Origin of the sequence: Sphaerisporangium krabiense, assembly GCF_014200435.1 — a bacterium.
GTDB classification, from domain to species: domain Bacteria; phylum Actinomycetota; class Actinomycetes; order Streptosporangiales; family Streptosporangiaceae; genus Sphaerisporangium; species Sphaerisporangium krabiense.
Map to the genome: position 1 here is coordinate 224,844 of NZ_JACHBR010000002.1, position 57,671 is coordinate 282,514.

The 57,671-nt window shown below is 73.1% G+C and carries 43 protein-coding genes and 1 tRNA gene (2 of these 44 cut by a window edge); 29 read left to right on the top strand and 15 right to left on the bottom strand.

The genetic code is table 11. The annotated features are described in order from the left end of the window. The 5 genes from BJ981_RS29080 to BJ981_RS29105 all read left to right on the top strand — a co-directional run. Positions 1-111, top strand: the 3' end of a protein-coding gene (locus tag BJ981_RS29080) for a DUF3052 domain-containing protein (RefSeq protein ID WP_184616624.1). It extends 318 nt beyond the left edge of the window; only the last 111 of its 429 coding nucleotides appear in the window; its start codon lies beyond the left edge, outside the window; its stop codon occupies positions 109-111. A 191-nt stretch (positions 112-302) separates the two neighbouring features. Beyond that, positions 303-761, top strand: coding sequence for a peroxiredoxin (locus tag BJ981_RS29085; RefSeq protein ID WP_184616625.1), 459 nt, complete (start codon positions 303-305; stop codon positions 759-761). Positions 762-809: 48 nt separating this feature from the next. After that, a complete protein-coding gene (locus BJ981_RS29090) occupies positions 810-1,136 on the top strand; it encodes a hypothetical protein (RefSeq protein WP_184616626.1) in 327 nt (108 codons plus the stop codon). Between the two features lie 632 nt (positions 1,137-1,768). Continuing rightward, the gene (locus BJ981_RS38710; protein WP_239139565.1) at positions 1,769-3,007 is read left to right on the top strand and encodes an ROK family protein; all 1,239 of its coding nucleotides are present in this window, start codon (positions 1,769-1,771) and stop codon (positions 3,005-3,007) included. Between the two features lie 34 nt (positions 3,008-3,041). Continuing rightward, a tRNA-Val gene (locus tag BJ981_RS29105) sits at positions 3,042-3,116 on the top strand. Between the two features lie 57 nt (positions 3,117-3,173). Here the strand turns inward: BJ981_RS29105 and BJ981_RS29110 are convergent. Next, on the bottom strand, positions 3,174-3,602 hold the full coding sequence (locus BJ981_RS29110) for a tyrosine-type recombinase/integrase (RefSeq protein ID WP_184616627.1): 429 nt from the start codon (positions 3,600-3,602) through the stop codon (positions 3,174-3,176). A 563-nt stretch (positions 3,603-4,165) separates the two neighbouring features. On the opposite strand from BJ981_RS29110, the gene BJ981_RS29115 reads away from it, so the two are divergent. Then, complete coding sequence (locus tag BJ981_RS29115; RefSeq protein ID WP_184616628.1) at positions 4,166-4,705, top strand: DUF6461 domain-containing protein; 540 nt, start codon at positions 4,166-4,168, stop codon at positions 4,703-4,705. Between the two features lie 448 nt (positions 4,706-5,153). Here BJ981_RS29115 and BJ981_RS29120 read toward each other — a convergent pair whose 3' ends face one another. Then, positions 5,154-5,453, bottom strand: coding sequence for a hypothetical protein (locus tag BJ981_RS29120; protein WP_184616629.1), 300 nt, complete (start codon positions 5,451-5,453; stop codon positions 5,154-5,156). A 780-nt stretch (positions 5,454-6,233) separates the two neighbouring features. On the opposite strand from BJ981_RS29120, the gene BJ981_RS29125 reads away from it, so the two are divergent. Further along, positions 6,234-6,701: a hypothetical protein gene (locus tag BJ981_RS29125; protein ID WP_184616630.1), complete on the top strand. Its 468-nt coding sequence runs from the start codon at positions 6,234-6,236 to the stop codon at positions 6,699-6,701. Between the two features lie 719 nt (positions 6,702-7,420). Here BJ981_RS29125 and BJ981_RS29130 read toward each other — a convergent pair. Beyond that, on the bottom strand, positions 7,421-8,128 hold the full coding sequence (locus tag BJ981_RS29130; protein WP_184616631.1) for a DUF4352 domain-containing protein: 708 nt from the start codon (positions 8,126-8,128) through the stop codon (positions 7,421-7,423). A gap of 515 nt (positions 8,129-8,643) precedes the next feature. Between BJ981_RS29130 and BJ981_RS29135 the strand changes: the two genes are divergently transcribed. The 4 genes from BJ981_RS29135 to BJ981_RS29150 all read left to right on the top strand — a co-directional run bounded on the left by BJ981_RS29135 (position 8,644) and on the right by BJ981_RS29150 (position 11,144). Further along, complete coding sequence (locus BJ981_RS29135) at positions 8,644-9,045, top strand: NUDIX hydrolase (protein ID WP_204070552.1); 402 nt, start codon at positions 8,644-8,646, stop codon at positions 9,043-9,045. A gap of 193 nt (positions 9,046-9,238) precedes the next feature. Then, complete coding sequence (locus BJ981_RS29140; protein WP_184616633.1) at positions 9,239-9,541, top strand: hypothetical protein; 303 nt, start codon at positions 9,239-9,241, stop codon at positions 9,539-9,541. Positions 9,542-9,814: 273 nt separating this feature from the next. Then, a complete protein-coding gene (locus tag BJ981_RS29145) occupies positions 9,815-10,147 on the top strand; it encodes a hypothetical protein (protein ID WP_184616634.1) in 333 nt (110 codons plus the stop codon). Positions 10,148-10,379: 232 nt separating this feature from the next. Further along, complete coding sequence (locus BJ981_RS29150) at positions 10,380-11,144, top strand: hypothetical protein (protein ID WP_204070553.1); 765 nt, start codon at positions 10,380-10,382, stop codon at positions 11,142-11,144. A 12-nt stretch (positions 11,145-11,156) separates the two neighbouring features. On the opposite strand, the gene BJ981_RS29155 is transcribed toward BJ981_RS29150, so the two are convergent. Then, positions 11,157-11,936: a hemerythrin domain-containing protein gene (locus BJ981_RS29155; protein WP_239139566.1), complete on the bottom strand. Its 780-nt coding sequence runs from the start codon at positions 11,934-11,936 to the stop codon at positions 11,157-11,159. 352 nt (positions 11,937-12,288) lie between these two features. Between BJ981_RS29155 and BJ981_RS29160 the strand changes: the two genes are divergently transcribed. Then, positions 12,289-13,155: a hypothetical protein gene (locus BJ981_RS29160; RefSeq protein WP_184616635.1), complete on the top strand. Its 867-nt coding sequence runs from the start codon at positions 12,289-12,291 to the stop codon at positions 13,153-13,155. Between the two features lie 132 nt (positions 13,156-13,287). Here the strand turns inward: BJ981_RS29160 and BJ981_RS29165 are convergent, their stop codons facing one another. Then, complete coding sequence (locus tag BJ981_RS29165) at positions 13,288-15,522, bottom strand: hypothetical protein (protein ID WP_184616636.1); 2,235 nt, start codon at positions 15,520-15,522, stop codon at positions 13,288-13,290. A gap of 569 nt (positions 15,523-16,091) precedes the next feature. Beyond that, positions 16,092-16,970 carry a hypothetical protein gene (locus BJ981_RS29170; protein WP_184616637.1) on the bottom strand — a complete coding sequence of 293 codons (879 nt, stop codon included), beginning with the start codon at positions 16,968-16,970 and terminating at the stop codon, positions 16,092-16,094. 656 nt (positions 16,971-17,626) lie between these two features. On the opposite strand from BJ981_RS29170, the gene BJ981_RS29175 reads away from it, so the two are divergent. The 3 genes from BJ981_RS29175 (at position 17,627) to BJ981_RS29185 (ending at position 20,001) form a co-directional block, all read left to right on the top strand. Beyond that, a complete protein-coding gene (locus tag BJ981_RS29175; protein WP_239139567.1) occupies positions 17,627-18,328 on the top strand; it encodes a protein phosphatase 2C domain-containing protein in 702 nt (233 codons plus the stop codon). Positions 18,329-18,357: 29 nt separating this feature from the next. Beyond that, positions 18,358-18,651 carry a hypothetical protein gene (locus tag BJ981_RS29180; RefSeq protein WP_184616639.1) on the top strand — a complete coding sequence of 98 codons (294 nt, stop codon included), beginning with the start codon at positions 18,358-18,360 and terminating at the stop codon, positions 18,649-18,651. Between the two features lie 90 nt (positions 18,652-18,741). Further along, positions 18,742-20,001, top strand: a complete 1,260-nt coding sequence (locus tag BJ981_RS29185) for an acetyl-CoA hydrolase/transferase family protein (protein ID WP_184616640.1) — start codon at positions 18,742-18,744, stop codon at positions 19,999-20,001. Positions 20,002-20,034: 33 nt separating this feature from the next. Here the strand turns inward: BJ981_RS29185 and ybiA are convergent, their stop codons facing one another. Then, the gene (gene ybiA, locus BJ981_RS29190) at positions 20,035-20,595 is read right to left on the bottom strand and encodes a riboflavin biosynthesis intermediates N-glycosidase (protein WP_239139570.1); all 561 of its coding nucleotides are present in this window, start codon (positions 20,593-20,595) and stop codon (positions 20,035-20,037) included. A 473-nt stretch (positions 20,596-21,068) separates the two neighbouring features. Here ybiA and BJ981_RS29195 point away from each other — a divergent pair, with 473 nt between their 5' ends. Beyond that, positions 21,069-21,740: a GOLPH3/VPS74 family protein gene (locus BJ981_RS29195; RefSeq protein ID WP_275422326.1), complete on the top strand. Its 672-nt coding sequence runs from the start codon at positions 21,069-21,071 to the stop codon at positions 21,738-21,740. A gap of 47 nt (positions 21,741-21,787) precedes the next feature. Continuing rightward, entirely contained in the window at positions 21,788-23,260 is a 1,473-nt protein-coding gene (locus BJ981_RS29200) for an APC family permease (protein WP_204070554.1), read from the top strand. A 53-nt stretch (positions 23,261-23,313) separates the two neighbouring features. Here BJ981_RS29200 and BJ981_RS29205 read toward each other — a convergent pair whose 3' ends face one another. Further along, a complete protein-coding gene (locus BJ981_RS29205) occupies positions 23,314-25,350 on the bottom strand; it encodes a family 10 glycosylhydrolase (RefSeq protein ID WP_184616643.1) in 2,037 nt (678 codons plus the stop codon). Positions 25,351-25,533: 183 nt separating this feature from the next. On the opposite strand from BJ981_RS29205, the gene BJ981_RS29210 reads away from it, so the two are divergent. From BJ981_RS29210 to BJ981_RS29225, 4 genes are all read left to right on the top strand, one after another. Continuing rightward, positions 25,534-27,054, top strand: coding sequence for a golvesin C-terminal-like domain-containing protein (locus BJ981_RS29210; RefSeq protein WP_184616644.1), 1,521 nt, complete (start codon positions 25,534-25,536; stop codon positions 27,052-27,054). A 292-nt stretch (positions 27,055-27,346) separates the two neighbouring features. After that, entirely contained in the window at positions 27,347-27,775 is a 429-nt protein-coding gene (locus tag BJ981_RS29215; protein ID WP_184616645.1) for an enediyne antibiotic chromoprotein, read from the top strand. A gap of 294 nt (positions 27,776-28,069) precedes the next feature. After that, positions 28,070-28,612, top strand: a complete 543-nt coding sequence (locus BJ981_RS29220; protein ID WP_184616646.1) for an RNA 2'-phosphotransferase — start codon at positions 28,070-28,072, stop codon at positions 28,610-28,612. A gap of 50 nt (positions 28,613-28,662) precedes the next feature. After that, the gene (locus BJ981_RS29225) at positions 28,663-29,766 is read left to right on the top strand and encodes a CapA family protein (RefSeq protein ID WP_239139569.1); all 1,104 of its coding nucleotides are present in this window, start codon (positions 28,663-28,665) and stop codon (positions 29,764-29,766) included. 24 nt (positions 29,767-29,790) lie between these two features. Here the strand turns inward: BJ981_RS29225 and BJ981_RS29230 are convergent, their stop codons facing one another. The 7 genes from BJ981_RS29230 to BJ981_RS29260 all read right to left on the bottom strand — a co-directional run bounded on the left by BJ981_RS29230 (position 29,791) and on the right by BJ981_RS29260 (position 43,834). Further along, positions 29,791-30,216, bottom strand: a complete 426-nt coding sequence (locus tag BJ981_RS29230; protein WP_184616648.1) for a hypothetical protein — start codon at positions 30,214-30,216, stop codon at positions 29,791-29,793. A gap of 186 nt (positions 30,217-30,402) precedes the next feature. Beyond that, positions 30,403-33,342 (bottom strand): lantibiotic dehydratase, encoded by a 2,940-nt coding sequence (locus BJ981_RS29235; RefSeq protein WP_184616649.1) that lies wholly within the window; start codon positions 33,340-33,342, stop codon positions 30,403-30,405. A 508-nt stretch (positions 33,343-33,850) separates the two neighbouring features. Then, positions 33,851-35,344, bottom strand: coding sequence for a TldD/PmbA family protein (locus tag BJ981_RS29240; protein ID WP_184616650.1), 1,494 nt, complete (start codon positions 35,342-35,344; stop codon positions 33,851-33,853). A 410-nt stretch (positions 35,345-35,754) separates the two neighbouring features. Continuing rightward, positions 35,755-37,341: a TldD/PmbA family protein gene (locus BJ981_RS39480; protein ID WP_184616651.1), complete on the bottom strand. Its 1,587-nt coding sequence runs from the start codon at positions 37,339-37,341 to the stop codon at positions 35,755-35,757. 341 nt (positions 37,342-37,682) lie between these two features. Then, entirely contained in the window at positions 37,683-40,268 is a 2,586-nt protein-coding gene (locus tag BJ981_RS29250; protein WP_184616652.1) for a lantibiotic dehydratase, read from the bottom strand. Then, on the bottom strand, positions 40,265-41,362 hold the full coding sequence (locus BJ981_RS29255; RefSeq protein WP_184616653.1) for an NAD(P)/FAD-dependent oxidoreductase: 1,098 nt from the start codon (positions 41,360-41,362) through the stop codon (positions 40,265-40,267). Before BJ981_RS29255 ends, BJ981_RS29250 begins: the two co-directional genes overlap by 4 nt. Before the next feature lie 24 nt (positions 41,363-41,386). After that, on the bottom strand, positions 41,387-43,834 hold the full coding sequence (locus BJ981_RS29260) for a lantibiotic dehydratase family protein (RefSeq protein WP_184616654.1): 2,448 nt from the start codon (positions 43,832-43,834) through the stop codon (positions 41,387-41,389). A gap of 503 nt (positions 43,835-44,337) precedes the next feature. Between BJ981_RS29260 and BJ981_RS29265 the strand changes: the two genes are divergently transcribed. The 8 genes from BJ981_RS29265 to BJ981_RS29300 all read left to right on the top strand — a co-directional run. After that, a complete protein-coding gene (locus tag BJ981_RS29265) occupies positions 44,338-44,469 on the top strand; it encodes an ammosamide/lymphostin RiPP family protein (RefSeq protein ID WP_184616655.1) in 132 nt (43 codons plus the stop codon). A 215-nt stretch (positions 44,470-44,684) separates the two neighbouring features. After that, entirely contained in the window at positions 44,685-46,571 is a 1,887-nt protein-coding gene (locus BJ981_RS29270) for a hypothetical protein (RefSeq protein ID WP_184616656.1), read from the top strand. Further along, entirely contained in the window at positions 46,568-48,985 is a 2,418-nt protein-coding gene (locus BJ981_RS29275; protein ID WP_184616657.1) for a lantibiotic dehydratase, read from the top strand. Before BJ981_RS29270 ends, BJ981_RS29275 begins: the two co-directional genes overlap by 4 nt. Then, complete coding sequence (locus BJ981_RS29280; protein WP_184616658.1) at positions 48,982-50,607, top strand: hypothetical protein; 1,626 nt, start codon at positions 48,982-48,984, stop codon at positions 50,605-50,607. The genes BJ981_RS29275 and BJ981_RS29280 overlap by 4 nt, the downstream gene beginning before the upstream one ends. Positions 50,608-50,684: 77 nt before the next feature. Beyond that, positions 50,685-53,024 carry a lantibiotic dehydratase gene (locus BJ981_RS29285; RefSeq protein ID WP_184616659.1) on the top strand — a complete coding sequence of 780 codons (2,340 nt, stop codon included), beginning with the start codon at positions 50,685-50,687 and terminating at the stop codon, positions 53,022-53,024. Next, complete coding sequence (locus BJ981_RS29290; protein WP_184616660.1) at positions 53,021-55,474, top strand: lantibiotic dehydratase; 2,454 nt, start codon at positions 53,021-53,023, stop codon at positions 55,472-55,474. The genes BJ981_RS29285 and BJ981_RS29290 overlap by 4 nt, the downstream gene beginning before the upstream one ends. Then, on the top strand, positions 55,471-56,709 hold the full coding sequence (locus tag BJ981_RS29295) for an MFS transporter (RefSeq protein WP_184616661.1): 1,239 nt from the start codon (positions 55,471-55,473) through the stop codon (positions 56,707-56,709). Before BJ981_RS29290 ends, BJ981_RS29295 begins: the two co-directional genes overlap by 4 nt. Positions 56,710-56,828: 119 nt before the next feature. Beyond that, a protein-coding gene (locus BJ981_RS29300) for a carboxylate-amine ligase (protein WP_184616662.1) crosses the window boundary here: on the top strand, positions 56,829-57,671 show its 5' portion. Its footprint extends 327 nt past the window's final position; only the first 843 of its 1,170 coding nucleotides appear in the window; it begins with the start codon at positions 56,829-56,831; the stop codon falls past the right edge of the window.

Sequence of the window (57,671 nt, forward strand, 5' to 3'; positions counted from 1 at the left end):
AGCGACATCGGGGAGGACGCCACGACTGCGGGCCTCGCCCAGACCAGCAGCGTCAGCGCGGCCCGCGACTGGTCGGGCACGCGCCTCGTCGCTCCGAAGGGACGTCGCTAGAGCTCTTCGCTTCCCCTGCCGTACGGCTCACACCGGCCGTACGGCAGGATGGGTGTGCTTCGCGGTCGTCGGTCCGCCGCGGGCTCACCGGAGACCTCGGAACCTTTCCGGCCTGCGGCCCACCGGGATCGCCGGGGCTTCGGGGCTCACGCGCGGGCTCGGGCCCGCGGGCTGACGGGGAAAGGAGCGGCATGGCTGTCGAGGTGGGCGAGAAGGCTCCCGAGTTCGAGCTCCAGGACCAGCACGGCGCCCCCGTGCGCCTGTCCGGCCTGCGGGGCCGTCGAGTCGTGCTCATGTTCTACCCGCTCGCCTTCACCGGCGTCTGCCACGGCGAGCTCGGCGTTCTGCGCGACGAGTTCGTCGCGTCGCTGCCCGACGACGTCCAGGTGCTCACCGTGTCCGTCGACTCGATCTTCGTCCACCGGGCGTGGGCCGAGCAAGAGCGCTACGCGTTCCCGCTGCTCTCCGACTTCTGGCCGCATGGCGAGGTGGCCAGGGCGTACGGTGTCCTCGATGAGGAGAGGGGCGTCGCGCTGCGCGGCACCTTCATCATCGACGCCGAGGGCGTGGTCCGGTGGAAGGCCGTGAACCCGATCCCCTTGGCGCGCGACATCTCCGAGTACCACCGAGTGCTCGCGACAATCCCCTAGAGGTGTGCGCCGGGCCACGACCTGGCGAAGACGAAGGCGGTGGCGACGATGCCCTGCTATCGATGCGGGATCCGGCAGACGGACCCGGAGCGCGGCGCGAGCCCCTGGCGGCGTGGGGTGCACCGTGAGGCCCAGGTGCTGATCTGCCCGTCCTGCCAGCGCGAACATGACCTCGAACTGGAGCACTGCGGGTCGTGTGGTTCGACGCGACTGATCTGCAGGCTGGGCGAGGTCGAATGCCGCGCCTGCGGGTGGGTGCGCCCCGCGCGCTCCGGGGAGCCGGAGGCCCCTCTGGTCACGGCCGGTGCGCCCGGCCTGTCGGAGGAGGTCGAGGCCGCGCTGAGCCGCGTCCTCGGACGACGACCCGGCGGCTGACCCTCTCGCCGGACGGCTGTCCGAAATATCGGGTTCCTCCGGTTTTGACTCATGCACTTATTTGAGCAAAACTGCGCGGGAATGCGCAGCAGTCTTCTGGTCCTGCAGCGCGCGGGGATATGTGCCACCACTCCGCGCCGCCGGGCCGTGGCCCGCGCGCGATCGAGGGCGAACGTGCCGCGCCGCGGTATGAAGATCGCGAAAGAGGGGAACGACTCCGTGCAAACCGCCACCCAAAGGAGCACCCCCACCCCTCGCCACCCCTCCACCCGCACGTGCGGGCCCACACCGGCCCTCTCCCACCGACCCGCCCTCCCGGAAGCCCAGCCCACCGCCCCGGCCACCCCGGCGACGGCAGGCACGCTCCACTCGCTCACACGAGCCCGGCCCGCCGGTCCGGTCACCCTGGTCACGGCGCGCCCAGGCTTGTCGCACCCGGTCACAGAAGCCCAGAAGGCCGTTCCGGTCAGGCCCGGCGCGGCCCCGTCCTCCTCCGCGGATCCCGACACCCCGGCCAAGGCCCGTACGTACGCCGATCCAGTCACCTACCACCCCCCGTCCGCGGCGGTCACGCCTCGCGCCGTCACCGCCGCGGTTTCGTCCACGACCACCATGGGAACGAGGGCAGGCGCATGAACAGCTATGTCGTGGCTCTCGACGTCGGCGGCACCTCCATGAAGGGCGGCCTCGTCAACGCCTCGGGCGAGGTGCTGATGACCGAGCGGCGCGTCACGCCTCGCGCCGACGGGCCGCTGCGCGTCGTCGAAGCGATCCGCTCCTTCGTCGGTGACCTGGCCGCCGCGGGCCCCGGCGCGCCCTCAGGCGTCGGCCTCGCCGTCCCCGGCCTCGTCGCCGAGGACCGGGCCGTCTACTCCGCCAACATCGGCTGGAAGGACGTCCCCGCCACCGACTTCACGCCCCTCAACGTCCCGGTCCGCCTCGGCCACGACGTCCGCACCGGAGGACTGGCCGAGAGCGTCCTCGGCGCCGGACGCTCCGTCCGGGACTTCCTCTTCCTCCCCATCGGCACGGGAATCGCCGGCGCCGTGGTCGTCGGTGGCGCTCCGTACGGCGGCTCGTCCGGCTGGGGCGGCGAGATCGGCCACATCCCGGTCTTCCCGGGCGGCGAACGCTGCGCCTGCGGCCAGATCGGCTGCCTGGAGACCTACGCCTCCGCCGCCTCGGTCGCCCGCCGCTACGCCGAACGCCTCAGCCGCACCGCCTCCCTCCGCCCCCCGAACCCCCTCCGTCTCCACCACTCCGCCGGTCTCCCCACCACCCCCGGCCTCCAGCCGCCCCCCGACCGGCAGGAGGGCCACACCACCCCGGCACCGTCCGGCCAGAACATCACCCCGGCACGGTCCGGCCAGAACATCAGCCCGGCACGGTCCGGCCAGAACATCACCCCGGCACGGTCCGGCCAGAACACCACTCCGGCACTGTCCGGCGAGAACATCACCTCCCTGGGCACATCCCCCTACGTCGACGACCTCACCGCCGCCCGCGGCCCCGCCACCGCCGAGGACGTCGTCCACCTGGCCATGCGCGGCGACCCGGACGCCGCGGCCGTCTGGGACGACGCCCTCGAGGCCCTCTCCTACGCCCTCGCCACCTACACCCTCCTCCTGGACCCCTCCACCATCGTCCTCGGAGGAGGCCTCGCCGAGGCCGGGCAGGCCCTCCTCGACCCCCTCGCCGAACGCCTCCAGTCCCGCCTGACCTTCCGCGCCGCCCCACCCCTGCGCCCCGCCGCCCTTGGGATGAACGCCAGCATGCTCGGAGCAGCCCTCCTCGGCTGGCAAGCCGCCGGCGTCCCCACCCCCGGCACCACTTGGCCACTCGATGTGCTCAGGTCCCCTTCAGTACCGTAAGGTGTAGCCCGACCGCCCCCACGAGGGGCCACGGGGGCGCTTAGCTCAGCGGTAGAGCACTCGCCTTACAAGCGAGGGGTCACTGGTTCGAACCCAGTAGCGCCCACCAGCCATAACACCCCCGCTAGTGACCATCTGACGGGGGCTCCGTGTCATCAGCGTGCCATTAGGCCCGCGATCTTGGGCGCCTGCGCGATGTTCGTTTGGTGTACTCAACCGCCGGTACCGTCGCCTCTCCGATCATGCCGTTCATCGCGTCGGCGATCTTCCGATCGGCTTGCGCGGTACTGTGCTGGTAGATCATCGCGGCCCGCACGCTGTCGTTGCCCATGCGCTCCATGAGATCGCGAAGGCTGACCCCGGACCCTGCCGCGAGCGTGTTCCCCGTATGCCGCAGATCATGGAAGTGCAGCCCGGGTAGACCGATCTTGCGCGTGGCGTCCGCCCAGTTGGTCGCCCTACGGAAGTTGCTCCACCGGAAGGTGCCGCCCCGGGATCCCGTGAAGATGAGCGCGTCGTCTCCCGGACCGGTGTACTGCGCGAGGTGAAGTTCCAGCGCCGGGGTGATCGCCGAGGGGATCGCGATGGTGCGCACTCCCGCCCGTGACTTGGGCGGACCGACGATCAACTATCAAGGCGACGGCGTTTCCGCCGCCGCACGGGCCGCCGCCGGCTCCGCCCGGCCGGGCGTGCGGCGTGGGCGCCGGTCCCGGCCGGCGGCGGGAACGCGGGCCGCCCACCGACCGGAGCACCCGCCGTACCCACGCGACCCGCCGCACCAGGGCGCGCCGTCGCCAGTGCTACGAGTGACCAGCGGGCATGGCCTCAAGGGCGCACCTCGCGCGCAGCTCTCGCCTCGCGACACCTCATCCGGGAGGTGCTACAAGTCAAGCCGCGCTCCGGCCCACTTGTACAGCGACCTGGGCAGACTGCCTGCCCTCATCTCACGTTGTCCGGGCTTTGCGCCTTCGGGCTCAATCGATCAGGTCGAATGAGGCCGTGAGTTTCTTGCTCTTCACAAGTGTTCCGTGGCATGGACCGAAATCTTCCAACCTGGTGATGTGCTACTGGAACCGAGATCACCTCACGACCGCCAAACATGTCTGCCCTATCTGCAATGATCACCCCAGTTTGATCGCATATGGGGAGGGATCGTCGATGAGCGGTGCAACGGCGGCGGACTATGCCTGGTTCGTCAAAGAGTGCGAGGAGCGCAGCGACGGCTTCTGCGTCACTTTCGTGCGAGACCTGTCTCCTGAGGAGAGTCTGCACCGGATCGGCGCCACCCTTGGTGACATCTCCGGTGAATGGGGCATCGAAGCCTGCGCGACCTCTGGAGGCACGGTCCTGATCGATTACGGCTACGCCGAGCTGCCGAACTTGCTCTCCCGCGGGACGGCGACAGCGAGGGTGTTCACCAATGGCAGTCTCGACGAGGACTTCGTCTACTCGGTCGACGGGGTGGTGGTCACGAAGTTTGAACCATGCTTCCCTGATTCGCGACGGGGCAGCGATCCTGACCGCCTTCTGGCTCATATGCGGGAACTGGGCATGCCCGTTGACGAGGAGGCGCCCGATTACTTCCCGACCCGGATCATGGGAGTCCTCGCTCTCGCGGAACGAGCCACCGGTGTGCACCTGTCACCTGCCTGCTACGCCATGCCCACCATCGTCGGTTCAATCGATCATCTGTACTGACCAAGCCATCCCCCTCAGTCCATAACCGGTGGCCGTGACGCACCGGGTTGCAGTTTGGGTTGCAGTTCACCGCCGTTCCAATCCGTTCCAGGAAGACCGTCGAGGGGCGTTGGTCCAGGTGGGACTGTTCTGAACACTGATGCCCCGAGCTGCTAATGCGGTTTGGGGCGTGCGCCGACGCCAGGGTGGTCTACGTGCCATCGCCGGGCCGGAGCTCGTGCCATTGCGTGCCAGCCGGAGATGATGGGAGACAGGTCAGCACCGTGATCACCGGGCCATTAGCTCGGAGTCGTGGTGGTCGACTCAGTTGACTGAGTCCGGCGCGTAGCAGGTCGAGAGCCGTTCCTCGCGATCTTGGCTCCCGCCCGGCTGTACCACCATGAGTACAGCCAAGGGGGGGCGGACGACGGCGGAGCTCGGCGGACGTCCACGGGCGCTGTCTCGGAGGTCAGGGCCTCTGACCTTCATCGAATCGAGCTTCTTCAATCCGTAGGTTCAGGGTTCGACACCCCGTCACAATCGGGGTGTGGGCCTGGACTCCTTGCTGTTGAAGGCCGCTCGGTTTTGCTCCAGCCACATCCGAACCGAGGCCGGCGTCGGCGTGGCCGGTGTGCTGGAGTACCTGGAACACGACGAATGGGAGATGGTCGCTCTCCTGCTTGAGGAACTCGGCGACGCGCACCCCCAGCCGCCCGAGTTCTGGGATCTGCCGGCTGATGCGGCCCGACTGATGTGGCTTGAGTCGCATGCCACCTGGTACCGGTGGCGGTGCAGAGAGGCCCGTACCGGTGCGCTCCGAGCTGAGCTGTGTCTCACCCGCACCGAGGACGGGGGCCGGAGAACGCCGGTACCTCCCGGTGGATTGCTCCGGCCCATGTGGGACATCGGCCGCAGGACGCCCGAGGGTGAACCTCTGTTCAGCATCGCCGCCCTTTGGATCGAAGACCGCACCCCTCTGAAGCCGGGTGGATGTAAGGCGGTGAGACTGCTTCCGCTGACTCCTGATCACTGGAACCAACTTGAATCGGGCGATGTGATCACCATGCACGAGATACGACGCACGCCGGAACCGCACGGATCGTCGAGATCACGCCACCTTTTCTCTCTGCTCCCTAGTCCCGGTTCTTTTTACGATCCAGCACCGCCCCATGCCGTTCCGGATAGACCGCCCGCGCCCATTGGTCAGGTCGAACTGCTATGAACGGCCAAGATCCGGACTGCTAATGCAGTCGGGGGTGATCGGAAGTCAGGGTTCGTTCCTCACCTTGGCTCACTGGGAAACATGGTTGATCACCGCACGCGGAACCCATGGTGCAGTTCGCAGGGAAGAGCTCCCACGGCAGGCGAATGTCCTCGACAGCCTGTGCGTCCATGCGGGCGGTGCACCAAAGCTATGGCCTGTGGGCCCTCGCCCTGGGCGTCTACCTGTACCGGGGCAGCTGGGGACCATGTCCTATACGCTCTTCCGGTGCCGACGTGGAGAAACGTGCGGACCGGCTGGCGTTCATGGGCGTGGTTCGGGGTGGCGGTGAGCGCTTCGCTGGTGCCGTGGGCGTTGCTGGCTACGACGACAGAGGGCGAATGGTCTTCCCCTCCCTTGCCGTTGGCGATGATCGCCAGCGATATCGCCGGGGCGTCGAAGCGAGATCCTCTAGTCCTCGACCTCTTCGTCATCGGCGTCCTGCCATTTCTCGTGGGCGTTGGCGCCATGGCATGGAATCGCACGCTGGTCGGGGTCATCAGCGGAATCTGCGGTGTCCTGGCCCTGCTCCATCTACCGCTTGTACTGAGAGAGCTCCCGCTCACCCTCCCGCCGGAGGGCATCCCCGCCGACGTGCTCGCGGACACGTTCGCCGGTAGTCAGCCGGACTTCCACTTCGGTACGCGCCCCGAGGGCGGATACTGGGCGCTGGCGCCCGTCGCCTACGCGGTCAGCGCCATCGCGCTCCTCGTTGCCACCCGGCGGGGAGGTCGCGGTGCGACGCGCGACGACTGACGCCGCTACGTCTTCTTGCCATCACCCCCCCGGAGCTAGCGGCGGACGTCAGGCGATGGGAGTTCTCCCGCGTCCGTGGTAGGGCCCTCGCCCTTGGCCGGATGACTGCTCGTCCGCCTCAACCTGCATACTTCTGCTCCAGTGGGTGGAGAAGCCGAGCGGACGAAGCGTGATCTCGGAGTCTTTCAGCTCCCTCTCCAGCGAGAGCGCGCGGGCCTCGCGCCCAGCTCCGAAGAGGACGGCGAAGAGAGAGAACAAGACTCAGTGGTTCTCAAGGACCAGCCGACTGGAGCGTGCTCCAGAGCCCGGCCATTCGCTACTACACCGCGAACGAATGATCAGCGATGGGTAGGTCATCCAGTTCTCCTTGCAGACCTCGCAACGGCATGTACCAGGCATCTTTCCTCTGGAGGCGTTGTATCCGGGCAACGTAAAAGTCCCGTACGCACTGCGATAGGGGATGCCTGGCACCGTGGCCCGGTCCTGTGAGGCCGGGAACGGAAGTTCGCGGCGATCATAGGGGGATTACGCGTTGACGCATGGCCTGTATGTGTGGATCTGTTAGAGGATCTGGCCTACCCGACTTTGATTGCCGCCCTCCTCGCGAGGTCAAAAGCACTCAGTGATGAGGTGCCTCGCATCGCGCCGCGCCGATCCGCACACCCTGACGGTCGAGAGCCCTTGCGTGGGGAAGCGCCAGGGCCCTCTGCATGGGTCGGCTACCGCAGGTTCCACTCGCCTTTCTGGGAGGCGAATCCGGAGTTCAGGCCGAACTGGAACTTAGCGAGCTTCACGGCCTCCGGGATCTCGTAGAGGATGACGCCCTTTCGGCTGTCGCCCGGTGTGATGGTCACCGAAGATAACAGCACGCCTTCGCGGACGTCGCCGAAAGTCGAGTTGTACTGCTGGCCCTGGTCGTCGATGAGCTTGGCCCCGTTCGATGGGCTGTCGTCGTACACGGCCTGCCCCTTGTTGGTCAGCTGCAGCTCGATGGCGACGTACCGGTTGCCGGTTTTCGGCCTGCTGTAGTCGTTGGCTGGTGTCGCTTTCTCCACGACCTTGGTCACGGTCACATCGATCTTCAATCCCGCGTCCATGCCCTCCAGGAGGAGTGTGGCTCCGACCGCCGCTGCGGAGGCAGGCGTGGCGGCAGGCGGCTGAGTGTTGGTCGACGGCTGCGCGGGGGTGTCATCACTGCGGGCGGGCTGTGACGCCTTCGGGGCCGTGGCCACCACGACCTGGGGTGTGCTGCTTCCCGCTAGGACGACGAGTGCGGCGCAGCCACCGAACAGCAGAACCGCGGCCACGCCGGCGACCATGAGAATGATCGGTGTGTTGGATCTCTTCGGCGGCGGGGGCGGGTAGCCGTATCCGTAACCGGGCGGCGGGCCGTACGGGGGCTGCTGGGGGCCATTCTGGTATGCCATCGCGGACTCCTGGGGAACGCCTGGTGGACTTCTCCTGGACGGTCGGCGGGCGCGGCGGGGTTACCGCGAGGCGCGCCTGGTGATCGGATTGTTAACTCGCTGCGAGTGGGTGAGCCTGCGGGACACCATGTTGCGTCGACCTGCGATGACGCTGTGGGTCAGTCGAACACTGCGGGCGCCCGCGAGTTCGCCGCCCTCCGCGGCAAGGTCCGCGTATGACCCGCTACGGCCTCCGCAGGCCGCGTTCAGAACGCAGGACCACGTCGTCGCGGGTGGGGCGCCCAGCGGTGTCCGGGGACGGGGTGGTGGTGCAGCACATAGGACTGGGCGGAGGGGACCCGGTAGTCCTGTCGAAAGATCTAACACATATAGCTTTGAGTTGCGTTGATGCAGGGGTCGGCGTGGGGGCCGTGGTCACCCTGGTGCGCGCGGAGCCGTCTTCACGAAGGCCAATTTCTTGAATGCCCCGACGACCTGGCAGCCTGGCCTATCCCCCCGCAGACAGGAGCACGCGGTTGAACAGTGCTATCGACAAGATCGCCTGGATCCGTCTGGACAACGGCAGGATCCTCAGCACCCGGTCGCGAGGCAAGAACGTCTACTACATTCCCGGTGGCAAACGTGAACCCGGGGAAACCGACCTCGAGACGCTCGTCCGTGAGATCGGTGAGGAATTGTCCATTGTCATCGTCCCCACGACCGCTACCCACGTGGGCACCTACCAGGCCCAGGCACATGGGCATGCCGAAGGCGTCACGGTGCGGATGACCTGCTACAGCGCCGGCCATCACGGTGTGCCCGCACCCAGCGGCGAGATCGAAGAAGTCGCTTGGCTGACCTATGCCGATCGCGACCGCGTGTCGCCCGTCGACCAGATCATCTTCGATCACCTACACCAGACCGGACAACTTCACTGACCCGAAGGACTGACACCGTTCACTGCCCGGGGCGGCGGCGGTCCGCGGCGTCAGAAGCGCACTGCGGCGATGCATGGAGATGGAACCCCTCGGCGCGGGGCCTCCTTGACTCGCGTTGTCCGAGGAGTATCTTCCGGTTAGGAAAGTTTCTTAATGGAAGCGCCATTTACCTTCGGAGTCGGAGGAAGCGCACATGAGAAGAAACCGGGCCGCGGCCGTGTCCGCCACCGCCCTGCTCACCGCGTCGCTGGTGCTGGGCTCCGCGTCTCCCGCCCACGCCGTACCGACGGGCTGCACCACCTGGCAGGAGGGGTACGTCGTCTACAGCCAGTGCACGGGCGGCACAGGCACGCAAGCGGCCTGGGCCAGCGGCGTGCACGTGAACCCCATGGTGGGATGGATCGAGATGAGCGGACCCCGGGTGGGGGTAGGCGAGATCTCATCGGTCAACTTCCGGGGCACCGTGTGGTACCGAGGCACCACCTTGTACGACTGACGAGACGCCGAACGGCATGACCGCGCCCTCGCCTCCGGTACGGAGACGGGGGCGCCGTGGTGTGCGGCTCAGTCGTAGACGCAGACCTTCGCGTTCTTCCCGCGCCCGTGGCGTATCGGCGGGGTGACCGCATCCGGTCACGGCGGTGATATCCGGACTTTGCTGGGCAAGCCCTCACGGACCGCTGCGCAGGAGAAGCCTTGCCCCGAAACGGCAGGCCTGCTCATGGCTGCGCAGAGGCGGAGCAACGGAAACGAGACGAGAGGACTGAGCATGCGGGCGTCCCCCTCCATCCGCCGCAAGGCCACGCTGTTGTTGATGGGAACGACGCTGGTGGGCGGGCTGTTATCCACGGCGCCGTCGGCCAGCGCCTTCGCCTGGAACTGCCGGAAGGTCATAGCGCAGGATGTGCGGTGGTTCGCGTCTTCCACCGGGACTACGACCAACCCTCCGCACGTCCTGTACAACGGCCACCGGTTCAAGAGCTTCGGCGTGGCCAATGGCCGCTACAGCGCACAGATCATCTCGCCTTACGCGGCCGCGGGCTGGGTGACCGCTGACAGCCAGTACGTCACGCAGGTGAGCGACTCCGAGTGCAATTGGTGATCGCGGCATTCCGCCGCGACGTGAAGGCGGCCTCACCGGCTGAGAGTGAGGCCGCCTTCACGTTGGTGGGGAATCCGCATCGACCTGTCTTTCATCTTGGTGACAGGGGGAGCACAGGAGCGGCTGCACGGCGCCCGGGCCGCGATGAGGGCGTGTTCGACGGGGTCAGGGTCGCCTTGCCGGGTAGGCCGTATGAGCGGCGCGCGGGTCGCCCAGGTGAAGGGGGAGCGGGATGCGTGAGGGACAGGCCGTTTCCGCTGCCGGAGCCGGGCCGGCCGCCGTTGCCAAGGCGGCGGCGCGGCTGAGGCGCGGGCGGCCGTTGCATCCTGATGGTCTCGTTCTTCGCGCCACGCTGCGACTGCAAGGGTGCTCCAAGCCGATGGGCGTCGCTTTCCTGGATGAGCCGGCGACGCTGACGGGCCTGGCCCGGCTGTCTCGCGCGGCCGGGTTCCCGCGTCCGTTGCCGGACATTCTTGGTCTCGCCGTGCGCTGGCCCGTGCCTGCTCACGGATCGCCCGGTCCTGGCGATGACGACGTGTGCGACCTGCTCCTGGCCACCACGGGACACACGGTCCTCGGGCGGCGTCTGCTGCGCCCGGCGAGGCGGTGGGCGCCCGGCCTGTACGGTTCGCTGTTGCCGTACGCGGCCGGTTCACGAAGGGTGCTGCTCGGCGCCGTCGCACGATCCTCGTGGTCAGTGCCCGCGAACCTCGGCGCGCTCGCCCGGACGGTGAAAGGCGGGCCGCTGCTGTTCGACTTGGCCGTGGCGTCCCCGCGGGGGCCGTGGCGGCGTTTCGGCCTGCTGGAGTTGACGGGGCCGGCGCTGCCGGACTCCGCCGAGCCGGTGCGGTTCGACCCGGTCCGGCATCCGATTCCCGGGCTCGAACCGGCCGGCGTGTTCCAGCGGCTGCGTGGACCGATCTACACGGCCGCCCAGCAGGTACCTGACCGTGGAGAGGTTCCTTTCTCACATACCACTGCCGACACGCGCGGCTGAGTCCGAACGAAGTCAGCGGGCCGAGGTCCGGCCGTGTCGGCGGTTGGGGGAGGACTTCTGGGGGGTGAACTGGGACAGGTCGTGGATGTGCAGGGCTTTTTCTATGTCGGCGACTCGGTGGACCACGGCGGTGAAGCCGCGTTGGCCGAAACGGCGGTGCTCCGCGGCCTCGAAGACCTCGCCCAGGCGGGCGAACTCCCCGGCGGGCGTCACCTTGCGGAAGACGGGGAACACCACGGTGTCCTCCCGGGACTCGTGGGGCTCGTACATGCGGATGAAGGCGGCCATGTCGGAGACCAATGCCTGCCGCTGGTGGGCCGAGCTTCTGGAATGGTCGGTGGCGGCGAGAATGCGGGCGGTCACTTCGCGTCCCCGTTTGTGTTGCAGTTCCAGGACCGAGACCGTGTGACGGAGTCTTCCGGCCTCGCGCAGGCGCGGGAAGACGTACTTCTCTTCCAGGTACTCGTGGTAGCGCTCGATGAAGTCGCGGATGACGCGCGCCCCGGCGTGCAACTGCTGGTGGGGCACCTGCTCGCCGCGCTGGATCCGCCGGATCCCCTCCCGGTACACCAGCAGGACCCTCTTCAGCACCCCGTGCTCGCGCATGAGGTCCTCCGGAGGGGTCACCCCCGGCTTGTGCCCATGCCCGTGGACCTGCGAAGGGGACGCCGCCGCGAGAGCCGGGGTGTCGGATCCGGGATGGACGGCGAGGGGCGTCGCGCCGGCCAAGGCGATGGTGGACAGGCTGAGCAGGTCACGGCGGCGCACGGCCGACGAGTGATGATCTTCCACAATAACTCCGTTTTGCCCGGTTCTCCGGTTCAACCGCACCGCACGCACCCGCGTGTGCACGGGAGAGTCCCCCGTCTCGCCGGTCCCCACGCCGACACGCGGGTAAATGCCTGGCCTTGCCGTTCCCGTCAACGCCCCGCCTCTGGAAGATACGAGGCGGTCTCCAGAGCGGCTGAGCGGTGTGGGCGATTTCGAATTCTCATCACCACTTACTTTGTACAGCCGGACGGTTTCCAGCGCCCGGTCGGTACGGCCCGCTGGGGCCTCAGCCGTGGGATTCGCTCATACGGCACCGGCGATCGGGTCGGCCGTCAGCGGGGCTTGCGAGCGTGAGGACTGAGAGGATCTGGCCATGGGTGTCTTATGGCGGGCCGTGCTCGTGGGGGCCGCGATCGGAGTGGTGCAACTTTTCATCCGCCTCAATGGTCCAGAAGACGACTGGACGGCGACGGTCACGCTGTTCTTCGCCGCCTTCCCGGTGGGGTTGGCGCTGGGGTGGCTGGTCAGGCTGCCGCGCTGGTGGGTGGTGGGGATTCTGGCGCCGTTCGTCAACACCGCGATCCTCGTCGTCGCGTTCGCCGGTCAGACGCTTTTCTATGTCGAGGACCTTGGCATGAGGGCGATGAGCTTCGCCTTCGTGGGCATTGGAGTGGGCGGCCATGTCACGGCGGCGGCGGTGGTCGTCGCGGGTAATCGGACACTCCGCGCGCTCGCGGTCGGTGCGGTCTTCGCCGGATGCGTCGCCACCTCGTGGAGCCAGGACGCGATAGCCGAGGCGGCGCGCGTGCGAAGGCTGACCTATGCCGGACTGCCGCTCATCGCGCCTGCCATGCCGGATTATCGGCCCACGCATCTTAATGAGTGGTTCGACGAATTTCTGCTGGGGCCACCGTCGTTCGAGCTCGAGTACGAGCACGTACGCGACCGTTCTGCGTTCGAGGTCTTCGTCATGTCGACGAGGGCGACGTCGCCGCAGGCCTCTTGTGCCGAACCTGTTCCGGATGTGACCAACCGACTCGGCGTGACCGGGACCTGCCGGCAGGTGTCACCGGATGTCTGGGTGCGCCGGGAGCCCTACTACATCAGGGTCTTCGCCAGGTACGGCGACGCCCTGGTGCAGATCGCGAGTGACAACACCCCCGAAGCCGACCTGCTCGCCGTCCTCCCGACGTTCCGTCCTGCCACCGCGGAAGAACTGGCCGCGATCGGCGAGATCTGAGCCGCACGCCCGGGCGGGTCGGACCCGAGTCGCGACCCTGCTCATCGTGCTCCTGCCGCGCCCGGTGCGGCACGCCGGTTGACGGCCCGTTCCGCGCCGTTCCACGTCAGGTGCCGGCGTCCCGGGTCGATGTCACTCGGCCGGTCGGGTGCTGTCTCTGGCGAGTTGGTCCTGGAGGCGGGCGTGGCGGAACTGGTAGACGGAGCCGACCGTGCGTAACACCCCGCGGCGGTGGGCGTCGTCGAGAAAGCGGATGCCCTGGTGGGGGAAGACGCCGGTGCGGCCCAGCAGGACGAACGCCACGGTCGCCGACCATGACTGGGAGACGGCGATGGTGACCGCCAGAGCTTCCCCCAGCCCGGTGCCGATGCCGAGGAGCCATCCGGCCTGGGCGCCTCCAACGATCCCGCTGGGCAGACCGAAGCCGACCCCGGCGATCAGGCCGTAGGCGAGCCCTTCCACGAGGCCGGACCGGCGGTCGCGACGCCAGCAGGTGACCGGGTCCATCGGGCCGGCGGCGTCGGCGAAGCCCTGGACCAGGCTGTTGAAGACGCCGAAGAGCAACATGGCCGCCAAGCCGATCACCGCGCCGGCCAGCAGGCCCGTCGGCAGACCCGCGGTGAGGCCGAACGCGAGCCCGTCCGCCAGGCCGAGCACGACGCCGAACGCGAGGCCGACGGTCATGCTTCCCCTGGTCGCGATGGCCTTCCAGCGCAAGGGCCGCAGCCGGCGCGGGCCGGTCCTCCTGCGCGCCTCGGTCAGCGTCGCCGCGATCCCGGACGGCAGGCCGAGGCCGAGTGCGGCGACGAGGCCGATCCCGATGCCGTCCGCGATCCCGCTGGTCGTCCCTACGGCGAGGGCGAAGGCGATCCCGGCGGTCAGGGCCGACGCGAGCGCTCCGGCCAGTCCGCCCGCGAGCGCGGGCCGCGGCCTCACCCCGCGGCCCATCGCCAGGCCGACCCCCACGGCGTTGGCCACCCCGCACACCGTCCCGGCCACCAGGCCGCTCTTCGGCCCGAACATCATGCCGTACGCGACGCCCAGCGGAAGCCCGGCCCCGGGCGCGGCGGGCAGCCCCGCGATGAAGGCGCGGACGGGCGCGGGCGCCCATTGGCGGATGTGCCACCACGCCAGGTCCCGGGTGCCGCGGCGGTTCATCTCGGCGGCCAGGAAACCGAGCCAGCGACGGGCCTGCGCGGCGCTGTACGGCACGGGCTCGCCGCCGGGGCGCGGCTGGTAGGCGGTGGGCACGACCCGCCCGAGCAGGAACGCCTCCACCTCGGCCCGCTCGGTGAACTCGCGGGTGGTGAGCGCGTCGAGCTCGGCCGCGGCGGGGAAGGTGTCCCTGACCAGGGTCAGCATGAGCGGGTTGTCCAAGGCGGAGCTGAGCGCGCTGCCGGGCGCCGCGCGCAGGTGGCCGGCCAGGCGCTGCCAGCCGGGTGGGGGCGGGTGGACCTGGCAGCGGATCAGATAGTCGGCCGCCTCGGTCGATGGCACCGGCAGCAGCTCCAGCGCGGCGGCCCCCTGCAGGTGACCGCCCGCCACCGCGTCCACGAGCTCACCGGTACGGGTGAGCAGCATCAGGCGAAGCGTGATGTGCTGGTCCAGTGCGCGGATCGCGACCGGTCGCAGGTCGTCGGCGATCTCGTCGAAGCCGTCGAGTACCAGGGCCACCTGCCCGCCCTGCACCATGCGCGCGGCGGCGTGCCTGCCGTAGGCGGCGGAGCGGAGGAAGGGATATTCGGTGGTGAGCCGGGCGATCAGCCACTCGTCCAGGCGCTGCTGGCGGGGATTCCAGTCGTGCGCGGTCAGCAGCACCGGCACCGGCACCCGTGCCCGCCGCGTCACGTCCAGGGCCTGCCGATGCTTCAGCGCGTCCAGCACGGTCAGGATCGCGACCGCGGACTTGCCGCGACCCGCGCCGCCCAGGACGATCAGCCGGCCCGACTCCAGGCCGGCGTAGACGCCGAAGAGGTCGGCGATGCCGCCCTCGGCCAGCGTGGCCGTGGTCGCCGCGGCGATCCCGGGCAGCGGCGCGAACCGGGCGTGTCCCGCCGCGCCGAGCGCCTCTTCGACCGGCCCGGTCACCGCCCGGCTCGACCAGCGCCACCGGACGGGGATCGGCGTGGGGTAGCGCAGCCGCCGCTCGGCCGCCGCCTGCTCCCATTGCGCCAGCACCGCCGCCGTGAGCGCGTCGCTCGCGGACGCCAGGCCGTCGACCGGCGCCGGATCCTCCTGGCGGCTGCGGCTCCACAGCCACAGCACCACGCCGCCGGTCAGCGTGAGGACGGCCGTGACGCTCTGCACGACGTCGCCGAGCGGCCCGCCGGGGGATACCGTGACCACCGCGACCACCGACGTGGTCACCCCGACCACCGCCGCCAGCCCGGCAAGCGGCCAAACCCGCCAACGTCTCCGGCTCGGCACAGCCCGAGTATGGCAGGAGCGCCCATATAAACGGATAGCCCGCTGGAATCACCATCGCTGCGAAACCGAAGAGGAATGGCGATGGACGTCCATTCCGCCCCACCTGTCGAACAGCCCCGCTGATGCCTGCCGAATCCGGCATTTGCCGAGCGTGATGAGCAGAGCATCTGTCTTGGGGAAGAGGGTGCAGAAATGTCCGATTGATCGAGCGTCTGACGCCGAGGTTCCTATGCGTCCACGAGAAAGATCACGGTACCGGTCGCCATTTCTCCGGCCATAACGCTGGTGAGTCGAAGTCGCCGCCCGCGAGGAGGGCGGCACGGCATGCCGCGTCCGCTTCGCCCGGGTACACCAGAAGTTCCGCGAGAGCGTACCGGTCCATGGCGCCATCGTCCCACCGCGGGGCCGCCCGTCTTCGTCACGCCCGGTTCAGGGGCTTGCTCACACGAGAACGCCCCGTGCCGGTGATCCGGCTTCGGGGCGTTCTCGTGGGATGCCCGGAGGGGCGGTCAGTTGCCGAGGACCAGCATGATGGGGGCGCTGATCTGGTTGGCGCTCAAGTCCATGCGCTGGCGGCGGCCTATCTGGACGCCGTAGGACTTCTCCTCGGCGGAGACGCCGGGTACCTGGAAGATGAAGACGCAGTCCATCTGGCCCTGCACGGTGCCGATCGTGAGGGCGCTGCGGGCGATGGTCTTGCCGTAGGAGTTGGTCACGACGACCGGTGTGCCCTCCTTGATGTCGGCGTTGGGACCGCTCTTGACGCTGCAGTTCTGCCCGTTGCTGATGTTGATCACGTTCGGGTCGCCCTTGACGGTGATCTCGCCGCCCACGTTGAGCGTCGAGACCGTCGGGGACGGCGACGCGGACGCGCCGGTGTCGCCGACGCCGTTCATGGAGGCGACGACGTAGCCGCCCGCGCCCAGCAGCACCACGGGGAGGCCGATCGCGAGGAGCCAGAACATCGGGCCGCGCTTGCGCTTCGCGCCGACGTCCGTGGCGGTGTCGTCCTGCCCTCGATCGTCGTACAGGGACGAGCTGTAGAGCGATTGGCCGTAGTGGGACGCCGGGCCGTAGAGGGCGGGGCCTTGCCCGGACTGGTCCTGGGACGGCGGGTCCTGGGCGGGCCAGCCGAAGGCGGACGGGCTCTCGGCCGGCGTGCCGAAGGGGGACTGGGTCTCGGCCGGCGTGCCGAACGGGGACTGGGTCTCCGGTCCGCCGAAGCCGTCCGCCGACCGGCCGTAGGGAGACTGGCTGTCGGGGCCGTAGGAGGGCTGGCCGTAGCTCTCGGCGGGCCGGCCGTAAGGGGACTGGCCCTGGGACGGCTGGCCGTAGGGGGGCTGCTCCTGGGACGAGCGGCCGTAGGCCGATCGGTTGTCGGGCGGCATCCCATAAGGGGATTGCGCGGCGGACGGCTGCCCATAAGGGCTCTCGGACGGCTGACCGTAAGGGTTCTCGGACGGCTGGCCGTAGGGGGACTGGTTGTCCGCGGACTGGCCGTATGGGGATTGGCCGGGGGAGGGCCGGGTGTACGGGGACTCACTCTGGGATGGCTCACCGTACGGGGACTGGTTTTGCTGGGAAACGTCGTAGGGGGATTGGCGGGGGCCGTTCTGGTACGCCATCGTTGGTCTCCGTGGTGGCCGGGTTTGGTGCCGTAAAGACAAGCAGCACACCTTAGCCCGGATCCTCCTCGCGCAGGACGCGATCGGGTCGTTAATCGGTCACGGGACGATATCTTGGCGGTTACCTGCGCTTCATAGGGCGCGAGGCCGCCCGCGAGGCCGGGACCGGGCCCGCGCGGGCCGGTTCCGGCGTGCCGACCGGCACGACGCGCGGGCGTGCTCAGTGACATCACGATCGGCGACAATCCGATTACCCCGAGGAATTGGATTGATCCGTCGCGGCCGGTCACGGGGAGAATGGGCGGTGCTCGCGCGAAGGCCGCGGTCGCGGATGCTTTCCAATTGTGACGGGGGACTTGATGAGGGTCGCGTACGCCACGGCGCCGGGAACTCCCGGGCGCCGTAATGAGGATTTCGTCATGGCGGGTCCCGACTGGGTCGTGGTCCTCGACGGCGCGACCGCGCCCGCGGGCGTGGAATCCGGCTGCGTCCACGACGTGCCGTGGCTCGTGGCGCGGCTGGCCGCCGCCCTGGCCCGCGGCCTCGTGCTCGACCGCGGCGCGAGCCTGCCGGACATCCTCGGGGAGGCGATCGGCGCGACGATGAAGGCGCACGTCGACACGTGCGACCTGGCGAATCCCGATTCGCCGTCGTCCACCGTCGTGATGCTCCGCCGGCATGGGGAGAGCGCCGACTATCTGGTGCTCTGCGATTCGCCGGTGGTGCTGGCGCGCGCGGACGGCGGCGTCGAGGTGGTCCACGACGACAGGACGGAACACCTGCCCGGCGGCCGTCCGTACAGCTTCGAACTGGTCCGGTCGATGCGCAACCGGCCGGGCGGGTTCTGGGTCGCCTCCACCGATCCGGGCGCCGCGCGTGAGGCGCTGTCCGGGTCGGTCGCGGCGTCGGACCTCGACGGGGCGCTGCTGCTCACCGATGGCGTGACGCGCCTTGTGGAATGGTTCGGGCATTCCTGGGAGACGCTGCGCCGCGTCGCCGAGGAGCAGGGCCCCGCCCGGCTGATATCCCTGGTGCGGGAGGAGGAACGGAAGACCGCCGTCCCGCGCCCGGGGAAGCCTCACGATGACGCGACGGCGGCGTGGGTGTCGTTCCGGGAGTAGCGTGCCGGGTGAGGGAGGTCAGACGACTCATGACGGACAAGCCGCCCACCACGATCGGCGCGTGCTACGCGTGCAAGCGCGGGTTCGCCTACGACCCGGAGACGGTCACCCTGTTCCCCGTCGATCCCGAGACCGGGCTGCCCCCGGGGATGACGGTGCTCGGCTCGATGCGCGAGCCGTCCCCCGAGGCCCTGGCCAGGGCCGTGCGCAAGCCCGTGTGCCCGGACTGCGTCCGCAAGGCCGAACAGTTCAAGGAGGCCTCGGAACGGGCGGCCGACCCGTCCGCGGGCTGGAAGACCTGGACCCGGGGCGACGACGGCTGATCCCGGCGGCCCTCCCCGGAACGGATGTCCGGATACGCCGGGTCGGGGTAGGACTCGCGTGACGGGCTCCACGACGTCGAAAGGATCACGATGGGCGCTCCTGAGGACGTGCTCGCCCACATCCCCCCGGGCGCCGACCTGATCGTCCCGAACGCCGCGGGCGAGCCGGTCACGCTGCTCGACACGCTGGAGGCGCACGCCGGCCGCCTGGACGGGGTGCGGATCCACCGGATGGACCCCCGCCGCGAGCGCGCCTACATCCGCGGCGAGTTCGGGGACCGGCTGCGGCACGTGGACTACTTCCTCGGGCCAGGCTCCCGGCGGGCGTACTGGGACGGTGGCTGCGACCTGGTGCCGGCGCACTTCAGCGAGGCGGCGATGCTCATGCGCGCCACGACGAAGTGCACGCTGGCGCTCGCGTCCGTCAGCCCTCCCGACCGGCACGGGTACGTGAGCATGGGCACCAACGCCGACTACACCGCCTCGTTCATCGGCGACATCCCGTTCTTCGTCGAGGTGAACCCCAACATGCCGTACACCTCCGGAGAGAACCAGATCAAGCTCGCCGACGTCGCCGGCTGGTGCCACTCGGAGGCGCCGCTGCCCGAGCTGGAGCGCACGCGGCCGGACGAGCGGGACACGGCGATCGCCGCCCACATCGCCGGGCGCGTCCCGGACGGCGCGTGCCTGCAGATCGGCGTCGGCCGCGTGCCGAGCGCGCTGCCCGCCGCCCTGTCGGGCCACCGCGACCTCGGCGTGCACACCGAGGTGCTGTCCGACGGCATCATGGAGCTGGTCGAGAAGGGCGTGGTCACCGGGGCGCGCAAGCGCCACTTCCGCAACAAGCACGTCGCGACGTTCGCGATCGGCACCCGCCGCCTGTACGACTGGCTGGACCACAACGGCGCCGTCGCGATGATGCCGGCGGCCTGGGTGAACAGCCCGAGGACGGTCGCGCGCGAGCCCGGCACGGTGTCGGTCAACGCCACCAGCGAGGTCGACCTGCTGGGACAGGCCGCCAGCGAGACGATCGCGGGACGCTACTGGTCGGGGTCCGGCGGGCAGAGCGACTTCGCGCGCGGCGCCATGTACTCCGAGGGCGGCCAGGGTTTCCTGGTCCTGCACGCGACGACCGGCGACGGGAGGAGCCGCATCAACCTCCGGCTCACCCCGGGCAGCGTCGTCACCACGCTGAAGAACACGGTGGACAACGTCGTCACCGAGTACGGCGTCGCCGAGCTGCGCGGCCGGACGATGGCCGAGCGGGCGGCCGCGCTCATCGGGATCGCCCACCCCGGCCACCGGGACCGCCTGCGCCACGAGGCCCGCCACGCGGGCCTGCTGCGCTGACGACGGGGCCCCCGGACGCGCCGTCGCCTCCGGCTAGGCGTCCGCGAGGACGTCCCTGGCCTTCATCAGGGCGAAGCCGAGCAGGTTCAGGCCCTGCCAGTCCGCGGCCGAGGCGGCGCGTTCGTCGGAGGCCGTCAGGCCGATGCCCCAGACGCGGTCGTGGGGGCTGGCCTCGACGAGGACGTGGTCGCGCGTGCCGAGCAGGAACTCCCTGAGCTCGGGGCGCGCGCCGAACTTGGCGACGTTGCCCCGGACCACGATGGCGAACCGGTGCGCCGCCCACGTCTCCTCGGAGAAGCCGCGGACGGCGCGGCCGAGGGCCTTGGCCTCGCCGGGGTGCCCGGCGGCGAGGATCGCGGACGCGGTCTCGTCGTCACCGGACAGCCACGCCTTGTGGGCCATCATGTAGTGCTCCGCGGACCGGTACAGGCGCCCGTCCTCGGTGAAGTCGACCGGCCACCACTGGCTCAGGACGCCGGGGCCGATCCGGCCGTCGCGCCGTGGGCGGTGTCCCCAGAAGTACAGGTAGCGCGGGCGCCTGCCGGAACGCTCGGCGGTGACGGCCTCGGCGACCGAGTACGGGTGATCATGGATCGTGGGCACCGTCCCAGGGTGACATGTCCGGATGGGGGACACCATCGCTTATTGGCTGCCTGCCGCAGGGGATTGTGCGGGGTTCTCGGGCGGGTCCGGAAACGGCTATTGAGGAGGCGTGGACGGGAAGAGAATGTCGTTCGGAACGGGAACCGAATACGGGGACGTTATTGCAGGGAGTCAGGGATTCCCATGGCGGCGGTGAAATGGTCGGCCCACTTTCTTTGGATGTGACATCCGAAATGGCGGTACTGCCCGGGTGGGCGGGCTCCCGGCTCTGGCCTGGGCGCGCTCCCACGGCCCGGCGGCGCGGTGCGGCGGCCCGGGTCTGAGCTGGGAAATCCGGGCCGCACCGACCGCCCCGCGAGGCGTGTCCCTATTCAGAAGTCCGCGGCGGCGTAGGGTCCCGGTTGAACCACGAATATGATTCGTGTAATGACAGCCTTGACAAAACACCTATAAGATCCCCCATCGTGGCTGAAGTCGCTCTTCCCGGTCTCCGGTTGGCCGATGATCTGTTCTTTGGGATGCATTACGACATAACCGGTCGAATGCGACTGCACGCCCGGTTGACCGGCCTCGGTCTCGCCGCGGCGCTGCTGGGCGAGCTGATGCTCGCCGGACGGATCGCCGTGCACAAGGTCGAGGGCGAGACCCGGCTCCTCCCGGCCGGCCCGCCCCATCCGGGTGCGGGCGCCGGCGCGGGGCACCCCGAGCACGGGCAGGACATGGTCACCCGCGCCGTCCTCGACCACATCGTGGCCGAGCCGTCCCACCGCTTCCGCACCTGGCTGCAGTTCATCGCCCGGACGGCCCACGCCGACGTCGCGACCCGGATGACCGCCGCCGCCCTGCTGCGCCCGCAGCGGATGCGGCTGTCCTCCCGGTACCTGCCGGTCGACGCCAACCAGGCGGCGTGGCCGGTCGGACGGCTCAACCTGGCGGTGCGGCGCCGGGAATCCCTGAACACCCAGGACCGTGTCCTGCTCGGCCTGCTGGTCGCGACGGGCGTCGGCAGGCATGTGCTGTGGGAGCACAACGCGGCGTACCTGGCGCAGTCCGCGGCCGGGCTAGCGGCCCCGCTCCAGGAACTGCTCGCGCAGACGGAGGCCGCCGTCGGAGACGCCGTCATCAGCCGCCGGTGACCTGCCTTCCGGCCTCCTCCCTTCCCCCTTGCCAGAAGGAGCCCCGGTTGTCCCTGACAGAGCAGAGAACCGGCGCCGTCGCGGCGGCGCTGGCCAAAGATCGCCTCGGCGTGCCGTCGGTGGTCTTCTTCGTCATCTCGGCGGCGGCGCCGCTGACCGTCGTCGCGGGAGTGGTCGGCACCGCCTACGCGGTGACCGGCGTGACCGGGGTGCCGCTGGCGTTCCTCGTGCTCGGCGCGATCCTCGCCGTGTTCGCCGTCGGCTACGTGACCATGGCCCGCCACGTCGTCAACGCGGGCGCGTTCTACGCCTACACCGCCCAGGGGCTCGGCCGCCCGCTCGGCGTGGCCACCGCGTGGGTCGCGCTGCTGGCCTACAACGCGTTGCAGGTCGGCCTCTACGGCCTGATCGCCTCGGCGGCCGACCCGCTGCTCGTCGACTGGTTCGGCGTCAGCCTCGACTGGTGGGTCGTGGCACTGGTCGCCTGGGCGCTGACCGGCGCGCTCGGGCTGACGCGGGTGGACCTGAACGGCAGGGTGCTGGCGGTGCTGCTGATCGCGGAGATCGCCATCGTCGTCGTGTTCGACATCGCCAACCTGACCCACCCCGCCGCGTCCGGCTACTCCGCCGAGGGCCTCACCCCCTCCAGCCTGTTCATGCCGGGCCTCGGCGCGCTGATCGCGGTCTGCGTCGCGGCCTTCTCCGGCTTCGAGTCCTCGGTGGTGTTCTCAGAGGAGAGCAAGGACGCGCGGCGTACGGTGCCGGTCGCCACCTACGTCGCGCTCGCCGTCATCGCGGGGCTCTACGCGGTCTCGTCCTGGGCGGTGAGCGTGTCGGTGGGGCCGGACCAGGTGGTCGAGGCGTCCAAGAGCCAGGGCACCGCCCTGCTCTTCGACCTGGCCGGGCGGCACCTGGGGCCGGCCGTGGCCACCGCCGGGTCGGCGCTGTTCGTGACGAGCATCGTGGCGGCGCTCATCGCCTTCCACAACACGATCGCCCGGTACGTCTTCGCCCTCGGCAGGGAGAGGGTGCTGCCCGCCGTGTTCGGGCGCACCTCCGTGCGCACCGGGGCGCCGTTGATCGGCTCGGTGACGCAGAGCGTCGTCGGGCTGGCCGTGATCGCCGTCTACGCGTTCGCGGGGCTGGACCCGCTGGTCGACCTGCTGTTCACCAGCGGCGCGTTCGGCGGTTTCGGGGTGCTGCTGCTGCTCGCGGGCACGTCGGTGGCGGTGCTGCTGTTCTTCGCCAGGACGCCGGGCACGGAGAACGCCTGGCGCACCAAGGTCGCGCCCGCGGCCGCCGCGGTGCTGCTGTTCGTCGTGCTCGGACTCGCGCTGACCAACTTCGACGTCGTGCTCGGCGTCGAGCCGTCCTCGCCGCTGCGCTGGATCCTGCCCGGCGCCTACGTGGTCGCCATCGCGCTCGGCGTCCTGTGGGGGCTGGCCCTGCGCGCCAGAAGGCCGGACGTCTACGCCCATATAGGGCTGGGGGCCCGGGCGGCGATCGGGGAGGGCAGATGACCGAGACGGTCCCCCGCACGCCGCCGAAGCCCTGACCGGAGCCGCGGTGCGCGTCACACCTTGGTGACGCGCACCGCGTCCGCGACGACGTAGCCGGTCGTGGACGTCCAGCGGCTGACGCCGACCACGTCCCGCGCGCCCGCCGCGAGCGGGAAGACGCCGAGGTCGCGCCACTGGCCGCCGCCGGAGCGCTGGTCGACGGCGACGACCTGGTTGCCCGAGGCCGTGGCCACGACGTACGGCGTGGCGGAGTTGTAGCCGGGGTCGGCCGGGTACCGCGCCTCGACCCGGTAGGAGCCCGCCTCCGGCACCGTCACGCGGAACCACGCCGGGTCGCTCGCCGCGACCGGGCTCGCGAACCGGTAGTCCGCGCCGTACCGCTGGGAGGAGTACGCCGAGGTGCCCCAGGCGGCGCTCGCGGTGAAGCCCGGGTCGGCGTTGTCCACGACCACGCTGAACGGGGCGCCGGTCCCGCTCACCGTACGGCCGGGGCTGGGCGCGCTCTCGTGGTGGGTGCGGTCCAGGGCCGAGACGTAGTAGGTGTAGGTCCCGGCGGCCGAGGCGGTGGTGTCGGTGAACGAGGCCGCGCGGGTGGTGGCGAGCAGGTGCCGGGCGTCGGCGAACCGGCACGGGTCCGCGCCGGGGGAGCCGTCCACCCGGTAGACGGCGTAGGAGGCCGTGGCCGTGGAGCCGGGACGCCACGCCAGCGCGACGCCGCCCGAGACGCGCGACGCCGAGGTGACCGTCGGCGCCGGGGGCGCGGACGCCGTGCCGTACGCGGGCGCCAGCGCGGGCTTGGAGTAGTGGTCGGTCACGACGCGGCTCATCGCGCCGATGCGGTCGGCGCGGACGTCCTTGGCGCTGAAGTACACGTCGCCGAGGATCTCCGGGTGCTTGCGGTTCTCCAGCAGGTGGTTCGTGAGCTCGGCCGGCTGCTGCCAGGCCGGGTCCTGCCCGGAGGCGCCGGCGCGGTAGGCGGCCTGGCCGGCGTAGAGCTGGACCGCGGTGCCGCGCACGGTCTCCGACCACCAGGCGGCGAGGACGGCGTAGTCCGCGGCGGGGAAGCCGATGTGCCAGTAGATCTGCGGCGCGATGTAGTCGATCCAGCCCTGCCGTACCCACAGCCGGGTGTCGGCGTAGATGGCGTCGTAGGACTGCAGGCCGGAGGTGCGCGAGCCGAGCGGGTCGGTGGCGGAGTTGCGCCAGATGCCGAACGGGCTCACGCCGAACCGCACCCACGGCTTGGCCTGGTGGACGCGGCCGCCCAGCTCGCGGACCAGCAGGTCGACGTTGTCGCGCCGCCAGTCGCCGATGTCGGCGTGGCCGCCGCCGTACTGCTCGAAGGTGGCCTGGTCGGGGATGGTCTCGCCGCTGACCGGATACGGGTAGAAGTAGTCGTCGAGGTGGACGGCGTCGATGTCGTAGCGGGTCACGGCGTCCATGACGGCGTTCTCGATGAAGCTCCGCACGGCGGGGATGCCGGGGTTGTAGTACATCTTGCCGCCGTAGGCGAAGCGCCAGCCGGGATTGCGCCGTGCGGGGTGGTCGGCCGCCAGGCGGGCCGGGTCGGTGTGATTGGCGATGCGGTACGGGTTGAACCAGGCGTGGAACTCCAGGTCGCGGGCGTGGGCCTCGGCGACCATGAAGGCCAGCGGGTCGTAGCCGGGGTCGGCGCCCTGGGTGCCGGTCAGCCACTCCGACCACGGCTCGTAGCGGGAGGGCCAGAACGCGTCGGCGGTCGGCCTGACCTGCACGACGACGGCGTTCATGCGGTCGCGGACGGCGAGGTCGAGCACGGCGCGGAACTCGGCCTGCTGGGCCGCCACGCCGAGCCCGGGGCGGCTCGGCCAGTCGATGTTGGCGACGCTCGCCACCCACATCGCCCGTAGCCCGCGCTTGGGCGTCGCGGGGTCGGTGGCGCAGGCGGACGTCGTGGCGGCGGCCGGGGGGACGGGGGCGGCGTTCGCGGCGGCCGGGGTGAGGGCGCTGATGAGCACCAGGGTGAGCGCCGTCGCGGCGGCGCGGGCGAGGCGCCGGTGGGCGGGGGCTGCGGCGGGCCGCCGGGGGCGGCTCGCTGGGTGGGGGGTCACGGAGATTATCTTCAGCGCCTATCGCGGAGGGCGCAATAGTCTTCAGTGTGTCGGTCAGGTTGATCTTGACCGACGGTCGGGTGGCCGGAAATCTTCGTGCAGGTGAAAAGTAATGTCAATCATCGACATTGCCCCGAAGATTTTCTACTGTGCAGCCGTCGGCCCCTCCACTGAGGAGTTCTCATGACATCCCCCCACCCCCGGGCGATCACGGCGGCCGGCCGCCTGCTCACCGCCCTCCTCGCCTGCTCCCTCCTCGTCCTCGCCGTCAGCCCGGCGCACGCCGCCGCCCCCGTTCCCCTGGCGGACGCGTTCGCGCGCGCCGCCGCCGCCCACGAGGTGCCCCGCGACCTGCTCGTCGCCCTCGCCTACTCCGAGACCCACCTCGACGGCCACGGCGGCGAGCCGAGCGCCGACGGCGGATACGGCGTCATGCACCTCGTCAGCAACCCCACCACCCACACCCTCGAACGCGCGGCGGAGCTCACCGGCCTGCCCGCCGCCACCCTGCGCGCCGACACCGCGGCCAACGTCCTCGGCGGCGCCGCCGTCCTGCGCGCCCACGCCGACCAGGCCGGCCTCGACGCCGCGGCGCGCCAGGACCTCGGGCGCTGGTACCCGGCCGTGGCCGCGTACTCCGGCGCCTCGACCCCCGCGGTCGCCCGGCTGTACGCCGACACCGTCTACGAGTTCCTCGGCCGCGGGATCAAGGCCGCCGGCGTGACCGTGGCCCCGCGGGAGGTCACCGCCGACCGCGGCGACCACGCCCGCGCGCTCGACCTCAACGCGGCGGCCGCCGCCCCCGACTACCCCAACGGGAGCTGGGTCGCGGCCAGTTCCGGCAACTACACCGCGTCCAGCCGTCCGTCGAGCTACGCGATCGACCGGGTCGTCATCCACATCACCCAGGGCTCGTACGCGGGCACGATCTCGTGGTTCCAGAACCCGAGCGCGCAGGTCTCGGCGCACTACGTGGTCCGCTCCTCCGACGGCGCCGTCACCCAGATGGTGCGCGACAAGGACGTCGCCTGGCACGCCGGGAACTGGGGCTACAACACCCGGTCCATCGGCATCGAGCACGAGGGCTACGTCACCGACGCCTCCTGGTACACCGACGCGATGTACCGGGGCTCGGCGGCGCTGACCCGCTACATCTGCGACAAGTACGGGATCCCCAAGGACCGCGCCCACATCATCGGGCACTCCGAGGTCCCCGGCGCCACCCACACCGACCCCGGCACGTACTGGAACTGGACCACGTACATGCGGTACGTGACCGGCGGCGGCACCCCCTCCTGGTCGACGACCGTCGACAACACCACCGCGGGGCGGTTCACCGCCAGTGCGAACTGGGGCACCTCCAGCTACTCGCCCCAGCGCCAGGGCGCCGACTACCGCTTCGCCGGCCCCGTCGCGGCCAGCGACCCCGCCTGGTACAAGGCCGCCATCCCCAGCGCGGGCGACTACCGCGTCGAGGTCTGGTACCCCGCAGACCCCGGCTACAACAGCTCCGCGCCGTACATCGTCGCGGCCTCGGGCGGCAACCAGACCGTCTACGTCGACCAGCGGACCGGAGGCGGGACATGGCGGACCCTCGGCACCTTCGCCCTCGCCGCCGGCGACCGTGACGTGGTCGCCGTGAGCCGGTGGACCGCGGGCACCGGCCTGCTCATCGCCGACGCGGTGCGGATCTCGCGGGTCTGACCGCGCCCCGCGCACCCTCGAATACGGCACGGCCCACGCCGAACGCGTGGGCCGTGCCTCTTTTGGGCCCCGGCCCAATACGAGCCGCCGCCGGTTCCCCATTCCGTGACCGTGCCGGTACCCCGAGTAGCACATACACCATTCGTATCGGTCTCGCCACCCTGTGGTTGACAATTAGTTGCCGTTCGCCTGACAACATGATGAATCCGAACCCACTAGGCCGGACTCTCGCGATGACTCATAGTTTGTATTGCAAGTCATTGACCAACCCCGCCGAATAAGGGAGACGGAAATGAAGAAGGCTGGAATCCTCGCGAAGCTCGGTGTCGGCGCCGCCCTGGCGTTCGGTGTGGCCGCCGCGATGGCGCCCGGGGCCCAGGCCGCGGCGCCGTCCTTCTCCGCGACGCCGAACACGGGGCTGAGCGACGGTTCCGTCGTCACGGTGTCGGTCTCCGGCGCCGCGGCGAACGAGACCTACAGCATCGCCGAGTGCGCGCACCTGGCGGCCGGCGTCCTGGCCTGTGACGAGAGCAGCGGTGCTTCGTTCACCACGGACGCGAGCGGTGCCGCGACCTTCCCGGTGACGGTGCGCAAGACCTTCGAGGGCAAGACCTACGAGGGCACCACCGTCGGCACCGCCGACTGTGCGGTCGACGCCTGCTACCTGGGCGCCGGCAACAACAACCTCGTTCTCGGCGAGGTGTCGCTCTCCTTCAACTGACCCGCGTGCGGGCAAGGTAACCCGATTCGCGGGTGAGCCCGCGTGGCGAGACCGGCCGCGCCGGTCGTGCCGTCCCCATCGTGGCGGGGAACGGCACGGCCCGGCGCGGCCTCGTCATGTTCCGGGGCGGCGCCGTACGGCCGGAAAATGGAATGCGCCGGTGAATCCGAGCGGTTATGATGGAGGTGGATGATCTTAGCCTGAGGGGCCGAGCCCCTGGTGAATCGTGAATTTCACGGTGCCGGACAATGGGCTGTGAATAGCCGCTTGGGCCTCTTGTCAAGGGAGACGGGCATGGACGAGCGGCGTTTGGTGAAGGTTTCCAAATACCTGTCCAGACACCTGCGGCACTCGCCCGGCCGCATCGGCGTCGAGCTGGACGCCCAGGGCTGGGTGCCCGTCGGCACGCTGCTGGAGGCCGCCGCCGCCCACGGCTTCCCGATCACGCGGGACGAGCTGGAGCGGGTGGTCGCCGAGAACGACAAGCGGCGGTACGAGATCGCGGGGGAGCGCATCCGCGCGAGCCAGGGCCACTCGGTGCCCGTGGACCTCGCCCTCCCGCCCGCCGCCCCGCCCCCGTACCTCTACCACGGCACCGTCGCCCGCAACGTCGCGGCCATCCGCGCTGAAGGACTCCGGGCGATGAGCCGCCACGACGTCCACCTGTCGCCCGACCGCGAGACCGCCGCCCGCGTCGGGGCCAGGCGGGGCACGCCGGTGATCCTCAGCGTCGACGCCGGGGCGATGCGCGCGGCGGGGCACGAGTTCCGGGTCAGCGCCAACGGCGTGTGGCTGGTCGCCCACGTGCCGCCCGGCTTCATCCGCTTCCCCGGCTGAGCCGCCCTCCCTCCCGCGGTTCTAGCATGGGAAGGTGTGACGCCGATGCCGTGACCGTGGCCCTCTGCGGTGACGTCATGCTCGGCAGGGGCGTCGACCAGATCCTGCCGCACCCCGGCGATCCCGCCCTCCGCGAGCCGTCCGTCCGCGACGCCCGCGACTACGTCGGCCTCGCCGAGGCCGTGAACGGCGAGATCTCCCGTCCCGTGCCGTTCACCTGGCCGTGGGGCGACGCCCTGCGGGTGCTGCGCGAGGCCGCCGTGCGGGTGGTCAACCTGGAGACCAGCGTGACGAGCGGCGGCGAGTACTCGCCCGGCAAGGTCATCCACTATCGGATGCACCCCGCCAACCTGCCCTGCCTGGCGGCGGCCTGGCCGGACGTCTGCGTGCTCGCCAACAACCACGTGCTCGACTTCGGCCGCCACGGCCTCGAGGAGACGCTCGGCGCCCTCGCCGGCGCGGGCCTGTCCGTGGCGGGCGCCGGGCGCGACGAACGGGCGGCGCGGCGGCCCGCGATCGTCCCCGCGGGCGGGGGCAGGGTGCTCGTGTACGCCGCCGGCACCGAGTCCAGCGGCGTCCCCGCGGACTGGGCGGCCACCTCCGAGCGCTCCGGCGTCAACCTGCTCCCCGACCTGTCGGAGGCCACCGCGGCCGAGATCACCGCCCGCGTGCGGCGGGCCAAGCGGCCCGGCGACATCGCGGTGGTCTCCCTGCACTGGGGGTCGAACTGGGGGTACCACGTCCCGGCGTGCCGGATCCGCTTCGCGCACATGCTGATCGACGGCGGGGCCGACATCGTGCACGGCCACTCCTCCCACCACCCCCGGCCGTTGGAGGTGTACCAGGGCAAGCTCGTGCTGTACGGCTGCGGCGACCTCATCGACGACTACGAGGGCATCCCCGGGTACGAGCGGTTCCGCGACGACCTGCGCCTCGTGTACCTGGCCTCGGTCGACCCGGCGTCCGGCCGGCTGACCGGACTGCGCCTCGTCCCCCTCGCCGCCCGCCGGATGCGCCTGGAACGGGCCGGGGAGCAGGACCGCGCGTGGCTGCGCCAGGTCCTGGAAGAGATCAGCCGCGAGCTCGGCGAGGAGACCGGGTCGGCGGCGCCGCGGATCGAGACGGAGGGCGGCGATCTGGTCCTGCGCTGGTGATCGCCGTGCCGGAAGCCGGGCCGCTCAAGCCGGTTCCTCGTCGAGGCCGCCGGCCAGGACGCGGGCGGCGGCCGTGTCGTCGTCGCCCATGCCCGAGTAGCCGTCGCGCCGGTGGCGCTCGGCCTGGTCGTCGATCCACCGGGTGTGCGCCTCCCAGGCGGCCTGCTTGCTGGTGCCGAGGGCGGCGCCGATCTGCGACCAGGAGGCGCCCGCCGCCCGGGCGGCCCGGACGGCGAGCTGGCGGCCGTACCCGGCCTTCCTGGCGATCACCTCGCCGAGGGCGAGCACCTCCAGGGCCTCCCCGCGGGTGAGGGGCGGAGGGGCGTCGGGGACCGGGAGGTCGTCCTCTCCGGCGGGGGTGGAGAGCGCCTCGCGGGCGCGCAGGTGGTCGTAGCGGGCGGTGGCGGTGACGAGCGTGAACCGCTTCTCGAGATCTTCGGGAGTGACCATGGCCCGAGTATGCGCGTCAAGCCATCCTGACGTCAAGACGGCTTGACGACACCGCCGTGTCGCCCCGGAGGGCGAGCGGACGGGGGCAGGCGCCCGGATTCGGGAGGGCGAGCGGACGGGAGCGGGCCCCCGGGTTCGGGAGAGCGGGCCGGTACGGGGCGGGCGAGGTCGTCTGGAGGGCCTGGATCAGGAGGGAGAGCCTCGGTGGAGGCGCCAGCCGGGGGCGGTCGCGCCGCCGGGGTGGATGGCGAAGGCGCGCAGCTCGAAGGTGTGGCGGCCGTCCGGGGCCGGGAGCCAGACGCCCTCGGGGGAGGGCAGCATCTCGGTGATGGTCACAGGACCGGCGGTGCGGGCCACGTGCCGGTGGAACACCTCGATCAGGTGACGGCTCGCGAAGTCCAGCAGCAGCGGCTTCGGCTCCTCGGGAGTGCGGTAGTACACCTGCTCCGGCATCCCCGCGCGGGCACGCCACGCGCGCGCCGCCCTGACCAGCGACCACCCCGAGAGATCCGCCTCCCACGGCAGGCCCGGCTCCTGCCACCGCTCCCGCTGGTAGACGACGCCCCCCACGGTCAGTCGAGGCGTGTGCCCCGGCAGCGTGAACGGGTGGTCCTCGACCGCGGGCAACGTGAACGCCGCCAGCGGGTCGAACCCGGGGGCGCGCTTGAGCTGGGGATGCAGCAGCAGGGGGCCGTCCTCGTCCCACAGGGCCACGCCCGCGCCGTCGCGGCGCACCCGCAGGGCGGACGCCGGCACCGCGCCACCCGCCGCGGGCAGGTGCGGGCGCAGCTCGACCAGCGTGTCGGCCACCCGGTACGGGAAGATCTTCGTGCCGCGCCCGATCAGCACCTGGGCCACCCGCACGCCCGCGTCGGCGAACACCTTCTCCATCAGCGCGGCGATACGGTCCGGCCCGCCCTCCTCGCGGCGGAAGTGATCGGTCGGGAACACCGACAGCAGCGCGGGCGCGTGACCCTCGCCCACCACGATCTGGAAGTCCCCCTCGGCCAGCGCCCGCTCGTCGCGCGCCGCGATGAGCAGGTCCACCGAGGTGAACGCGGGATGGTCCGCGCCCGGCACCGGCACGTCCGCGAGCATCTCCCGCGCCCGCGCCGCCAGGGCCATGACCTCCTCCGCCCGCAGCTCCACATGCGACTCGCCCTCGCGTCCCTCCAACAGCCCCCGCACCAGCCCCTCGAACCGCGCGAGCACCGTACCCGCACCGCCGGCACCACCCACGGAGGCATCGCCGCCCGCGCCGGGAGGGCCGTGCGGGTCCGCGCCGGGAGCGCCGTGCGGATCTGCGCCGGGAGCGCCGTGCGGATCTGCGCCGGGAGCGCCGTGCGGATCTGCGCCGGGAGCGCCGTGCGGATCTGCGCCGGGAGCGCCGTGCCGGTCAGCACCGGGGGCACCGTTCCGGTCCGCGCCGGGGGCACTGTTGCGCCGGTCCGCGCCGGGGGCGCCGTCGTGCCGGTCGGCGCCGTGCCCGGTGGTCGCCGCGCGCAGGTACGCCAGCAGCGAGACCTCACCCTCCGGGGCCACGGCGTCGAGGACGCGGCGGGCGCGGGCCTGCTGGTCGTGGCGGCGCAGCAGCGCGGCCGTCCTCCACAGCTCCAGCACCGGGACGAGCCCGTCCCCCACCCGCCGGGTCACCGGCTCGCCCAGCTCGAAGCGGTTCAGGTCGCCCCGGCACTCCTCGAAGACCAGCGTCCTGTCCACGTACATGCGCCCCGCGCCGCGCCGCGCGGCCTCACCGGTGAGCGCCTCGTAGCGCTCCTCCAGCTTGCGCGCGGCGGCCACCCCATCGGCACGCGAATCCGCGCCACACGCCTCGACCAGGGACGCCAGCTCGGCAGCGGTCGCCTGCCACTCGCGCACCGCCTCGTCCCCGCCCCGGCCGGGATCCTGAGCCGGAAGGGCGTCCAGCCACGCGATCACCGCGTCGAGCGGACGAGCCGTATCCGGTGCCACGAGCGGCGCATACGTCAGCAGCCGCCGCCGCACCAGCCCCTCCACCCGCCCCACGACATCCTCCACGACACCACGCGCCCACCCGCCCGGCGTCCGCCCACCCTCCGGCTCCGTGGCCCGCGTCCGCTCGGCGTCCCCTTGCGGGCCCCGTGTCGGCTCGGACTCCGCCTGCGGGACCCGCGTGCGCTCGGTTTCCGGCTCCGCTAGCTGTGTGTCCTGGGCTTCCGGGGCCGGGGGCCGCGTCTCGGTGGTTTCGCGGGACAGTTCGCGGGCGAGTTCGCGTACCGTCAGGCCCGTCTCGGACAGGGCGATCAGGCGGGCGTCCAGCGGGTCCAGGGCGGTCGAGGCGCCGGTGATCTCGTTGACGGCGCCGTCGCCGGTGAACCGGTGCGCGAGGGAGGGGCGGGGACGCAGGTGGCCGCGCATCCGCGGGTCGGCGCGCACGCCGTCGGAGATGGCCTCCGCCAGGCGGGCGGAGGCGAAGACGGTGCGGGTCACGGCCGACGGGTCGCGCTCGACGCGGGCCGCCGCCGGCAGGTCCGGGTTGAGCGTGCCGTAGTTGACGGGGCCGAAATGGCTGTTGGTCTCGTTCTTGGCGGCCAGCCGCTGCAAATAGGTGACCAGCCTGCGCTCGATCTGGCGGTTCTCCCGGTTCGGGCCGGACGGCGACACGGCGTACTTGCGCAGGCCCTCGTGGAAGGCCGGGCTGAGCAGAAGCACGGCGTCCCGCAGCAGAGGGTCAGCCGCTCGGGCCTTCAGGCGCGCGGAACACCGCTCCAGCTCGCCCTCGTGGGCGGCCGACGCGCGCGCGGCCAGCTCGGCGGCCTCCGCGAGCAGGCGGTTCCACTCCAGCAGCGCGGCCGCCAGCTCCGCGCCGGGGGCGGACTCGGGCCGGGGTGCGGGGACGCGCCGGCCCACCGCCGCGCGCTGCTTGCTGAGCAGCCGCCCGGCCGCCGGGTCCCCCTCGCGGGCCGCGCGCACGGCCTCGGGGAACGCCTCACGCAGCAGATGCTCGCGGTGCTTCTCCGCAGCATGCTCGGCGGCCAGCACGGCGTCCACGCCGGCGGCGGTGTCCGGCAGCCGCACCTCCTCCAGCGCCTCGTACGGAAATCCCGTCGTGCGCACCACGAGGTGGTCGTGGAGAAGCCAGCTCATCGTGCCGCTCCCCGGACGTGTGGGGTGCCCGACGTGGTGGGAATCGCCATTTCTCCGCCTTTTCATCCTGCGGTACCGGGTCGCACTGAAAACTCTGTGCGACCCACCCATCGCGAACCAGGCGAAGACGGGTCAGCAAGTTGCCGGACGATATCCGCTTCCTGCCAACCAGCGGACGGAATGCGTGAACCACCAGGCCCACCTGCGAAGATACGGCGAGAGAACCCCGGACACGCCGACGACCGGCACGAAGGCAACGAACCGCCGGAACACAAGGAACACCCGGCGAATTCCACCTTCCCGACCGTTCGAGGTCAGCGAACGTTCATACGGCTTACTGGGACACTTGAGTTTCCTCCCCGGAAGGTCAGGGAGGAGGGCGCCTGCGAATTCCGCCGGATCGGCCGGTCGTCAGTTGACGTTCATGTGGCTTACCAGCGCACTCGCGCTTTCCGTCCCGGGGAGGGGTAAGGCCTCTGGCGGAACGCGCCTCCCCGGTCGGTCGATGTCAGCCGGTGTCCATGCGGCTTATCAGGACGCTTGGGCTCTCGGCGCCGGGGGCGAGGTGGGAACGGGCCGGGTCGTTGCCGGTTGCCGTGATGGAGCGGAGGAGTTCGAATATGCCGGAGGACAGGCGTACGGGGCCGAGCGCCTCGGCGCGCCGTCCGTCGCGGACCCGCCAGCCGAGCACCACGGTCGTGAACGTGCCGCGCCGTCCCCGGATCGCGCCCGGCTGGACGACTCCGACCGCCTCGACGCCGTCGCCCATCTCGGCGCGCAGCGCGTCGAGCGACCGTTCGCCGGCGGCGAGCGAGATGCGGGACGGGCTCTCGACGGCGGGCTGGTCAGGGGCGGCGCGCCGCGCGGCGCCCGAGGGGGCCACGCCGAGCTCCGCGGCGCTGGTGCGGCCGGTGAGGAAGCCGCGCAGCACCCCGCCGTCCAGCAGCGTCTGACGGCGGGTCGGCGTGCCCTCGGCGTCCACGGGGCCAGAGGGGTCGTCCACGAGGGTGACGGCGGGGGAGGCGATCCGCCGGCCGACCCGCTCCAGCAGCGGGCGCATCCCCGCGAGGACGTTGCCCGCGCTGAACAGGAAGCCCAGGCTGCGGACGAGGTGGGCCGCCACCCCGGGATGGAGCAGCACCGGGAGCGGCCCCTCGTCGCCGAGCGGCCGGGGCCCCGCGAGGTGGACGGCGCGGAACTCGCGGGCGCGTGCGGCGAGGGCGTCCCACCGCAGCTCGTCGAACCGCGAGGCGGTCAGCCCGTCCACCATGTGCCCGCCGAGGCCCTCCAGCCAGTGCCAGGCGTGGTGCGCGCTCTGCTCGTACGCCACCGCCGCGCCCGTCCAGTCGGCGGCGATCGTCCAACTACGGCTGTGCACGTACTCGGCGCCGAGGCCCGCAGGACCATCCGACGTCGCCAGCAGCTCAGCCAGCAGGCCCCGCGACATCTCGAACGGAGCCTCCGGCTCTGCAGGTGCCGGATGCACGTCCGTGCCCCGCGACATTGCAGAGCGGCCGTCAGCGCCAGTCACGGACAGGAGTGGGGCACCATCCGTGTTCGAAGTCGCCTGCGTGGTGCCGTCGGTGTCCGAGGTCGCGTGCGGGGAGTTGTTCGCGTCCGGGGTCGGACGCGGGGCGCCGTCTGTGTTGGGGGTCGGGCGTGGGGAGCTGTCCCTGTCCGGGTTCGGGGGGGTGTTTGTGGCTGGGGTCAGGGAGATCAGTGGGAGGCCGCTGTCGGCGCGGGAGCGGCGGGCCAGGGCGACCGCCAGGCGGGCCACGTCATCGGGGAACTCCGGTGGCGCGCCCAGCAGCAGGGCGGCGGCGCCGTCTCCGGCGCGGACCCGCAGGCCCGTGGTGGTGGTCACGCCCTGGCGGGCCGCGTGGGTGCCGTCGGCGAAGACCTGTACGGCGCGGACCGAGGTGGACACGCACTCGACGTCGGCCGCGTCCCCACCGGCCGCCGCGACGGCATGCAGCAGCGCGCGGCATCGGTCCAGCAGCACGGACACCTCGGCCGGGGCGGCGCCTCGCACAGCGCCTGAAACCGCGCCGGGGACAGTGCCCGAGACAGCCCCTGAGACTGTGCCCGAGACCGTGCCCGAGACTGCGCCCGAGCCAATACCTAAGACCACGTCCGGGACAGTGCTCGAGACCGGGGCTGGGTCAATGCCTGGGGCCGCGCCCGAGACCGGGGCTGGGTCAATGCCTGGGGCCGCGCCCGAGACCGGGGCTGGGTCAATGCCTGGGGCCGCGCCCGAGACCGGGCCTGGGTCAATGCCTGGGGCCGCGCCCGAGACCGGGCCTGGGTCAATGCCTGGGGCCGCGCCCGAGACCGGGCCTGGGTCAATGCCTGGGGCCGCGTCCGGGAGCGCGCCTCGGTCGGTGTCCGGGGTGGTGCCTGGGTTGATCGTGGTCATGGGCCGCTCACTGTCATGCGGGCCACCCGCAGGGTGGGCTGGCCTACTGAGACTGTTACCGGGAACTGGCCCAGCTTGTTGCACTGGTAGCCGTATGGCATGAAGCGCAGGTCGTCGCCGATCATGTCGATGTCGCGGAGGACGCCGGGGCCCGTGCCTGACAGGGTCGCCTCCCGGATCGGGGCGGTCAGCTTGCCGTTCTCGATCAGCCGTCCGGCCGTCACGCGCACGCTGAAACGTCCCGAGCTCATGTCCGTCTCGCCGGACACGATGGACTCCACGTACAGGCCGTACGGCGTCGCGGCGATGATCTCCTCGGGGGACGATCGGCCGGGGGCGACGTAGGTGCAGCTCATGCGGGGCAGCGCGGGGTAGGCGTAGCTCAGCCGCCGTCCGTGGCCGTGCGGACGCAGCCCGGCCGCCGCGGAGGCGCGCCGGTCACGCAGATAGGAGCGCAGCACGCCGTCCTCCAGCAGCGCGACCTCCTCGGCGGGCTCTCCTTCGTCGTCGAAGTCGTACAGGCCCGCGCCGAGCGGGGCCCGCGGCGCGTCGATCAGGGTCAGGCCCGCCGGGGACAGCAGGTCGCCCAGCAGGCCGCCGTACGCGGCGCCGGGCAGCAGCGCGACGTCCGCCTCCAGTCCGTGGCCGCACACCTCGTGCAGCAGCGCGCCCGGGCCGCCCGGGGCGAGCACCACGGGCATCTCGCCCAGAGGCGGCTCCACGGCGTCCAGGTCGCGGACGGATGCCTCCGCCGCGGCCCGCGCCAGCGCTCGGACGACGTCGTCACCCGGTGCGCCTCCCAGTGGCCCGCCGACCGGTTGCCCCCGGTGGCCCTCCGCGATGGGAGGCGCAGGACGGATCTCGGCCCCGGCGACGCGGAGGGTGCGGGCGATGACGCCGTCGCGGCGCGCGGTCGCGTGGATTCGCAGCTCCAGGTGGCGGTGCGTGCCGTGGCGCAGCAGTCCGTCCTCGCGGGCGACCAGCGTGGCCCGCTCGACGAACTCGCCGGTCACCCGGGCGGTCACGACACCGGGGAAGGCCGCCTCGACCTCGTCGGCGGCGAGGGCCACCATCCGGGACAGCTCCTCCGCCGTGGCCAGGCCGGCCTCCGCGACGGCGGCGAAGCCGTGGGAAGCCGGTACGGCAGGGGAACCGCCGAGGGGAGTGGTGGAGGAGCGATCGTCCGCCGGGTCGCCGGGACGCAGGTCGTAGGGGGGAGTTCTGCCCGGGTCGCCGGGACGCAGGTTGTACGGGGGTGTTCCGCCCGGGTCGCAGGGACGCAGGTCGTAGGGGGCGGTTGCGGCTGGGCCGCCGTGCCGGCCGGTGGGGCGGGCGGACGTGGGGTCGTCGGCGAGGAGGGCGGGGAGGCGGGACGGGTCGAGGTAGGGCAGGTGGCGGTGGTGGACGCCGTCCGCCGTGGTCAGCGACAGCCCGGTACCCTCGCGGCGGCGCTGCGCCAGCCGCAGCCCGAACCGGTCGGCGACTGCGCGGGACAGCACCCACGACTCGGCGAACACCTCGGCCCGCCGCCCCGGTCCCGCCGCCGCAGCAGCGGTGCGCAGCGCGGCCTCCGGGTCGATCACGGGGGTGGCCGGCGAGGAGGTCTCCTCGAGGGCGGGGCGGGCCGCGTGCCGCGGCCGGGCGCCGGGTCTGGGTTCGATATCGGTACAGGTGCCGGGTTCGGTAGCGGGTCCGACTCCGATATAAGGTCCCACTCCGGTGCCGGGGCCGGGTTCTGTGCCGTGTCGGGGGCCGGGTTCGGTAGCGGGTCCGGCTCCGGTGCCGGGTTTCGGTTCGGTAGTGGGTTCGGCTCCGGGGTGAGGTCCGGCTTCTGGGCTGGGGCCGGGTTGTGGGGTGTGTTGGGGGGTGGGGTCGGTGCCGTGGTTGGGGTGGCGGCCGGACCCGGGGTGGGTCAGGGGCGTGCTCACGGGTGTGCGTCTCCTGGTGAGGCGGGGGCCGTGCGGACGGCGGTGAGGCGGAGTTCGGAGCAGTGCGCCCCGCCGGAGCCGTGGAGCCACAGGTCGCCGGGGCCGGGCAGCATCTCCGACACGCCGAGGTCGGCGCCCTGCTCGCTGAGGTGGGCGACCAGTTCGGTGAGGAAGAGACCTTCGGTGTCGAGGAGGACGGGCTTGCGCTCGCCGGGGATCTTGACGAAGGCCCAGCGGGGCAGGCCGTGACGGCGGACGACCTGGCGCAGCGCGACCAGCAGCGCGAACGAGGCGTCGTCGCCGCCGCGCGCCGGCTCGGGGACCAGTTCTTCGCGGGCGATCAGCCACCGCTCCCGCTGGAGCACCGTACGGCCGACGGTGACGCGCGGAGTGTGCCGGAGCCCGGCGCGCCCGAACGTCACCGGGCGCACCCGGGGTGGGGCCAGCGCGTTGTGCGCGGGCGAGTCCAACTCGCCGTTGTAGAGCAGGAACCCGTCCTGTCCCGGGGCCGACAGCGTCAGCCGCCCGTCCCGCACCACCACGTCCACCTCGCCGACCGGGATGGTCCGCCCGTCGGCGCGGCTGCTCGGCTGGGACGCCTCCACGGTCGCGCCCGGGAACTCGAACGGGACGATCTTCGCGCGCTTCGAGGTCAGCATGTTGGCGAGGGGACGGCCGGTGTCGAGCCGGGACAGCAGGCCGCCGATCGCGTCCTGGGTCGCGCCGGGGTCGTCCATGAACTGCAGGGCCCAGCCCCACAGCAGCACCGTGTCGTGCGACTCGGCCAGCACGAGCGTGAAGTCCCCGGCCCGCACGGCGTCCAGGTCCCTGGCCACGATCATGATGTCAGGCGAGCAGATCAGGGCCCGTCCGGCCAGCGCCTCCGGATCGACGACGACGTCCCGCGCGTCCAGCTCGACGCGTTCCCCCGTGTCCACGCGCTCGTCGATGACCGCGCGCCGGCCTCCCGGCGCGCGCGCGGAACGAAGGTCCGGGTCCTCTGATTCCGGCGCCCCGTCGGCGGGGCTCGGAGGGGTCAGCGCCGTGGGCCAGGAGTGGGCCAGGTAGGCGGGGAGGGGGAGCCGGTCGCCCTCCGCGAGGTTCAGGCCGGTCAGCGCGGTCGCGGTGAGGCGGGCGTGCACGCGCACGGCCTCGGCGGCCAGGACGTCCAGGACGGGGGCCAGCTCGTCGGTCAGCAGGCGCAGCACGTCCTCGCCGAGGTGCAGCGGCGTCACCGCGCCCAGGCACTCCTCGGTGATCACCAGCCGGTCGGCGTACAGCTGTCCGCCCGCGCGGCGCGTGTCCTGGCCGGTCAGCTCGCCGATCTCCTGCTCCAGGACCTGCAGCAGCTCACGGCGCCGGTCGAAGCCGGAGGCCGCGAACTCCTCCTGGAGCTCGCGCAGCCGGTCGAGACGGGACAGCCACACCCTGCGGGCGGGGCAGTCGTCGGGGAGCTCGGCGACGCGGTCGCGCAGCGCCTCCAGGGCGCGCGGCTCGGTCACCGGCAGGTCCACGCCGAAGGCGACGACGCGTCCCCTGGCGAGCCGGTCCAGTTCCGTGACCACCTCGGCGACCGGGATCCCGGTCTCGCGCGCCAGGTCGGTCGCGCTGCGCTTGCCGTCCACGAGCGGCGCCAGCGCGGCGGCTCGGCCCTTCAGGGCGATCGTGCGGGTGCGGACGAGCGTCACCGACGTGCCGTCCGGGGCGAGCCGGGCCAGCGTGGACAGGCGCGGCCGCAGGTGCGGCCGTACCTCCGGGTCCTCCGCGACCTTGTCGGCCAGCCCCCGCACAACCCAGTACGCGACGTACGCATGCCGCCGCACCACCATCCCGGCCCCGCCACCTCGGCCTTCCTCACCCTCAGAGGCGCGCGCGCCGGGTTCTGTGGTGAAGGTGCCGTAGTTGATGGGGCCGAAGAAGCTGGTGGTCTCGTTCTTGGCGGCGACGCGTTGGAGGTAGCCGGCGAGCTGGCGTTCCAGGGAGCGGGTGCGGCTGGTGCGTGGTGTGGTGGTGTCCGAGGTCACGTAGCCGCGGAGGCCGCGGTCGTACATCTGGGGGCTGGACAGCCAGACGGCCTCCTGGAAGCGCTCGTCGGAGACGAGGTCGCGCAGGGCGGCGCGGCGGGCCGGCAGTTCGGCGTCGAACGTGGCGCGGGCCTCGCGTTCCGCCTCGGCGAGCCGGTCGAGCGCGCGGGCGTAGTCGTCCAGCAGGGTCCTGGTCGTGGACGGCAGCCCGGCCGTCTCCGCGGGGTCGGGGAGGGGACGGTGGCGCGACAGGGTCTTCCAGAGCTTGCGGCGCAGCTTTCCGTCGGTGACGTCCTCGGAGTCGCGCAGGTGGGCCACGGCGGCGTCGGCGGCCGTGGCGAGCGCCTCGCGGGCGTCGAGCAGCGCGTCGATCCCGGCGGACGTCAGCGGGAAGGAGATCCGCTCCAGCAGCGCGAACGGGAACCCGGTGCTGCGCAGGATGAACTCGGGATGCAGCTCCCACCCCGCCCCGGCCGACTCGCGCGGGCCCGGCCGGACGGGGCTCGGCGTGGTGGCGATGGGGCGAGTGTCGGGAGGGGCGGGGTGGGTGGGGGTCATCGGGTGGGCTCTGCGCCGGGGGTGAAGGCGGTGGACCATTCGTTCTGGTCGCCGGCGATGAGGGCGGCGACGGCGAGGCCGGTGAGCGCGCCGGTGAGGATGCCCTGGCCGCCGTGGCCCGTGGCGGCGATCACGCGGTCGTCGCCGGGCAGGAAGCCGAGCAGCGGACGGCCTCCGGGGGCGGCGGCGCGCAGGCCGCTCCACACGTCCCGCAGCGTGCCGCCGCCGAGGCGGGGCAGCGTCCTGCTGAGGAACGCGGTCAGCACCATGAGCCCTTCGGGGGTGACGGTCTCGGTGAAGCCGGTCTTCTCCTCGGTGGCGCCGACGACCACGGTGCCGGACCGGCTGGGCGCCGCGTACAGCGACCCGGAGACGACGTGCCGCAGGGTGACGGGCGCGTCCACGCGCAGCATCTGGCCGCGCAGCGGGCGGATCGGCAACGTGGGCAGTCCGGGGATGGCCCCGGACCAGGCGCCCGCCGCGAGGACGACCCGGTCGGCCTGGACGGTCCCGTCGTGGGTGGTCAGCTCGACCCCGTCGGCGGTGCGCTCCACGCCGAGGACGGGGGAGGCGAGCCGGATCCTGGCCCCCGCGGCGGTCGCGGCCTGCTGCAGGAGGCTGACGTACCCGTCGGCGTCCATGACGAGGCCGGACGGGTCGAAGTAGGCGCCGTGCAGCTTGTCGGGGGACAGCAGCGGCTCGAGCTCGGGGAGTCCGGCGGCGTCGTACCAGGTGCCGAGGTAGCCGGGGTGCGCGGTGGCGGCGCCCTCCAGCTCCTCGCGCTGCTGCGGCGTGCGGACGAGCCGGATGACGCCCGCCTCGGTGCGCAGCCGCCCCGGGTCGCCGCCGGTGATCTCGTCCAGGTCGGTGAAGAGCTGCTTGCGGCCCGCCTCGGCGAAGGACAGCATCAGCGGGTCGGCGAGCAGCCGCACGGACGGCACCCCCACGCCGGCCGCCGCGCGGGACCCGCGCCCGCCGAGCCCGTGGGCGTCGAGCGCGATGACGGAGGCGCCCTGCGCGGCCAGGCGGCGGGCGGCGGACGCGCCGACGACTCCCGCGCCGATGACGGCGACGTCGTATCGGGTCTGTGCCATTGGTGTTCCTTCCGGTCCTGCGCCTCAGAGGCGGGTGATGTAGGTCATCCGTAGCTCGGTGCTGTAGGAGCCCCGGTCGTCGGCCAGCCACCAGCCGGACGGGCCCGGCAGCAGCTCGCTCAGCCGCAGCGGCCCGCCGGCCGGGCGCACCATGTGCGCGAGGTGTTCGAGGCTCAGCGGCTCGGCCAGGTCGGCGTAGAAGGGCTTGCGCTCGCCGGGCACGCGCGCGAAGACGCGGGACGGCAGCCCGTGCGCCGCGCGCAGCCGGTCGGCGGCGAGCAGCGCCTCGGACGGCCCGCGGGCGTCGAGCAGGGGCGTCAGGGCCTCGCGGGGCAGCTCCCAGCCGCGGCGCCAGACCACCGCGCCGCCGAGCCGCACGCGCGGGGCGCCGCCGGGCAGGCGCAGCGGCGGCAGCACGACGGGCGGCGGGCCGAACAGCCAGCTCGACGCGGCCCTCGGGTCGCGGGGGCGCAGGAACGGCTCGCCCGCCTCGGGGTGGCGCAGCCGCAGCCGTCCCCCGGCGGAGACGACGGACAGGTCGGCGGCGCGCAGCCGGTCCTCGCCCGGCTTGGCGGACCTGCCGAGCACCTCGACGTCGAGGCCGGGCAGGTCGCGTTCGAACGCCTTGCCCTGGGTGCGGCGGTGTACGAGGGCGGCGGGCGGGCGCCCGTCCAGCTCCAGCAGCGCGGCCAGCTCGGCGGCGTAGCCGTCACGGCCGGGCGTCAGGGCGGTCAGGTGCGTCCAGACCTGGACGCCGTGGTGGATCTCGCCCACGATCACGTCCAGGTCGCCGTGACGCAGGGCGTCCTCGGACGGCGCGGCGAGGAACACGTCGGGGGAGACGGCGAGCCCGGGGGGCAGCGGGCGCAGCAGCGGCGCGACGTCGGCCACGTCCAGGTCGGCGGCGCCGTCGCGGTCGCGGTCGCGCACGATGCCCGCGAGCCGGTCCAGGAAGGCCGCCACGGCAGGGTCGGCGGTCAGCTCGTCCACCTGGACGCGCCGGTCCAGCTCGGCGATGAAGGCCAGGAAACCGGCCCGCGCGCCGCCGCCGGTGAGCTCGGCGTGCAGGGCGAGGGCCCGGGCGTGGACGGCCTCGGCGAGGGTGAGCGCGTAGCTCGCCGACAGCCGCAGCACCGGGTCGAGCCGCTCGGACAGCAGGGAGAGCAGCGGCCCGCCGACGGCGGCGTCCACGACGTCGCCCCGGCAGTCCTCGGTGACGATGAGCCGGTCCGCGTAGATCGTGCCGGCCGCGCGCCGGGCCTCGGCCCCGCTCAGCTCGGTGAAGCACCGCTCGGCCTCCCGCAGCGCGTCGGCCTTGCCGTCCGGCCCGGCCTCGGCGAACGCCCGCACGGCCCGCTGGAACGCGCCGATCCCGGCGAGCGCGGCGGGCGGCTCCTCGGCGGGGTCGAACAGGCCGGTCAGCGCGCCGTCCAGCCAGGCGAGGGGGTCGTCCACGGTGGTCGGGATCTGCGGGTCGCGGCGGATCACGCCCCGGGCGAGCAGGCGCGCGGCGGCGGCCGACTCCTCAGGGGCCGCCTTCTCCTCGAACTCGGCCAGGGTCAGGCCGCGGTCGCAGGCCAGGAGCACGGCGCGGGACGCCTCGTCCAGGCGTGCCCTGCGGCCGTCGGGCAGGGTCAGCGCGCGCCCGTCCGCGGCGGCGGCGAAGCCGGGGGCGAGCCTGAGGGGCAGCCGCGCCTGGATGCCGGGGTCGGCGGCCAGCCGCGCGCCGAGCGCCTCGGCGGCCCAGTGCGCGGCGCGCGGCCACCGCCGCAGCAGCGCGCCCGGCTCCCGTTCCAGCCGCAGCGGCTCGGGGGACGCCGGGTCGACACGCACCGCGTCCACGGGGCCGAAGAAGCTGACCGACTCGTTCTTGGCGCAGAACCGTTGCAGGTAGGCGTAGAGCAGGCCCTCGTCGCGGCGGGCCTTGGCGTTGCGGGACGCGGCGGGGACGCCGGGCGCGCCGTGCAGCACCCGCTCGTAGGCGCCGGGGTTCGACAGCAGCACGGCCTCGCGGAACGGCGCGCTGGTGGCCGCCTCCCACAGCGCGCCACGAGCGCCGTCGAGGGCACGGCCCGCGGCCGCGTCCAGTTCGGCGGCGCGGGCGTCCAGCTCGGCGACGGCGGCGCGCAGGTGGGCGGCCCACGCGGCCGTGCCGGGGCCGAGCGCCTCGACGTCGGCCAGGGCCCGCGCGGGCGGCGCCTCGGCGCGCTCGGCCGCCTTGCGCACCCGGTACAGCGCCTTGAACGCGGGGGCGGGCGCGCCCGCGGCCTCCTGCTCGCGCACCGCGGCGGGGAACACCTCGGCGGTGAACTCCGCGCACGCCGCTGCCAGGGCCTCCCCGGCGGCCCGGTGCGCCGCCAGCGCCTCCGCCACCTCGGCCCGGGTGAGCCGGCCGAGCCACTCGAACGGGAACCCGGTGCGCCGCAGCAACGCCAGCGGCGCCGGACGCCACCGGCCCGGATCCGCCGTCACGCCGTGGCCTCGCGGAGGCCGCGAGGCCAGGGGGAGGCGGCCGCGTCGGCGGGTATGCGCATGGGCGTTCCTTCCCGAAGGCGGCACAGGATCGACGCCCACGGTAATTACGGCGGCCCGCCGCTCCATCTTCCAGATTGCGCAGTCGCAGGGACCTCTTCCGGCGGCGGGCGCGTCCCGGGCGGGATGACGGAGCGCGCGTACCGCTGAGGCCCTGATCAGCGGGTTTCCGCACGCCGATCGGACGGCCGGAACGCGGGGACGCGGCCCGCAGGGACCGGGCCGCGGCGGGGGAAGGTCAGCACGTCCGAAGAAGACAACGCGATCGTGGCTACTGGAGGATCGGGGGCGAAAGCAGGGCCGTGACCCTGTGACCATCGGCGCGTGTCCGGCGTGCCCCGCCGGGGGCGCGCACGGGGGTCAGGGCGGCACGGCGGAGACGAGGGAAAGCGCGGTGACACGGTTCCGCGTGTCATCGGGCGCCTTTCGAGAGGAGACCCTGGATGGCCGACGAAGAGATCACCGAGACCGGCGCTGCGGAGGAGACCGATCTCGACGGCGACGAGCTCGGCGACCTCGACGACATGGAATTCCTGCTCGAAGAGATCGAGAACCGCATCGCCCCCCTCGCCTGACCCGGGCGAGCGGAGACGGTCACCTCTGATTCACCGACATCCGACCTTCTCGACGTGAGTGACGCGTCCATGTGATCCGCGGCATCCGAGCCGGGGCCACGCGTGCCGCCGGTACGGGTTCTCGAAACATCGGCGGCATGGCCTCGGGCCCGCGGGGACCGGTCGAGAAGGCTTCATTCATCAAACCGACGGGATCGATGGGAGCTCAGGTACGAATGGCCGTGAACACACTGGTGGAGCTACCGCGGGACGCGGTGGTCGTCCTCGCCGATGACCCGTCGTCTCCGCCGGCCGGCCCGGCGCCCGTCGTCGTGGACGCCGGCGCCCGGCTTCCCGTCGCCTTCTCGTCCCTGCGGGCCGTGATCGCCGCGCTCGACGGCCTCGCCCCCGACGCGGTGGTAGAGGTCGCGCGGCGCCGCAGGCCCGAGTGGAACTGGCTGTTCCCCGGCACCTTCCCGGACGCGCCGCTGCTGGCCGACCTCGCCGGCACGCCGTCGGAGCGCCGCCTGCACGCCGAGTCCGAGCAGGTCTTCCGGGTGCTCGACACCGCCGCGGAGGCGATCGCCGCCGGTCTCGTGGCCAGTGGCCGTCCCCTGCTGCTGCGCGGCACCGCCCACGCCGACATCGTCAGCCTGCGCGCGCTGCCACGGCTCGTGGAGCGGCTCACGCTCAGCGAGCCGCCCGCCGGGGTGCGCGTGGAACTGGCCGACGTCACCCCGGCCGAGCCCGGGCCCGCCACCCTCGCCGCCGACATCCGGCGCCGCACGCTGGCCTCCGTCCTCGACCGGCTCGGCCTGACCGCGCCCGCCACCCCCGGCGGGTACGTCCCGGACACCGTGCCGGGCCCGGCCGCGCGGGACGTGGCCGAGCACCGCCAGCTCACCGAGGCGTTCGAGGCCCCCGACGTCGAGCCGGAGCGCGCCGTCGCCGCCGCCCTGCTCGCCATACGCTCCTGCTTCTTCAGCGCCAACTACGAGGGCGCGGTGCTCGCCGCCGAGCTGCTGCTCGACCGGCTCGACGCCGCGCCCGCCCTGGACGTGGCGGAGGTCGCCGAGCACTTCGCGGCCCTGGACCCCGGCGACGGCACCCCCGCGATCGGCATCTACGCCGAGGTCGCCGAGTCGCCCGCGCACCTGCGCGCCCTCGCGATCCGGTGCGTCGGCGTCGTGCGCGCCCTCGTGCAGGACCTCGAAGGGGCCCGCGAGGAGTTCACCCGCGCGCTCGCCGAGGCGCCCGACCCGGTCAGCGAGGCCCGCATCCTGCTGCTGCGCGCGCTGCTCGCCGTCAAGAGATCCGGCACCCTGCCGGAGGGCATCGCCGACATCGAGCACGGCCTGACCCGGCTCGCCGAGGTCAAGACCCCGGTCTCGGCCGTCGAGCAGGCGTGGCTGCGCAACGTGCGCGCGCTGGCCCACGTCCGGGCCAAGGAGGCCGGGCCCGCCATGCGCGAGGAGAAGCTCGCCGTCGGGCTCATCTCCAAGCTGCACTCGGCCGACGCCACCCACCTCAAGATCAACCTGATCTCCAACATCAGCGTGCTGCAGGAGATGGGCAAGAAGTACGAGCTGGCCTCCGCGACGTGGGACCACTTCGCGAAGATCAGCTCCGAGTGGGGCGACAGCTTCTTCAAGCACCACCACTACCGCGCGGCCGGGCTCAGCTACCTGGCCGGGGACGCCGAGCAGGCCCTGGCCGGGTTCGGCGCGGTGTACGACCTGGCGAGCAAGCTGGACGACCACTTCCACCAGCAGATCGTCGCCACCGAGGTCGGCGGCCTGCTGCTGGACCTCGGCGAGCCCGCCCGCGCGGGCGAGTGGTACGCCCGCGCCGAGTCCGCCGCGTCCGTCATGCAGGACCCGTACTACCTGGCGCTCGCCGCGACCGGGCGCGCCATCGCGGCGGGCGACGCGCCGGGCCCGGTCGTCAGGGAGCTGGCCTCCCGCAGCCTGGCCTTCCGCCCCGAGGCTGCCAAGCTGATCGCCGCCCTCGACGCGGCGGCGGGCGGCGACCCGTCCGCACTGGCCGCCGCGCTGCCCCGGCCCACCACCAAGCTGAACCGTCCGTTCCGGCTCATCGCGCTCGACCTGGCACCGTCGGCATGACCGCCTTCCGGATGCTGGACTCCTTCGTGCTGCGGCGCGCGGGGTTCGCCCTGAGCCTGATCGACGGTCTCGGCTGCCCCCGCACCGCCGCCGCGCTGCGCGAGGCCCACCTGTGGGGCGAGCGCGCCGAGGAGGCCCGCGCCCGCCTGCTACGGCAGGTCGTCCCCGAGGAGGTCGCGCGGCTGCGCGCCTCCGGGGACCCCGGCGAGCCGGGAAGCAGGGCGGCGTTGCGCGCGCTGTCCCGGCTGCGCAGCAGGCTCGGCCGCCGCACGCGGGCCGGCCTGCCGCCGGGAGACTGGTCGCCCGCCCTGACCGGCGGGCACCGGGCCTGGACCGAGGCGCTGGAGGCCGCCGACCGGGAGGTCGCCCGCGCGGGCGGCCTCCTGGCCGAGGAGGAACCCGAGGCGGCGGCGCGGCTGCTCGCCCTCACCGGGCGCGCCGACGTCCGCGAGGCGATCTTCCTGCTCTCCCCGGACTTCCTGGAGACCCTCGTGCGCCGGGACCTGGGCACGGAGTCCCAGGCCGGCCGCACGGCGCGCGACCGCGCCCTGGAGCGCCGCGTCTACGCCTTCGCGCAGCGGCTCGCCGCCAAGAACGAGACCACCAGCTTCTTCGGCCCCATCTGCTTCGGCCGCGTCGACCCGGAGGCGGAGACGGCCGGCCGTTCGCCCGAGACGCCGTCGGGCGTGGTGCACCGGGCGGCGTTCTTCGCCTTCTGGGCCGCGGCGGCGTGGGGCAGGGCGGCGGCCCAGATCCCGGCCGTCCGCCGTGCGCTGCCGCCGCGACGGCTGCCGGTCGCGGTGGTCGAGGACACCCGGGCCACCATCCCCGGCCGCCCGCCCGTCGAACTGGACGCCACCGCGGTCGCGCTGCTGCGCGCCGCCGACGGCACCCGCACCCCCGGCGAGCTGTCCGCCGCGCTCGGCCTCACGCCGGAGGAGACCGCGCGCAGGATCACCGCCCTCGAACGGGCGCTGCTGCTCCGCCGCGACCTGGAGCCGAGCTCCACCACCGTCCACCCCCTGCGCGACGTGGTCGCCCGCCTGCCCGACGTGCCCGAGGCGCGGCGCTTCGTCACCGCCGCCGCCGACATGGAGGCGCTGCTGGAGCGCTTCGCCGAGGAGACGGCCGTCCCCCGGCGCACCAAGATCCTCGCCGCGGCCGAGGAGCTGTTCGAGTCCGTCACCGGCGTGCCCGCCCGGCGCAACCAGGGCCGCACGTACGCCGACCGCTTCATCCTGTTCGAGGACTGCCGCGCCGACGACGAGCCCCTGATCTGGCCCGCCGCGACCGCCCGGCGCGTCGAGAACGCCCTGGACCCGGTGCTCAGGCTCGGCCTCACCGGCGGGCACGCCCAGCGCGACGGCCTGCGCGCCATCGCCGCCGAGGTGCTGGCCGGCGCGGGCGGCTCGCTGCCGTTCCTGGAGTTCGCCGACGCCCTCGCCGCGCGCCTCGCCGAAGGCGTCTTCGAGCCCGTGCTGGACACGTGGGGACGGTGGCGCACCGCGCTGCTCGACCGCTTCCTCGCCGCCTCCGACGGCCGCCGCGCCCACCTGGACCCGCACCAGGTCGAGGACCTCATCGACGCGCCCGAGGGATCCTTCTTCGTCAGCCCGGACGTCATGGTGCAGAAGGACGACGACGCGCCGCTCGTCCTCGGCGAGATCCACCCCTACGTCTTCGCCTGGGGCCTGCAGGGCGTGTTCGCGCCCGACCCCGACCGGCTCGCCCGCGACATCGCTCCCGTCCTGGACGTCTGGGGCGGCACCGGGCGCGCCGCCACCGTCCTGCACCGCCGCCAGCACAAGGGTCTGGTCGGCGAGGCCTACCCCGGCCGCTTCATCGAGGTCGCCGGGCGCGCGGGCGCCGGCCCCGAACGGCGGCTCGCCGTCGGCGACCTGCGGGCCGTGCTCCGGGACGGCGAACCCGAGCTGGTCGGCCCGAGCGGGCCGATCTCGCTGTACGTCGGCGAGGACGACCACCCCCACCTGCGCGTCTTCGCCCCCGTGCCGGTGGACTTCCCCCGGCTGCGCGCCGGCGCCCACACCCCGCGCCTCCTGCTCGGCGACCTGGTCGTCCAGCGCGAGCGCTGGGACCTGCCCGCGGGCGGGCTCGCGGACATCGTGGCCGCCGAGGGACGGCTGGACCTGTTCCGCGCCGTCACCGCCACCCGCGAACGGCTCGGCTGGCCGCGGCACGTCTTCGCCCTCAGCCCCTCGGAGACCAAACCGGTGTACCTCGACCTCGACGTCCCCCAGGCCCAGGAGCAACTCCGCGTGCTCGCCGCCGCGGGACCCCTCGCGGTCTCCGAGATGCTCCCGGGTCCCGGCGAGCTCTGGCTGACCCGCTCGGCGGGCCCCCACACCAGCGAGTTCCGCGTAGCGCTGGTCGGCCACATCCAGGCCACACCATGACCCGCGACTCCCGAGACGCCGGGCCGGACGTGGTCGTGATCGTGCCGCCGCTCGGCGACGTCACCCTGAGCGCCGAGTGGACGGCGGGACCGCACCGGCTCCTCGACCCGGGCCGCCGGTTCATCGCCCGCGTCCTCGCCACGGCCCCCGCCCTCGCGGCGTCCGAAGGCGCGCACGACGGCTCCGGCCGCTCCGCCCCGGGCGCTCAGCATGATGCGGACGCCGGCGGCGCTTCCGGCGCCGATGGCGATGGGGAGCGTGTCGTGCGGCTGCGGGCGGGGGTCGCCGTGCTCGCCGATCCGGCCGGGCCGATGGCGCGGCTGCGCGCCGCGGGGCTGCTGGTGCCCGCCGTCACCGAGACCCACCCCGGCTCGGCCGTCGACCTGGTGCTCGACGACCTGGAGCTGCGGGACGGCACCACGGAGGACTCGGCGGCGGCGTCGCGCGCCTCCGCGGGCCCGGCGCCGTACGACCCCGAGCTGGAAGAGGCGCTCGCCGCGGTGAGCCCGGGGGACGAGGTGTGGCTGGTCCTGGAACGCGACCAGCAACTGCCCGCCGCCCTCGCGCTCGCCGCCCGCCTGCCCGGCCCGGTCCGCGTCACCGGCCGCTACGCGCACCGGCACTGGCCCGTCCTCGCCCGCCTGTCCCCCCTGCACGCCGCGAGCCTCGCCACCCCGCCCTCCCCACTCCGCTGGCGCGTCACCGGCCTCCCCGGCGCCGCACCCCGAGGGGAGACAGACGCCGCACCCCAGGGGGAGACGGAGGTCTACTGGCGGGAGCGGGCGGCGGACCCCGTGCCGCCAGGGCCGTGGGCCGGCCGCGTGAGCCTGCGGCAGGCGGTGGAGGCGCCCGGTGAGCTGGTCGCCGCCGGATGCGTGACCGCCGTACTCGGGCTGTGCGCCGCCGACCACGAGTTCGCCGGCCGCGGCGGCTCGGCGTGGCCCGCGGAGAAGGCGCGCGCCGCCTTCGACGTCCTGCGCGCCTCCGGCGTCACCGTGCTCGCGGAGCTGTGGCTCGGCGCCCCCGGCGTCCCCGCGGCACGCACCCGCGCCGCCGTCGAGACCCTCACCGCGCCCGGCGGCCCGGTCGACCGTCTCGTCGGCCTGCGCCCGTTCGACTGGCCCACCCACTGGGACGACCCCCGCTGGGGCGAGACCCACGTGCGCTGGGGGCGGACGGGCGCGGAGCGCGACCTCGCGCGGCACCGCGAGTTCCTCGCCGAAGGAACCCTGAGCCGTGCGGAGGTCCAGGAGCTGGTGTCCGAGATCGGCCCCGGCCTCGCGCGCGCCGGCACGCTGATCCCCGCCCGCGTCGCCGCCGCCTACCTGGCCCCCGGCTCCCTGAACGACGGGACGGACGGGACCGACGGCACGGACGGTGAGAACGGGGTGGCGCTGGCGGCGGACACCGTGGTGGTGGCCGGCCCCGCCGCGTCCGGGCAGTGGTACGCGGTGGACCTGCGCGCGGGCCGGATCGTCCGGCTCGACCCGCGCGTGGCGAGCCGCCTGCGCGTCGGACGCCGCGTCGTGCCCGAGGCCGAGGCGCTGCCCGGCGTCGCGCCCGCCGTGCGCGCCCGCGTGCTGGACGCCCTCGTGGGCGGCGGCCTGCTGATCCGGCGATGACGAGCGACGACATGGCCACGACCGACGACGACACGGCCGGCGTTGATGGGGTGTTGGGCTTGGAGGAGGCAGAACAGGTGAATCGACCCGGCGGCACGTCACCGTGGACGCTCGCCCCCGTCTTCGTGCTGCGGCACGCGGGGCTGCCCTTCGACTGGGTGGAGTCGCTCGGCGCCGCCCCGGCGGTCCTCGCCGCGTGCGAGGAGGTGCTGGACGTCGAGGACGAGCTCGGCAACGCGCTCGGCGACGCCGCGCCGGCCGTGGTCGCCACCCTGGCCGCCGGAGGCGCCCCCTCGGTGCCGCGCGGCGCCCGCGAGATCGTCGCCCGCTGGCGGGCCGCCTACGACCGCATGGCCGCCGCGCACGCCGGCGACCTGCCGGGGCTGCGCCGCAGGCTGCGCGACCACGCGGCCACGCCGACGTTCAGGGACGCGGTGTTCACCAGCAACCCCGGCATGTACGAAGGAATGGTGGCCCGCTACCTGGAGCTGGACGAGGCGCCCGACACCGCCAAGCACCGCCGCGTGGAACGCCAGCTCTACACCTACCTGCAGCGCTTCTGCGGCAAGAACGAGACGGCCAGCGCGTACGGGCCGATGGGGTACGGGCAGGTCACCGACGGGGACGGCTTCGCCGTCGAGAAGGTGGCGAGCCCGGCGAGGCGCGCCTTCCTCGCGTACTGGGCGGTCACCGAGCTGGCCCGCGCCGCGGCCCGCGACAGGACGCTGGCCCCGCACGTGCCGATCCGCCTCAGCCTGCTCGCCCGCCGCTCCGGCGACGCCATCGAGGTGGACGGGCTGGAGGAGCCCCTGCGGCCGGGCGCCGAGGCGCTGCGGCTGGTCGCCCTCCTGGAGGAGAACCCCGCCGGGTTCGCGGGGCTGGCCAAGGCGGCGGGCGTCCCCGCGCGTGCCGCCGTCGAGGCGCTGCGGCCGCTGCTGGCGGCGGGCGCGCTGGTCAGGGGCCTGGACGTGCCGGGCGAGCGGGTGGACCCGCTGCCCGGCCTTAGGGCGTCGCTGTCCGCGCTCCCCGCCTCCGAGGCACGCGACGGCTGGGTGCGGCGGCTGGACGGCCTGGCGTCCCTGTGCGACCGGTTCGGCACGGCGGCGGGCGACGTGGACGCCCGGCGCGCCGTGCTCGCCGAGCTGGAGTCCGCCTTCACCGAGCTCACGGGCGTGCCGGCCCGGCGCGGCGCGGGCGCGGTGTACGCCGACAGGCTCGTGCTGTTCGAGGAGGCCGCGTCCCCGTTCCGGCTCGTCGTCGGCCGTGACGCCGCCGCCCGGCTGGAGGCCGCGCTCGCCCCCGCGCTCGAGCTGTCCGCCGCCTTCGGCGACCAGGTCCAGGGCGGGCACCGCGACGAGATGGCGAAGATCGTCCGCGAGGCGGGCGGCGCGCTGGGGTTCGCCGCGTACGCGGCCCGCGCGCGGCCGGAGAACCAGGAGGGCAGCCGCTTCTCACCCGTCCGGCCCGTGACCGTCCCGGCGGGGGACGGCGAGCCCGTGCGGCTGAGCCCGGACGCGCTCGGCCCGTCCGGCGGGGAGGCGAGGTACGCGCTGCCGGACGTGTGCCTGGCCATGGCCTCGCCCGAGGAGGGGGCGGACGGGACCTGGCGGGTGCTGCTCGCCCGGGTCCACCACCACCTGCTGCTCACCGGCTGGCTGACCACCTTCCACCCCGACCCCGCGGCGTTCGACCGCGCCGCCGCCGACTGGCTGGACGGCGACGGGCGCGACGTGGTCGCCCTGGCCACCAGCCGGCGCAACAAGGGGTTCTACCGGTTCCCGGGCCCCCGGCTGGTCTTCAACGCCGCCGACCCCGACGCGCGCGACGACAACGTGGCCGCGGCGGACTGCACGGTCGAGCTGAGGGACGGGCGGCCCGTGCTCGTGGACGCCGCCGGACGCGTCCGGGAGCTGTACCCGATGCTCAACGACCTCACCACCTACCCCCCGTTCGCGGCGCTGTCCTCGCCGTCGGTGCTGCACGCGCCCGTGCGCGGGACGTACGGGCATCTCGGGAGGGTGACGATCGGCGATGCCTGCTACCAGCGGGAACGCTGGACCCTGCCCGCGGGCGAGCTGCCCGCGGGCGGGCGCGGCCCTTCGGCGCTGCTTGCCCTGCGCAGGCTCGCGCGCCGGCACGGCCTTCCCCGGTTCGTGTTCGCCCGCGTCGAGGCCGAGCGCAAGCCGGTCCTCGTCGACACGGCCTCGCCCTTCGCCGCCGAGTTGCTCGGCCACCTGCGCGGCGACGGGGCCGGGGCCGAGGGGCGGGACGTGCTGATCGAGGAGATGTACCCCGGCCCCGGCGAGCTGTGGCTCCGCGACGAGGCCGGCCGCTACACCTGCGAACTCCGCATGCAACTCACCCGCCCCGCCACCTCCCCGGCCTCACCCTCTCCCACCTACGCGGAGGCCCGATGAGAGGAGCGCTGGACGGCTCCCCGGCGGGTATGGCGACGGCCGCGTACCCCGGGCGGCCGTTGCCTCAGGTACGGGTGGACGGGGCGCTCTCCTTCGGGGACGGGCGGCTGCGGTGGGACCTGCTCCCGTGGGCGCTGCTCCGCACACCGGGCTTCCCCGTCACCGGGCTCGCCGGCCTGGCCGCGCCCGAGCTGCTCACGGCCACCGACGAGGCGGCGAGCCTCCGCGAGGCCTTGGACGCGCCGCGTCGCGAACTTCTCACCACTTCCGCCGTTCCACCCCGGGAGGTCAGGCGGGCCGTCGTGGCGGGGCGGCGGCTCGGGGACAGGGAGGTCGCCGGATGGTCCGGGGCGCCCGCCGGTGCCGTGGCTCGGTGGAACGGCCTCGTGGACGCCGTCGCCGTCGCCGACGGACGGGTGGCGGACCTGTACGCGGCGGCGCGGCGTCGCGCCGACCTGGGCCTGGCCGGGCTGTTCCGCGACCCGCGGCTTCAGCAGGCGGTCTTCCTGTCCAGCCAGACCTTCTTCACGCACGGCCTTCCCCGGGTGCTCGCGCTCGCCTCCTCCGGCGGCGCGGCGGACAAGCGGGAACGTAGGGCGGTCGGCACGGCGGCCAGGTATCTGCGGCGGCTGTCGGTGCGGTGCGAGCAGACGTCCTTCTTCGGGCCCACGCACTTCGTCCACCTGGACCCCGAAGTGGCGGAGCCGCTGGCCCTGGGCGTGCCGGGGGCGGAGCAGGTGTACGCGGAGCCGGGGATCTGGCTGCTGGAGCTGCTCGCCAGGACGGGGCACGCGGAGACGCCGATGGAACGGCGCAGGCCGCGCAGGCACCCGCTGTTCAGGCTCGGTGAGGGACGGCTGGTCAGCGCCTCGGACGGGCGGTTCAAGCGGGTGGGGGAGCGGGCGCTGCGGCTGTGGGTGGTCCTGGACGGGGAGCGGACGCTCGCCGAGGCGTGCCGTGCCGCCGGGATCGCCGTCGAGGACGCGCCCGCGCTGCTCGGCGAGCTCGGGCCCGTCGTCATCCACGCCACGCCGCTGCCCAGCCACGAGATGTATCCCTTGGCGACGCTGCTCGCGGCAGAGGACGACCCGCACGGCCCGGCGCACCGGGTGGCGCGGGCGGCCGCCGCGTTCGCCGCGCGCCCCTGGCCTGAGCGCCGGGCCGCGTTCCACGAGGCCGAGGCGGTCGCCGAGGAGCTCGGCGCCGAGGCCAGGCGCGGCGAGGGACGCCACTACGTGGACCGCTACGTCCTGCACGAGGAGCGCGCCCACCCGCTGAGCGGCCGCACGGTGCTCGGCGGCCCCGCCGTCGCCGGGATGGCCCGCGCCCTGGAGGCGGTGCTGCCGCTCTCCTACCTCGCCGCGCTGGTGGCCCGCGAGGACGCCCGCGAGGCCCTGCGCGCGGCCACCGGAGGCCGCCGTACGCCCCTGGCCCGCGCGGGCACCCTCCACATCCCGCCCGTGACCCATCGCTCCGACGCCCTGCGCGCCCACCTCGCCTCCCTCGTCGCCGCCCGCGCCGGTCAGGCCGTGGGCGTGCCGGGGACGGAGGTCGAGGTCGTTCACCTGACGCGGGAGGACATCGCGGGGCTGGTGGCCGCGCATGTGCCCGTCCCGGTTTCCGGGGAGCATCTGGCGGCGGTCGCGGGGCCGGATCTGATGGCGGCCGGGCCGCTCGGGGAGGCGACCTGGGTGCTCGGGGAGCTGCACGACGACGGCGCGTACAACGCGGGCGGGGTCACGCGGCTGCACCCGGACGGGGAGACGCTGAGGGCGGACTTCGAGCGGCGGCTGGTCGAGGTGTTCGACCCGGCGGAGATGGCCGCCGTGGTGTCGCGGCGGCGCAACAAGTTCCTGCTGCCGGAGATGCCGGGCACCGGCGTCGAGGTGGCGGGCTTCTCGGTGAAGCCGCGCGCGAGGACCGTCCCCATCGCCGAGGTGGACATCGACGCCGACGGCGCCGCGGTCGTCGTCGAGGGCCGCAGGCTGCGGCTGTACAGCGGGGAGCTGCCGTCCCAGGTGCACCGGGCGCTGGCCGTCCCCGCGCTGAACCCGGTCACGGTCGAGACCGGCACCCGCACCCCGAGGATCGTGGTGGACGGGGTGGTGGTGCAACGCGCCCGATGGCGGCTGCGGACCCCCGGCGGCCTGCGGGACCTGCCCGCCTGGGAGGCCGCGCAACGGCTGCGGCGCGAGGCGGGGCTGCCGCGCCGGGTGTTCGTGCGCCACCCGGACGAGCCCAAGCCGCTGTTCGTGGACTTCGCCGACGTCCACGCGGTCGCGGACCTGATGCGGCCGCCCGCCGCCGAGGTGATCGTCACCGAGATGCTGCCCGACTATCCGGACCTGTGGTGGAGACCCGACGGCGACCCCGTCTGCGCGGAGCTGCGCACCAGTTGCCTGGTGTGGTGGGAGCGCGAGGCCGCCACCCGACCAGGAGGAGACCCATGAGCACCGACGCCGAGATCGGACACAGCGCCCACGAGGCCCCCGTCACCGGCATGGCACGCTACCTGCGGCTCGCCGCGACCCCGGGCGCCGTGCCCATGACCCTGGCCGCGCTGGTGGGACGGCTGCCGAGCGGCATGGCGGGCCTGCTGCTCGTCACCGGCTTCGTCCAGAGCAACGGCTCCTACGCCCAGGCGGGCGTCGCCGCCGCCTGCTACGCGGTGGGCGTGGGCGTGTCGGGCCCGCTGCGGGGCCGCGCGGTGGACCGGCGGGGCGCCAGGGGCGTGCTGCTGGTCGCCGGGGCCGGCCAGGCGCTCGCGTTCCTGGCGCTGCTGGCCGCCCTGGCCGCCGAGACGCCGGCGGTGGTGCCGCTGGCGCTGTCGTTCGTGGTCGGCGCGCTGCTGCCGCCGATCGGCCCGGTCATGCGGACGATGTGGAGCCGCTCGCTGACCGACCAGGGCCTGCGGTCGGCGGCCTTCGCCCTGGAGTCCGTCATCGTGGACGCGGTGTTCATCGTCGGCCCGTCGGTCGTGGCCCTGCTGCTCGCGGTGTCGAACTCCAGCGTCGCCATCGGCGTGACCGCCGTGTTCACCGCCGCCGGGTGCCTCGCGCTGGCCGGGGCTCCGGCGATCGGGGCGCTGCGGCCGGTGGAGGGCGCGGCGCGCGACTGGCGCGGCCCGCTGCGCGTGGCCGGGGTGCGCTGGATGCTGCCGGTCGGTCTGCTGGCCACGGGAAGCATCACCGGCGTCGAGGTCGCGCTGCTGGCCACCGCGGACGCCCAGGGGCACGCCGACCTCGGCGGCCTGCTGATCGCCGCGTTCTCGGTGGGCAGCGTGTTCGGCGGGTTCGCCTACGGCGCGGTGAAGCTGCGCGGCACCAGTGCGGCGCACCTCGGGGTCTTCCTCGCCGTGCTCGCCGCCGGGTACGCCGTGGCGGTCGCCGTGACGAACCTGTGGCTGCTGGCCGTGGTGTTCGCGGTGGCGGGCGTCGCGCTCGCGCCGATGATGACGGCGCAGTACACGGCGATGGAGGAGGTCGCGCCCGAGGACGCGATGACCGAGTCGTTCGCGTGGCTGAACGCCCTCGGGCAGGGCGGCGGCGCGCTGGCGGCCACGGCGGCCGGGGCGCTGGCCGCGGACGGGCGTCCGGGCGGCGGGTTCCTGGTGGCCGCCGCGATGTCGGTCGCCGCGGCCCTGCTGACCCTCGCACTCCGCCGTCCGCGGGCGGTTTCCGCATGAAACCCCGCATAAGCCGCATCCTTCGGCGAGTGCCCACGGCGCGCGGGATGGATGGGTAGCTTGGCTTCGTCCGCACGCCGGCCACCGGGCCGCGCGGCAGAGTGAACGTGGGGGTGGGCATGACGGTCACCGTGCCGTCGCCGGAGGCGGTGCCGTTCGACGCGACCTGTCCTCTCATGGGGGTGGAGGAGGAGTACTTCGTCGTCGATCCGGCGACGCGCGCGGCCATGCCGCGCGGGGCGGAGGTGGTCCGGCGCGCCGGGCGCCGGCTGCACGACCGGGTCAGCCTGGAGTTCACCATGTTCCAGATGGAGGCCAAGACGCCGCCGTGCGCCGGGCTGCCCGAGCTGGAGCGCGAACTGCGGCGCATGCGCGCGGAGGTCGCCGCGGCGGCCCGCGAGGAAGGGCTGGCCCCGGTGGCGACCGGCACCGCCGTGCTCGGCGACTACGTGCCGCCGCTCATCCACGAGGACCCCCGGTACGCGATCGGCATCGCCAACTACCGTTCCCTGCACGACGAGGCCGCCATCTGCGCCGGGCACGTCCACGTCCACCTGCCCGACCGCGAGCGGGCCGTGCTGGTGAGCAACCACCTGCGGCCGTGGCTGCCCGTGCTCATCGCCCTGATGGCCAACTCGCCGTTCTGGCAGGGGCACGACACCGGCTACGCCTCCTACCGCACCCTCACCTGGGGCAAGTGGCCGGTCGCCGGCCCGCCGCCGTACTTCTCCTCGCTGGCCGAGTACGAGGAGGTGGTGGCCGCGCTCGGCGAGTCCGGCGCGCTGGTGGACCCCGGCACGATCTTCTGGGACATCCGGCCCTCCGCCCACCTGCCCACGCTGGAGGTCAGGGTCACCGACGTCGCCGGCACGGCGGGGGAGTCGGCGCTACTGGCCGCGATCGTGCGCGCGCTGGTCGTGGTCTCCCTGGAGCGGGTCGAGCGCGGCGACCACGGCCCGCGC

Bases quoted from the DNA above. Each gene is read 5' to 3' on its own strand.
- BJ981_RS29295 (WP_184616661.1), top strand. From the start codon at position 55,471: ATGAGCACCGACGCCGAGATCGGACACAGCGCCCACGAGGCCCCCGTC.
- BJ981_RS29090 (WP_184616626.1), top strand. From the start codon at position 810: ATGCCCTGCTATCGATGCGGGATCCGGCAGACGGACCCGGAGCGCGGC.
- BJ981_RS29130 (WP_184616631.1), bottom strand. From the start codon at position 8,128: ATGGCATACCAGAATGGCCCCCAGCAGCCCCCGTACGGCCCGCCGCCC.
- BJ981_RS29290 (WP_184616660.1), top strand. From the start codon at position 53,021: ATGAGAGGAGCGCTGGACGGCTCCCCGGCGGGTATGGCGACGGCCGCG.
- BJ981_RS29270 (WP_184616656.1), top strand. From the start codon at position 44,685: ATGGCCGTGAACACACTGGTGGAGCTACCGCGGGACGCGGTGGTCGTC.
- BJ981_RS29185 (WP_184616640.1), top strand. From the start codon at position 18,742: ATGGGCGCTCCTGAGGACGTGCTCGCCCACATCCCCCCGGGCGCCGAC.
- BJ981_RS29215 (WP_184616645.1), top strand. From the start codon at position 27,347: ATGAAGAAGGCTGGAATCCTCGCGAAGCTCGGTGTCGGCGCCGCCCTG.
- BJ981_RS29170 (WP_184616637.1), bottom strand. From the start codon at position 16,970: ATGCCGCCCGACAACCGATCGGCCTACGGCCGCTCGTCCCAGGAGCAG.
- BJ981_RS29220 (WP_184616646.1), top strand. From the start codon at position 28,070: ATGGACGAGCGGCGTTTGGTGAAGGTTTCCAAATACCTGTCCAGACAC.
- BJ981_RS29280 (WP_184616658.1), top strand. From the start codon at position 48,982: ATGACCCGCGACTCCCGAGACGCCGGGCCGGACGTGGTCGTGATCGTG.
- BJ981_RS29145 (WP_184616634.1), top strand. From the start codon at position 9,815: ATGCGGGCGTCCCCCTCCATCCGCCGCAAGGCCACGCTGTTGTTGATG.
- BJ981_RS29150 (WP_204070553.1), top strand. From the start codon at position 10,380: ATGCGTGAGGGACAGGCCGTTTCCGCTGCCGGAGCCGGGCCGGCCGCC.
- BJ981_RS29275 (WP_184616657.1), top strand. From the start codon at position 46,568: ATGACCGCCTTCCGGATGCTGGACTCCTTCGTGCTGCGGCGCGCGGGG.
- BJ981_RS29180 (WP_184616639.1), top strand. From the start codon at position 18,358: ATGACGGACAAGCCGCCCACCACGATCGGCGCGTGCTACGCGTGCAAG.
- BJ981_RS29175 (WP_239139567.1), top strand. From the start codon at position 17,627: ATGGCGGGTCCCGACTGGGTCGTGGTCCTCGACGGCGCGACCGCGCCC.
- BJ981_RS29230 (WP_184616648.1), bottom strand. From the start codon at position 30,216: ATGGTCACTCCCGAAGATCTCGAGAAGCGGTTCACGCTCGTCACCGCC.
- BJ981_RS29210 (WP_184616644.1), top strand. From the start codon at position 25,534: ATGACATCCCCCCACCCCCGGGCGATCACGGCGGCCGGCCGCCTGCTC.
- BJ981_RS29120 (WP_184616629.1), bottom strand. From the start codon at position 5,453: ATGCGACTCAAGCCACATCAGTCGGGCCGCATCAGCCGGCAGATCCCA.
- BJ981_RS29115 (WP_184616628.1), top strand. From the start codon at position 4,166: ATGAGCGGTGCAACGGCGGCGGACTATGCCTGGTTCGTCAAAGAGTGC.
- BJ981_RS29255 (WP_184616653.1), bottom strand. From the start codon at position 41,362: ATGGCACAGACCCGATACGACGTCGCCGTCATCGGCGCGGGAGTCGTC.
- BJ981_RS29085 (WP_184616625.1), top strand. From the start codon at position 303: ATGGCTGTCGAGGTGGGCGAGAAGGCTCCCGAGTTCGAGCTCCAGGAC.
- BJ981_RS29235 (WP_184616649.1), bottom strand. From the start codon at position 33,342: ATGAGCTGGCTTCTCCACGACCACCTCGTGGTGCGCACGACGGGATTT.
- BJ981_RS38710 (WP_239139565.1), top strand. From the start codon at position 1,769: ATGAACAGCTATGTCGTGGCTCTCGACGTCGGCGGCACCTCCATGAAG.
- BJ981_RS29250 (WP_184616652.1), bottom strand. From the start codon at position 40,268: ATGACCCCCACCCACCCCGCCCCTCCCGACACTCGCCCCATCGCCACC.
- BJ981_RS29265 (WP_184616655.1), top strand. From the start codon at position 44,338: ATGGCCGACGAAGAGATCACCGAGACCGGCGCTGCGGAGGAGACCGAT.
- BJ981_RS29160 (WP_184616635.1), top strand. From the start codon at position 12,289: ATGGGTGTCTTATGGCGGGCCGTGCTCGTGGGGGCCGCGATCGGAGTG.
- BJ981_RS29140 (WP_184616633.1), top strand. From the start codon at position 9,239: ATGAGAAGAAACCGGGCCGCGGCCGTGTCCGCCACCGCCCTGCTCACC.